Here is a 57,671-nt window from a genome sequence, read left to right on the forward strand (position 1 = left end):
TGTTCGGCGTGTTTATCCGCGCACTCAAGGGCAAGCCGAATACGTAAATCTCCTCCACTCAAAAGATATTGTTTTTTGTACAGGCTCTGCCGGAAGCGGTAAAACATTTCTTGCTGTTGCAGAGGCTCTTCGTCTGATTTTGACACATAAAAAAAATAAATTGATAATCACGCGCCCTGTTGTTGAAGCAGGCGAGAACCTTGGCTTTTTGCCTGGCGACCTCAATGATAAAATAGATCCATACTTGCGCCCGCTACGAGATGCGATGGAGACAATCCTTCCTGCCGAATCTGTCAAAAGACTTTTTGAAGCAAGCGTCATTGAAGTTGCCCCTCTTGCTTATATGCGCGGTCGCACTTTGAACAACGCCGTCATAATTCTTGACGAAGCGCAGAACGCGACAAACGAACAGATGAAGATGTTTTTGACGCGAATGGGCGAAAATTCAAAAGTATTTGTAACAGGAGATCCTTCGCAGATAGATTTGCCGAAGAGGTTTTTGTCAGGGTTGATGCACTCAATTGAGATTTTATGTAACATAGAAGATATTGGATTTATGGAGCTTACGGCAGAAGATGTTGTAAGAAATCAACTTGTAAAAAAAATTGTAAAGGCGTACGAACATGAAAGACAATAATTTTTTTGCACTCTACCTGGAAAAAGTTGCAAAGTATATCAAAAAAAATTATCCTTTTTTGATTTTATTTTTTGCGGGGCTTCTCTTGATATCTGCATTAAATTTTATGAAGATAAGCACTGCCCAGACAATCGCTAATTTTCAGTTGAGCGACTTTGAAATTGGACAAGTTTCCGACAGGACAATAATTGCTGACCGTTCTCTTTCACCTGATGCATCTGACCCTGTTGCTGTAATAAAAGGTGAAAAGATAATAAAAAAAGGCTTTCCTATCACAGAAGAAGGTTTTGCAAAATTAAAAAAACTGGCAACATCTCCCGTTTACATAGACTATCGGGCATTCGCGAACAGCGAGCTGTTTGTAGTTTTGCTTTCGATTATGTGGTATTTGATGTTTGCACTTATAAGTTTCGGTAAAAAGATTCAGTTTAAAGAACCGCTTCTTCAAGTAATCTTCTTTTTGATTGTTTATTTTGTCGCTGCTTTTGGCGGAAAATTTATTTCATTTTCAAATCCGTATTCTGTCTGCATCATAATTCCTTCTGCTTTGTGCATAATGATTGTCACAATCTTGTATGGAAACCTTTCTGCCGTCCTTCTTTCTATCATTATGTCATTTGGCGTTTTAGGTGCAGCAGGCTGGCAGATTCCAACATGTCTTTTTACGCTTGCGTCATCGTTGAGCGCAACTGCAATCGTGCAAAAAATCGATCGCCGACTCGACCTTGCGTTTGCAGGAATTATGATTGCAGTGATAAATATAGTTTTTGTTATTTTGTTTTTCATCATCTTTAATGAAACTTTTACAGATTTACCAATGCTTTTGCTCGGCATTTTCTTAAACGGATTTTTATCGGGCATTTTGACTCTAGGATTTTTAACTCCGCTTGAATCAATGCTGAACACTGCTTCTGTTTTTAGGCTCATGGATTTGAGCGACAATAATTCACCAATTTTCAAACAGATGCAGATTCAGGCAAATGGAACGTATAATCACTCGATGATGGTTTCACAACTCGCTGAAAGTGCATGCCGTGAAATCGGTGCAAATTCACTTCTTGCCAGAGTAGGAGGCTATTACCACGATATCGGCAAGATTGAACACAGCGAATATTTTGTAGAAAATCAGTTGAACAACATGGGCAACAAACACGATGAACTGAATCCGACTCTTTCTGCATCTGTTATCAAAAGCCATGTGAAAAAAGGTGTAGAAAAAGCATATCAGCTTCATCTTCCGCAGGCTGTCATAGATATCATCGCAGAGCATCACGGAAACAGCGTCATTTCGTATTTTTACAATGAAGCAAAGGAAAAAGATCCTTCTCTTCAGCCTGAAGATTTTCAGTATCCGGGAATTCCGCCTAAAACAAAAGAATCTGCAGTTGTCATGCTCGCCGACACTGTTGAAGCCGCGTGCCACACGCTTGAAAATCCGACTTCATCTCGATTGGACAAATTCATCTCTATGCTTATAAATCAAAAAGTTGAACACGGGCAGCTTGATAATTGTGATTTGACTTTCAGCGATATCTCAAAGATAAAAGAGGCGTTTGTCACTTTGTTGACAGGGTACTATCACAATAGAATTAAGTATCAGAATCAGCAGGATCCGGGCAACGAAAAAAATGAAAATTCAGAAAAACATGACGCCATAAGCGCTGCAACTCCATCTCCTTCATCAGAAAAAGCAACTAAGGGAAAGAAAAATGAGTAACCGTGTATATATCTCACTTCAAGAAGATTTTGAAGAGCCTGCATGGTATGGTAATGTCGAACCTTTTGTAAGAAAAGTTTTGGAAGAACTCAATTTTGACGGTGAAGAGATTTCAATTCTGTTTTGCAACGACAAGTATATGAAAGATTTGAACAGAAACTATCGCGGAATTGACAGCGCAACAGATGTTCTTTCTTTTGAAAATGATGAAGAATACGAAGATGACGAGGGCAGATGGAAATGTGCAGGTGATATCGTCATTAGTCTTGACACTTTACCTGTAAATGCCGAATATTTTAAAGAAAATACAGACAGCGAGTTGAAAAGGCTGATAGTGCACGGAATTCTTCACCTAAACGGAATGGATCATGGAGATGAGCACATTGAAGATGGAGTTGCCCCTGTCTGCGAAATGCTTGTATTGCAAGAAAATTTATTGAAAACATTTAAGGAAGAGACAATTATAAAATGATTTTTTTTAAGCACAAAAAAAAGAACAATTTTGAAGAGCTTGACAGCATACAACAGGAAATCCTCAATGAAGAAAAACAGGATATGATTCAGGGCGTTGAAGACCTTTCTAAGACTTCTGTAAAAGAAGTTATGATTCCTAGAATCGATGTCGACTTTATTTCATCTGATACACCAAGAGATGAACTTTTTCAAAAGATTGTCACGAGCGGTCACTCGCGGTTTCCGCTTTATACAGATTCAATAGACAACGTAATCGGCGTTCTCTATGTAAAAGATATAATCAAATGCATCGCTGAAAATCAAGAGATTGACCTTAAGAAAATTGCACGCAAGGCGTATTTTGTCCCGGAGAGCAAACGAATCGACTCTTTGCTGCGCGAATTTAAAAGGCACCATCTCCATATTGCAATCGCAATCGATGAGTACGGCGGAGTTTCCGGCATTGCGACGATGGAAGATATCATCGAAGAGATTGTCGGCGATATTCAGGATGAATTTGATAAAGAACAGGAAGATATACTTACAGTTGGCAATAATGTCTGGCTGTGCGATGCACGTATTGATCTTGACGATTTGAATGAAGCGATTGAAGCGCAATTTCCTAACGAGGATTTTGACAGCCTCGGTGGATTTGTATTCGACTTGTTCGGTAAAGTGCCTGTAAAATACGAAAAAGTTTCATGGAATGATTACGATTTTATTATTCAAGATATGGAAGGTCACAGGATAAACATCGTGAAAGTTATAAAAAATGTCGACGGTGGAAAAGACGATGAAAAGAAGGATTAAAAAACTTGAAAAATCTGTTCTGATAGTTGCATTTTTATGTGCTGCCTCATCATTTTACGTGTTTGCTGCAGATGAAAATAATGTTTTAAAAATATACAATCAGGGCGTAGAGCTTCAAAATGAAGAAAATTGGTACGGCTCAGCTCAATATTATCTTGAAGTTGTAAACATCAATCCGGCTTTCAGCGATGCGTGGTTTCGTCTTGCAGAATGTTCATACAGGCTTGGAGAATACAATCTGGCGCTTGATTATCTTAAAAACGCCGAAAAATACGAAAAAAATAATTCAAATGTTCAAAACCTAAAAGGAATGATACTGCTTGCTCTTGGAAAAACAGAAGAAGCGAAGACAATTTTCAACGGGATATTAAAAAGGTTTCCTAACGATATCGATTCACACTTCGGACTTGCTGAAATTGAATTGTATGACGGTAAATTTTCAGGAGCAGAGCATCAATATTCCGAAGCGTTGAAAAGGCAAAATACAAACAGAAGAGCACTTCTTGCGCTTGCAGTTTTATGTGCGGAAACTAACCGGTTTACGCAGTCAGAAATGTATATAAAGCAAGCGATGCAGTATTATTCCGGTGAGCATGAAGTTCATTACCTTGCAGCTATAATCCGCATGATGCAAGGCGATTACAAAAATGCAGAAAAACACGCTCGCATCGCTGTTGAAATAAAAGGTAGCTATGAAAAAGCATACAGGCTTCTTGCAAATATAATGTATATGCAAAACCGCTACGTAGAAGTTGTAGATCTTTGCGATTATCTGATTGCGACAAATCGTAAAAATTCTGACGCATGGTATCTAAAAGGAATTGCGGAAAATAAACTTGGAAAAACTAGTGATGCAATAAAAACTTGGTCAACAGGTCTTGAAATAAATCCGAATGATGAAATAATGAGGATGCTTCTTGAACTCACTGTAAAAGACAACCTAGAGCTCGACGATTCACGGCGCGCAGAGTGGGCAAAATATCATATAAACAATGCGGTACAGTACGAAAGCCGTTACGATAAAGCCGGAAGCACTTATGAATATCAGCGTGCACTTATGCTGAATCCGACAGATTCAACAGCGCGACTCGCTTACGCAAATGTGCTTGAGCTGAACGGCATGCACGAGTTTTACCTTGCGCAGCTCAAATTCATAAAAGATACATCGGATTCAAAACTTCCGCGCTCTTTGGAAGATACGATCGAAGCATACAATTCTCTTTTGACAAATACGCTTGCAAAAAAATGGAATATAGATACGTTTTATCTCGACAAAATCAGATGGAACATCGCAGTTTTTTACGAAGAAAATCACTCTACATTTAATCATGCAGATTCAGACAGAATTACGGCGCTCGCATGCGGTGATATTTTTTCAGGAATCGCTATCACTTCTGTAAAAACTCAGGTGACTCCTGTCAACAATTATGCAGAAGCTTTTAAAAATGCTCGGCAGAACAACTTTGATTATTTTATTTTGGTTTCTCTCGACGAAAGCGACGATGAACTCACTCTTTCGGCAGATATGTATTCAGCAAAAACGGGGACTAAAACTTTCAGCAAAAAATATTATGCGACAGGCAACAACAGATTTTCGACAGTTTTAAGAAGGTTTAGAAGCTCTGTTTTGGATAAGCTCACTGTACGCGGAAAAATCCTTAAACGGAATGGGAAAGTTGCTGTAATAGACCTTGGTCGTTCAGAAAATATCGTAAAAGATGCAGAGTTTAAAATCATAAAAAAAGGCGGACTGAAAATATCAGATTCAGGTTCAGGACTTTTTTATAAAGACAGCGATGTAGTAGGAACGCTTTCTGTCACACAGGCAGGTGAAGAAATTTCAGAGGCAAACATAACTAGTCACGGATTTTACGACAAGATAAACGAAGAAGATGAAGTTGTCCTTGTAAAAATGCCTGAAAATAAAAGTGGAGCAGAAGACGGAATCGATACTGTTCCTAACGCCGCTGAAAACGGAAATCAAGTTGTAAACAACGAAGTAAAAGATTTTGATGGGAAAGCTTTAGTCAACGAGATCAAGCATGTAGTCGAAAAGCCTGCAATTGTAGAATTGCTCCGTTCAATTTACTAAAGGTTCGTTTAATTTGCTTTGTTAAAAAAAACAAAAACTAAATCCTAATCACGCTAAATTCTGTCAAGAGATGAGTCGAGCCATTCTTTTACAAGATTTGGAAAAACTTGCTCAACTTTTACAAAAGTCCGAACTGCCTGTTCATAATTTCCTAAAAGATAATATGATTCTCCGAGATAAAAAATTGCCCTGTTTCGTGTGCTTTCCGATATATTTGTGCCGATTAGTTTGTCGAGTTGCTTTATCGCTTCGCTGTATTTTTTTTGCACAAAATAATTCTTTAATATTTCAAATAAAAGATAATCATCGCCGGCGTCAGGGGAAACTAAATCTTCTTCAAAAAGATACATCTGCAAGAGCATGCCCTTTTTTGATTTTGGTTTTGTAAGCATTTCGGCAGAAGAGACAGCTCTTTGAGAAATAGAGCTTTCGTCATCGTCAAAACTTTCGGAATCGATAGACAGATATGGAAGAGGCATTTTTCTCATTGTGCCTTCAGGGTAATAAGTGTCGTATTCTTTTTTTTCCGGTTCTTTTGGGCTTTCAGGAGTGATGTGAACACCGTTTGCTGTCGAGTTGAAAGAAATCAAAATGACATCGTACGGCTTATCTGTGTATGAAATAATCGCATAGTAATAATCGCGAAAATCAGACACAGTATCTGTATAATTTGTTTTATCAGGTGTGAGTTTTGCGATCAATTCGGAAGTAGCAATCTGGGAATACGAAGAAATCTGTTTTGTATTTCTGTACAGTCTTAATTCCGTAATTTTTGTATCAGGATTTATAGGATTTGTCCACGTGATAAATATTTTTGTGCTTGTTCCCGTTTGCGTTTTGATATCTCGGACAACAGGTTTTTCCGCAAATACTGTCAACGTACAAAAAAACAAAAGGAATAAACTGACTGCTTTCTTCATATTGTTATAATATAGGTAGAATTGTATAAAATCAAGTTTTCTGGTATTTTATAAACATGTTAGAAGAAATAAAAATACCTATTGAACAATTGAAAGAAGAAATCGCAAACGTTTGGGGGCGTCTTTGACTCCGATGCAATAGATAAGGCGATTGCAGAAAAACAAAAATTGACGGAAGCACCGGGTTTCTGGGACGACCACGAAGCTGCCGAAAAGGTGATGTCACAGATCAGAAAGCTGAAAAACAGAATCGAGCCTTGGCGCAACATCATGGCGGAGATGGACGATTTGGAAGCGATGTATGAACTTGCAGAGGAATCGGGAGAACAGTCTGATGAAGATGAAGTTCGCTCAATGTATGATTCAGCAAAAGCCGAATTTGAAGAATTGAATATTTTAAATCTTCTCAGCGGTGAAGTTGACCAAAACGATGCATTTTTGACAATTCATGCAGGTGCCGGCGGTACGGAAGCTTGTGACTGGGCTTTTATGCTGAGCCGAATGTATCTTCGTTGGGCTGAACGTCACGGCTATAAAACAGAAGTTGTCGATGAACTTGAAGCAGAAGGTGGGCTAAAATCTATAACAGTTCAGATTTCCGGTGACTACGTCTACGGTTATCTAAAAGGTGAAGGCGGCATCCATCGGCTTGTACGAATCTCTCCGTTTGACGCAAATGCACGCCGCCATACATCGTTTGCGTCCGTATATGTATATCCCGTTCTCGACGATTCTATTGAAGTAGATATTCGTCCTGAAGATTTGAGAGTCGATACTTACCGTGCGGGAGGAAAAGGTGGACAGCATGTAAATAAAACAGATTCTGCCGTGCGTTTTACACATATTCCTACTGGAATCGTCGTTGCATGCCAGACAGAGCGAAGTCAGATTTTCAACCGCCAAGTTTGTATGAGCATGTTGAAGGCTCGTCTGTACGAATACTACCGCGAACAAAAAGAAAAGGAAAACGCTAAGTTTTTGGCTGAAAAAAAAGATATTTCATTTGGAAGCCAGATTCGCTCTTATGTATTTTGTCCGTATACGATGGTAAAAGATCATCGCACAAAATACAGTGTCGGCAATATTCAAAGCGTGATGGATGGAGAGCTCGACGACTTTATGAACGCTTATCTAGTCGCAAAGTGGAAAGGTCTTCCAATGGACAACAAAGAAGATGATGACGACGAATAAGCTGGCCTTAAAAAAAATTGTTGTCATTTTTATCATCTCTTTTACATTTTGCAGTAGTTTTTTCTGTCAGGATTTGAAATGGGTGATTGCGGCAAAAGCGTTTGATTTTTCGCGTGGGCAAAAACAGAGCCATGTGAACGATGCTCTTGCGGCGTCTTTGCCGTCCGATATTCTTGAACATTTGCGAAAGGAACTTTACCGCAATGTAATGCCTGATGAGAAACTTGAACGAAAACGTGCGGAACTTAGAAAAGAGCGTCAGTCTCTGAGTCTTCAAATTTCAAGCGAATATAAAAAACGAGATTCGCTTGTCTTACAAAATTATTCTGAGTATGAATTAAAGTTAAAAATCAAAGAACAAGAAAAAAAAATAAACGAGATAAAAGAAAAATTTAATGCAAATCTTGAAAAATTGAAACAAGAAGAAGAAAAATCAAAAAGAGATATGCTGTTGATTGAAAGCGGCAAATATAATTCTGAAAAAAATAAACAAAAAAACGGGATAGAGCAATTTTCCGCACTTATAAAAAATATTTTTGTTAAAAATGAAAGCTTGATAACAGCAGAGGAGATTAAATATTATCGTGACGATGTGCAAAGCCTTTTTTCACCTTCTGAAAAGCTCAGAGATTCTGACTATTTAAGTTTTCAATATGAAAAAGAGGTCACAGCAGCCGGAATAAATCTACTCATCGCGGGCACTATCACCGAATATGGAGATTATATTTCAGTGACAGCCGATCTTTATCTTTATCCCGGTGCAAAAAAAATCGGAAGTGCTACAGAGGTCGGCTCAATCCAAGATTCAGATTTTATAACATCGAGCATTGCGCGCCGGATTGTTCCTGTTTTGACTAACTCTATGCCTGTAGAAGTTGAATTTAACATTCAGCCTGAAAGAAAAAACACAAAGTTGTACATCGACGACGTTTTGCAGAATTTTGAAACAAACAAGTTTGTGATTGATTCAGGATTTCACAATATTCAGTTTCAAGCTGACGGTTATAAAACAGCAGGCACAAACTATTATTTTGATGGCAACAAAAAATATCGAGTGGAAGTCAAAATGATCGTGCTAGAAGAAGGATTTATTCAGATTGGACTCAAAAACTCAATCGTCGGAAATATCTATCTGAACGGTATTGAGGCTGACAAAATCGATGAAAAAAAATCGCAGATAAAGATAAACGGAAATGAAATTCTTGGAGAATTTATCTCAGAAGATGGGTTCACAGATTTCTTTTATATTCCAAAGAAACTTTATTTTGACAAAAGTTATGTTACAATTAAACCGAAGCCGAAAGACAGAACAAAATATATCGACACAAGGCGAAGGTGGATGTACGGAGCTTACAGCCTTTTTATTGTTTCCCTGATTCCGATGTTTTATTCTTACGGAAATTATCAAAATTATCTTGCAAAGTACAATGCAAAAAGAGCGAATAATGAACATCTTTCAAAACAAGAATATGAAGAAGCACTCAAATGGCAGTCAGCGGCAAACGTCACAGGATTGATTTCTATCGGCTGCGGAGTGTTGTGGGGAATTGAATTAGTAAGATATTTTATAGCCGTCGATTCAATTCTCCCTCAAGAGGCAAAGCAAGGTGATTTGCTTCAATATGAATTTTATGATCAGGCGCTTAAAAGTGAAAATAGCGACGGTAACGGCGACGGTGAAGTCGGCGAAAAAAAATAGTAAAAAATATAATGAAGATATACCGAAAAAGGTGGCAAAATAGATGAAAAAATCGTTTGGAGAAAGATTGAAATCGCTTTTTTCAAAAAGCAGTAATTTGGATGATGACTTTTACGACAATCTCATAGATATTCTCGTTGAAGGCGATATCGGTGCAAAGACAGCTTATCTAATTGTTGAAGAACTTGAAAAAATCTGTTCAAAAGAAAAAATCAAAGAAGAAAATCAGATTGTTTCAAAGTTGAAAGAATTGCTTTTAAGAGATGTAAAATCTATTGAAATTAAACCTGAGTCCGAAAAACAAAATGTCTGGATGGTTCTTGGAGTAAACGGAGTTGGAAAAACGACAACTGTTGCGAAACTTGCAAAATATTTTGTTTCCGGAGGGTTGAACAATGTAATCCTTGCAAGTGCTGATACTTTTCGTGCTGCTGCAATCGAACAGCTTTCTATGCACGGTGAAAAAATCGGTGTGCGCGTTGTGAGCCATCAGCACGGTTCAGACCCATCAGCTGTCGTTTACGATGCCGCAGATGCCTTAAAATCAAAAGGACCCGGTCTTGTGATTGCAGATACTGCCGGTCGCCTTCACAATAAAGAAAATCTTGTGCGGGAACTTCAGAAAATAGATAAAACATGCCGTTCAAAAGCTGACGAAGGATGCTATAAAAAAATAATTGTCATAGATTCGACAACAGGTCAAAATGCGTTGCGGCAAGCGGAAGTTTTTAATGAAGCTGTAGGCGTTGATGCGATAATTATGACAAAATACGATTCAACCGCAAAAGGCGGCGTTGCTGTTACTATAGGTCGTGAACTCGGACTTCCGGTAGCTTTTATTTGCACCGGAGAACATTATGAAGATATCGAAACTTTCGATGCAGAAAAATATATAGACGAATTTCTGGGATTGTAAAATATCTTAGATAAAAAAAAGCGATGCAGGCTGGTTTTTAAATTGAAAAAAAATGTCTTCTTTAAAAATATTTTTCTCAATGTGATTTTGTTCGTGGCAGCCGCATCGTGTTCAACTTTTGCAATCTCATCGTGTTCAGCGAAAAAAAAAATGAAAGACAAGATTCAGGCTGAGAAAAAACTTGAAAAAAATTATGATGAAGATTTTATTTTTAATCTGACATGCTGCGCTGTAAACGGATCTCATGCTGCTTCAGAAAAAGAAGGTTCTCAAAGCGACACATACTACATCCCTGAAAAATTAAAGATCTTGTTGAAGCGGAATTATTTTGAAAATGCCAACATCTTTATAAATGCAGAAAGGTTCAATAAAGAATATGTTGGACTTATTGAATCATCAGGATTTTATGACGGTGCAGATGACAATGCCGACTGGGTAGATTCACTTTTAGTCGGTGTTGAAGAGGAGCTGATTGCAGAGCACATTGTCCAGATGGAAGAAGAGCTTTCAAGTGAAAATGCAATTTTGGAGCATAACGAAGATAAAGTCAAAGAGATAAAAGGCAAATCGGACGATTTAAACTTTATAGAATTTAAAAACGAAATTTTTGAACCGATAAAAACTGAAAGCGGCTATCAGATAATCGCTTCTACAAGTTCTCTCGTCGCTCGAAAGTTTTACGACAGCGCATTTAAACTGACAAAAAAAGAGACGTGGGACATCAAGTCGTTTGTAGATGCAAAGCTTTTGGAAACTGAATACTTCAAGTACGACGACAATCAAAAACTTTTTGAAAAAAATGTTGAAAGTGAAAATAAATATAAATCTATAAAATACAATTTAGATGGAAAAGTTATCGACTCCGCAGAATACGATATTTTTGAAGAAAAAAAATATTTAGCTGCAAAAAAAAATTACGAGTATGATGATAAGAGCAGGGTTATTTCTGAGGAAAATATAATCTATAAATATGACGAAAAATACTCAATGCTGAAATACGAATTCAACAAAAAATATACTTTTTCATACAACAAGGGAGATATCCCGCCTGATTTTGAATATTTTGAAAACGGCGTTCTCAAGATGAAAAATAAATATTCACTTCAAAAAGGAAATTATACAAGCCTGACATTCTTTGAAAATTTTTCTGTTAAAGTCTATTATGAAAACGAAATCAGAGTGAAAGAAGTTTATTTTAAAAATGGAGAGATAGTTCGGGTAAAAAATTATGGCAACAAAAAATTTGATTGACAGCATAAGATGGATTTCTTTTGTCTCAAAACGATTTGCCCGCGTTGACCGCAAAGGGCGTTCGGCAGTGACATCATTTCTTGCAACTCTTGGAATCTGTTTTGGAGTGATGACTTTGATCGTCGTTATGAGTGTGATGAACGGATTCCAGATGAGTTTTATAGATTCAATACTTGAAGTCTCTTCTTATCACATCAGAGTTGCAGATTTACCTGAAGCCGAGTCTTCTAAATTGTATGAAGAATGCGGCAATGATAAGAAAATCCGCTCCGTTACATCATTTAAAGAAGCTCAAGCTCTGATGACAGGAGAAAAAGGCGGAGCAAACTCCGTAGTGATACGTGCCGTCGACGATTCTTCTTACGATGAAGATTTAGGCTTTAGAAAAGAAGTCCGCATGTTGAGCGGAAGCTTTAATTTTGACACAGAGAATTCGATTATTCTTGGAAGTACACTCGCAAATAACCTCGGCGTTAAACGCGGTGACAAAGTCAACCTTCTTGTTATGAGCGGCGGCAGCGATGTCGATTTATTTTCGGAAGACAGGCAGTTTACAGTTGTTGGTGTCTTCTCGTGCGGATATTCGGAAATCAACAGTTCTTATGCATTTGTCAGCATAGAAAGCGCTGAAAAGTATTTTGGAGAATCTTCAAAATATATCTACGGAATAAAAATAAAAAATTTCAACGATGACATGCATATAATAGCAAAATTAAAGACTATTTTTCCCGACGCTGCTATTCAATCGTGGAGAGCATACAACCGCACTTTTTTTGGCGCGCTCCGCATAGAAAAAAATATCTTGCTTTTGCTTGTCGCTCTTATTTTTGTCGTAGTTGCAATAAACATCTACAATGGAATGCGCCGTCTCGTGTTTGAAAGGCGCAGCGAGACAGTTATATTGTCTGCACTCGGAGCTTTTGACTCTGAAGTAAAAGCAGTCTTTGTGATGCGTGGATTTTTTATGGGAAGTTTTGGAGCTTTTTTTGGGGTTGTCCTCGGACTATTGATAAGTTACAACACAGATGTCGTTTTCCTTGCCGCAGCGAAAATCCTTTATCTTTTCCAGTATATTGGAACGATGCTGACAAATTCAGAAAATCTGCAATTTTTGCAGGAGAATTCTTCATACAGTGTATATGCGGCAATCCCTGCAAGAGTTTTTCCTCTGGAAGTTGTAGAGATTGCATTTTTCGGAATGTTCTCTCCGATATTCGCATCGTTTGCCGCTTCTAAAAATGTATTAAAATCGACAGTTTCGGAGGTTCTTCATTATGAATAATCAAGAAGTTTTACAGCCAAATTCAATTGTCTCTATCGTCTCTATAAAAAATCTCGAAAAAAAATATGTCACAGACAGCGAAGAACTCACTGTTTTGCACGACTTGAACCTTGAGGTGGAAAAAGGCTCTAAAGTTGTGATTGTAGGAGAGAGCGGTTGCGGTAAAAGCACATTGCTGAATATAATAGGCGGAATTGATAAATTGACAGGTGGAACTGTCGTCGCAACATCTGAAAATAAACAGCGTTGGGAAGTCAGCCTGCTTTCTGAAAAAGAGCTTTCTCAATACCGTTCAAAATTTACAGGATTTATCTTCCAATTTCATCATCTTCTTAAAGATTTTACAGCGCTCGAAAATGTATATATGCCAGCCCTTATCGCAGGCGTTTCAAAAAAAAGTGCGATTGAAAGTGCAGAACAGCTTTTGTCAGATGTCGGAGTTTTTGAGCGACGAAATCACCTTCCTTCACAGATGTCGGGAGGAGAGAGACAACGTGTTGCTGCTGCTCGGGCGCTCATAAACAATCCCGAACTTATTCTTGCAGATGAACCTACTGGAAACCTTGACCCTGCAAATGCTGAAAAAATAGGCGACCTTCTTTTTTCAGTGGTTGAAAAATATCGCAAAACTTTGATTCTCGTAACCCATGATTTAAACCTCGCTGCAAAAGGCGAAAAACAATACAGAATTGTAGATGGAAGATTGCAATGACAATAAAATCCTCTCTGATGTTTGCTAAAAGCTTAATATTCCCAAAAACAGAAAAAAAATCATCGGCAAGGCGCGGTCTCTTCGGTGCAACGCTCTGCATAGGGCTCAGCATTGTACCACTCATCTGCGTTGTCTCAATCACAAACGGAATGATAGATGGAATGACAGAAAGGATAATAGGGCTGTCTAGCGGGCACGTTCAGTCTTATATTTCAAATCGCTATGCAGGGGTGATTTCTGCTGCGAGTTTTGTTGAAACTTCAAAAGAGCTGTTAAAAATAGACGGCGTAAAAGTTGTTTTTCCCGAAGTCGATATCTCAGCAATCGCTACCGGGAAAAAATCTAGAATCGGAGTTCAGATTCGCGGCGTGCAGAGCGATATCTTTACTGGCAATAAATCTTTTGCAAAACTGTTCGAAGTTTGCGAAGGCACTCTCGAAGATTTTCGTGCAAATGAAAAATATGCGGTCATAGGCAAGAAGATGGCTGCTGACTTAGCTCTCAATTCAGGAGATAGTTTTCGGATAATCACAACACGAATTGTAAATGGAAAACTCGTCCCAAAACTCACCTCGTTAAAGATAGCCGCAGTCGTTTCATCAGGGTACCAGGAATTAGACCAATTTTGGGTTTTTGTCCCGCTGGAAACTGTATACAAAAATCTTTCACTTGAAAGCGCTTCCTACAACGTCATGATTCAATCAGATGATGCTTTTTCCCCTGATTTAGTGAGGCTCCAAAGAGATATAAAAAAATATTACGGAAAATATGCAAACGTCTACCGCTGGGATCAGATTCATTCATCGGAATTTGAAAATTTTTCTTCAACAAGAGTGATGCTCGTATTTGTCATGATGATGATTGTGCTTGTCGCAAGCGTCAACATATCATCTGCAATCGTAATGCTCGTGATGGAACGGCGAAAAGAAATCGCGATTTTAAAGAGCATCGGCGGAACTCCGAGGGGAATCACTTTTTCATTTTTATTGACAGGAACAGCGTGCGGCGCCGGCGGATTATTTTTTGGCGTGCCTGTCGGAATTTTGTTGACATTATTCTCAAATCAACTTGTAAAACTGCTCGAAAATATTATAAACTTTGTCACGAAAATAGCAAACGGATCTCATATCACTCTGATGGATCCCGCTTATTATCTGTCTGAAATTCCGGTTGAAATATCGGCATCGCAGATTCTCTTGATTGTGGTTGCAGTTCTCCTGCTTTCTATCATTGTTTCTTTTATACCGGCAAAAAATGCAGGAAAAGAAAAGCCGCTGGAGCTTTTGAGGAACGTTTAATGAAGTGTTGTCGTGGTTGTTGTTCAACGTATGAAGATATCAGAAAATCTCAAAATATAGGTTGTGCGGAATGTTATTACACATTTGCCGAAGAATTTCGCGAGTCGTTAAAAAAATACGGAGTCACAGAGCGGTACAAAGGTTCTTTGCCGAAGCGTCTCAAAGGGTATAATTCAACTCTTGTAGACAAAATGACACTTCAGATTAAACTTGAAGAAGCTTTACAAGCCGAAGAGTATGAAAAAGCGGCATTGTACAGAGATTATCTTAAGGTGTTGAATGATGGAAAATGAAATGTCATGGTTTGCGGAGAGCGGCCCTGATGATGATATCGTGATTTCGACACGTGCGAGAATTATAAGAAATCTTGCCGATTTTCCGTTCCCTTCAAAAATGTCAGATGATGACAGAGAACGTGTCCAAATATTAGTAAAAGACGCATTTCAAAAAGATGAAAAGTGGTATTTTTCGCCTTTTGAACAGTTTTCAGAGCAAGGGAAAGAAATCCTTTGCGATAAAAATATATTACGGAAAAAAGATTGTTCAGCAGTCATTGTAGATTATTCTGATGAAAGCACTTGTGCACTTGTAAACGAAACAGACCATATCAAAATTTCCTCATTTACGACGGGTCTTGATTGCGAAAAAGTTATGAAAAAAGTTTACAAAGTAGATGAATCTTTGCAGGACAAACTTCAGTTTGCCGCAAACATAGATTTTGGATATCTGACTTCTCATATTAAAGATTGCGGCTCCGGATTAAAATTTTCAATAAGAGTTTTCATTCCTTCAATAGTTCTGGCAGGCAAAATCGATACTATAATTTCTTTTGTGCAGTCAAACTCTTTGTCGATAATCCCGGTTTTTAAAGCAGGAGATATCGCGAATTTTTCAAACTGCATTTTCGATATCTGTACATTTAGTTCTGCGCAGGGGAACGAATTTGACCAAATGGCAAACATCCAGGCTGCCGGTGAATTAATTTTAAAAACAGAACGCAAGATTAGGCTGCAATTTGCCGATAATAATCAGACGATAGCCTTGAATTTTTTTAAGCAGAGTTATGCAAAAGCTGTGTATTCATTGCTCCTTTCTTATGAGGAAGCAGTCGATATAATTTCGGCAGTAAAATGGGGTCTTCAACTGAACATCATAAAAGGTATTTCAGAGAAAGAGTTAAATGCGCTTTATTTTAGAACTAAAAACGGTCATTTAAGATATCTCTGTGATAATTTTTCGTTTTCTTTTGAAGATGACGTCAAACAAAGCATAGATTTGCAGATAAAAAGATTGAGGACAATCATAATTCAACAAGCTTTCGAGGGAATTGTTAATGAAAAATCTGACTCCTAGAGCGAAAAGAGTTCTTTTTATCCTTGCACAAGATGAAGCAAGAAAAATCGGAAGCACACAGCTTTTACCGGAACACGTTCTTCTAGCAATTTTAAAATCAAAAGAAGGTGTCGCATGTGCCGCAATAGAAAGGCTTGGACTTAGTCTTGAAAAACTCCAAAAATCGCATGAAGATTTTTTTAAAGATGAAATCGCTTCCCCAAATTTAGACAATATTCCAAAAAGCAGGCGATATCAGTTTATGCTCGACATTGCCGATATCGAATCTGCTTCTCTTCACAACAATTACATCGGGACAGAGCATCTTATGCTCGCTTGCGTCCGTGATGAAAGCAGTGTCGCCGCAAAATTTTTTGCTGAGGCAGATTTCAACATCGTCGATATCAGATTTACAGTTATGGGAATCCAAAATGAAAATGTTTCGTCGATTAAGCAAAAAAACACCGAAGATATAATAAATTCTGTTTTTAAAAGCATATTGAACGATGATGCCGGCGGCGGGCTTTTTGGCGTATTCGATGAACAGAAAGCTTCAAAAAAAGAACAGCAAAAAGATAAATCTAACAATTCTCAAAAAAATAAGTCATTTTTAGATGAATACAGCCGTGACCTTACTCGAATGGCTTTTGAAAATAAATCAGATCCTGTAGTTGGGCGCGACAAAGAGATTCGCCGTGTGATTCAAATTCTTTCACGCCGCACAAAAAACAATCCTGTTTTGACAGGTGAACCGGGCGTAGGAAAAACTGCAATAGTCGAAGGGCTTGCTCATCACATAGCTTTAGGTGAAGTTCCAGAAGGGCTTCTCAAAAAACGCATTTTGTCGCTAGACCTTGCAGCTATTGTCGCCGGTACAAAATATCGCGGTGAATTTGAAGAGCGAATGAAGAAAATGATGAAGGAAATTCAAGAAAGTAAAAATATCATACTTTTTATCGATGAACTTCACACAATAATCGGTGCCGGTGGCCCTGAAGGCACTATGGATGCCTCGAACATAATGAAGCCTGCGCTTTCGCGAGGAGAGGTTCAGATTATCGGGGCGACAACTACAAAAGAATATACAAAGCACATAGAAAAAGATCAGGCGCTTGAAAGGCGTTTTCAGGTTGTAAAGATAGAAGAACCTGATGATAAAGAGGCCGAAAAAATCCTTGAAGGTATAAAGGGGAAATACGAATTGTATCATAAAGTCGTTTATGAAGAAGGAGTTGTCTCTTCAATTGTAAAACTCAGCCGTCGCTATATTCCAGAAAAAGTTTTGCCTGATAAAGCTATAGATATTTTAGACGAGGCAGGAGCTGCAAAAAAAATACAAGAAGAAGTTAGTCCAACAGAACTAAAAGAGCTCGAAACAAACATCAACCAACTCATAGAAGAAAAAAAATCACTTGTTCAAAATCAGGATTATGAAAGCGCCGCACTTGTTCGCGACAAAGTGATTGACCTAAAGCGGAGATTGAACAAGTACAGCGACATGTGGAAAGAAAACGGGAATGCAAAGAAAAAAGTTGTCAGCGTATGCGATGTTGAACGCATAATCAGTGAGATGACAGGAATCCCTCTTGAACAGCTGACTTCTTCCGAATCCGAGAGAGTCATCCACATGGAAAACGAGCTTCACAACACGGTGATAGGTCAGGACAACGCTGTCAGCGTCATCTCGGGAGCAATCCGCCGCGCACGCGCAGGTATTTCGTCTCCAAAACATCCTGTAGGTTCGTTTATATTTTTAGGTCCTACCGGCGTCGGTAAAACTCAGCTTGCAAAGGCACTCGCAAAATATCTGTTCGGCAGCGAAGATTCTTTAATCAGAATAGATATGTCAGATTACATGGAAAAACACACAGCGAGCCGACTTGTCGGTGCCCCTCCAGGATACGTCGGCTATGAAGAAGGCGGCGTTCTCACAGAAAAAGTTCGCCGTTATCCATATTCTGTTGTTTTGCTTGATGAAATTGAAAAGGCACATTCTGATATTTTTAATTTGCTGTTGCAGCTTCTTGAAGAAGGTGAACTCAGCGACAACCTTGGGCACACCGTAAATTTCAGAAATACAGTAATAATTATGACGAGCAACGCCGGTGCACGTCAGATTACAAACGAAGGACGAGTCGGTTTTGGCATTGCTGATGGCGTTATTCCGTACGAAGATATAAAGGCGGGAGCGATGAGCGAGCTGAAAAAATTGTTGAACCCTGAACTTTTGAACAGAATCGATGATGTGATTGTGTTCGACGCTCTTTCAAAAAAAGAAGTCTCAAAGATTCTAGAAATTCAACTTGAAGAGCTTGGCGAAAGACTCAAAGAAAAAGGTCTTAAAATCAAAATAAAACAAAAGGCAAAAGAATATCTTGTTGAAAACGGTTATAATCCTGCAATGGGAGCTCGCCCGATGAAACGACTTTTGCGCAAAGAGATAGAAGACCCTCTCTCAATTGAGTTGCTTGCAAATACAGGTAAAGATTTTGATACAGTTTTGATTGAATACACAGGAGAACGCATAAAAGTCAGGCTTGAAAAAAACGAAGAAAAAGTAAAAGTTTCGCTTCATCAAAGTGTGTTACAAAAAAAATAACTAGAAATGTCAGGAGATATGATAAAAAGTGTCGTCTGAAATATCGCCGATACTTTTTATCTCGAGTTTGCCTGGATGTTTGCAGAAGACGTGTATATGTGTCGTTTCGATAAAAATCAAATGAATACGATACGCTTTATTTTGCAAACTCGACTATTGAACGTGTGCGCTCTTGCGCACGGCTAAAAACTTTTTCAGAAATTGCTATTTCCTGCAAAAGTTTTTATGGGAGATATGAAAATGAAAAAAATTGCGACTTTGTTAATTATGTCAATTTTTGTGTTGTCTGTTTTTGCACAGAAGTCGGAGAAAAACCAATCTGTTAGGGTTGGATTACTGAACGGTCCGAGTTGTATCCCCGTTGTCTTTATGATGAAAGATGATGGAAATTCTCGCGTATATCGGCAGTTTGCAGACCCAAAAGCGCTTCTTCCGAGAATTATAAAAAATGAAATTGATATCGGTTTTATGCCGGTGAATGTCGCAGTGAAAGTTTATAATTCATCGAATAAGTCAATAATGTGCGCCGCAATAACAGGAAACGGCAATATTTCTTTAATTACAAAAGATAAAGAGCTCACTCGTTTTTTTGATTTGAAAGGCAAAAAAGTTTATGTTGCAGGACAAGGGGCAACTCCTGAATACATGTTCCGTTATCTTCTCTCGCAAAATGGAGTTGAAGATTGTGAACTTGATTTTTCTATTCCTACGGCACAGTTGGCGGCGCATCTGATAAGCGGAAAAATTGAATATGCAGTTGTCCCAGAACCTTTTGCGACAATCGCAGAATTAAAATCTAAAGATATAAAAAAAGCACTGAACTTCCAAAGCGAATATCAGGCGTTTTCAAAAGATGGTAGAAATTATCCTCTTACTGTTATGGTAGTCAGAAGCGAGTTTGCAAAAGAAAATCCTGATTTATTAAATTCGTTTTTAAAAGACTACCAAGAATCTCTTTCCAAAACATTAAAAAATCCAAGAATGGCAGGAGAGCTCGTTGAAAAGTATCAGCTTGGATTGACTGCAGCAGTTGTCGCAAAATCAGTTTCCGTTTCCGAATATACTTACATCCCTGCAAACAATGCAAAAGATAAAATTGAAGAGCTTTTGAAAATCTTTGCCGCTTTCACACCGGATTCTACAGGCATAAATCTTCCTGAAGATGATTTTTATTATGAGGGAAAAAATAATTAAAAAATTCTCAAGATATCTAATTTCTCTTATCGTCATAATGATTATCTGGCAAATCGCATCAGGCGTTATTGGTGCGCCGCTTATTTTGCCGAATCCTGCTCGAGTTTTTAAAACCATTGTCGATTCTGTTTTCAAACTTGAGTTTTGGAAAAACTTCTGCTTTACATCTTTCAGAGTTGTTGTCTCGTTTTTTATCTGTATGATTGCAGGCTTTTTTCTTGGGTTTTTGTGTTCATCTTCAAAAGCCTTAAAAGATTTGTTTGAGCTTCCGATATCTGTCATACGTTCAACTCCTGTCGTCGCTTTTATCTTGATTGCATTTTTTTGGTTTCGTTCCGACACAGTCCCAATCTTTGTATCTGTTTTGATGACTCTTCCTGTTATGGTCAGCGCCGTTCAACAAGGATTTTCGCAAAATGAAAAAAATGAAAAGCTGATTTTCATGGCTAAGTCGTACAACTTGAGTTTTAGGCAGACTTTCAGATATATAAAACTTCCGTGTGCGATGCCGTTTATCGCAAGTGGAGCCGAGAGCACGTTCGGTTTGTGCTGGAAAGTTGTTGCGGCAGGAGAAGTTTTGTGTACTCCAAAATACGGTGCCGGTACAATGATGGCACACTCTCAGATTGTTCTTCAAACAGACGAAGTTATAGCAGTTACTATTGTGCTTGTTGCGGTGAGTTTTGTGATTCAGCAGATTTTTAAGGTTATAAATGAAAGGTGTTTTAGAAAATAATTCCATTGTTGAAAATAATTTTGACGGCATTGAAATCTCATCTCTCAGCGTTGAATTTGATGGACGCTCTCTATTTTCTGATTTTAATTTAAGAGTAAAAAAAGGGGAGTGTATCGGTCTTTTTGCACCGACTGGGAGAGGAAAAACGACTCTGCTCAATAAAATCTCAGAAAAATATGCCGGTGCGGGCTCAAAAATCTCTTACGCATTCCAAGACAACCGTTTGATTTTGGAATTATCTGCGTACCAAAATGTAAAAATTCCGCTCGAAAATATTTATACGGAAGATAAAGCAGAAAAAATCGCAAATTATTTTATAAATCAGTTAGATTTGCAATCTGTCTCAAATACTAAATGCAAAAAACTAAGCGGCGGAGAGAAGCAGCGTGTGAATCTTGCAAGAGCTTTTGCGTATGACGGAGATATTTTTTTGCTCGATGAACCATTTTCCGCACAAGATGAAAAACACAGAGAAACAATTTTCGGATTGATAAAAAATCTTATTCCGTCAGGCAAATCTGTCATCATTGTAAGCCACAATAAAAACGATTTGGATTTATTGTGCGAAAGAATCGTAAAATTGTGATATGGCTTTTCAGTTGCAAAATCTTATGCTATATGCTAGATTATTCCAAATAATTGATAACATTTAGTTAAAACCAGGGAAGGTTCTTTCGTGTTTTTGGGCTATTCCTTGTGCAAATATCAAAGGAGCTTATTATGGGAGCGCGCGGCGAACTTTTCACAACACAGGTTTATCTTGACAATCGTTCATATTTTTTCAATGTAAAAGAAAACAGAACAGGAGACGTATTCCTTCAGATTGTAGAAAGCAAAAATCGGGACGGAGTTGAAGCTGACCGCCATCAGATTGCAATTTTTGCCGATGATATGCAGCAGTTTTTGCAGGGGATGGAAAAATCTCTCGACTTTGTAGAAAAAGACCGAAAAGAACGCGCAAAAAACAGGCGTGAAAAACGTGAAGCTAAAGATGCAAAATACGGTGCCGGCAAAAAAATGTACCGTGTAAAATCTTCTAAAGGAGAAAAATCCGAAAAAATTGACGACGGAATTAAACGCACAGGAAAAGTGATTCACATCGTTTCTAAAAAAGAAATCAGCGAGTAACGGCCAAAAAATCAATATTTAAATGAAAGCCTTTGAATCGGTGATGGACCAATTTTTCTACAAGCGGCTTTGTGGTCGGAAGTAGGGTATCCTTTGTGTTTTGCGTAACCGTATTCAGGATATTTTTTATCCATCTCTAACATTATGCGGTCACGGCAGACTTTTGCGAGTATACTTGCAGCCATCACAGGCTGATATTTTCCATCGGCTTTCGGTTCACATCTGCAAATTATCGGTACATCAGGGCACTTTGTCCCATCTGTAATTCCGTTTAATTCCAATTCTTCGCAATCTATATTATTTTTTTTGCACCATTGCGGAAACTTTTCCATCATGTTTTCAAACGCAATCTTCATTGCGAGCATGCTTGCCTGCAAAATATTGATTCTGTCAATTGTTGCGTGGTCTACAAGCCCTATTCCCCAGCACGCTTTTTCTTTGATAATCATTTCTGCTGTTTCGCGCTTTTTTTCGGAAAGTTTTTTTGAATCATTTAATATTTCAATCGGAAAGTCTCCCGGTAAAATCACAGCTCCAGCAATCACAGGACCTGCCAAAGGCCCTCGGCCGGCTTCATCAAAACCTACTGTAATGATTTTAGAATCCTGATTGCTCATTGTCCTTTTCCGTAAGCTTTGTATTTTTGTTTTTGTAGACAGGCGTTATCATCGTCACAGAATCTTTTATGTTTGACTTATATTTATTTTGAACAAAAGATGCTTTTACATCGAACAATTCTGCAATTCGCCCTGATTTTCCAGAAACAGTAAAAGTGTTGCCCGTCGAAGCGACTGTGCCGCCATTTGCAGAAATCACTACATTTGTGCTTGCATTTGTACTCAAAGAACTGTTTTTTATGTTCAACCGTGATTTTACAGAAGATATAAACGATGCGTACGAAATTGCATTTGCGGAGCCGATAGTACCCGAGATGTTTATTATCGAGTTATATGAATCGATGATTGTGCCGTTTTTCGTAAAATTCGCACTGATGATGCAATCTTTTATTGTAAGTACCGAATTTTCAAGTTTTATAAGAGGTTTTTCATTTTTCATTTCAGCGCTTGATTTTTTTTGAATTTGACAGTTATTCAATTCCAGCGTCGCTGTGCTTACTTCAAGAGAGCCACCTTGCTCAAAAACAAACCTTGCATCACCATCGTTTATAATCTCAAAATTTGCTGAGACTTTATAATTTTTGTTTACATGCATGTTGCCTTTTGTGTGAAGTTTTACAACTCTTTTAGACGAGAGTGCATTTTCAAATTTTTCAAAAGAGTTAAAAGGACGTTCCAAAGTTCCGTCTCCATCATCGTCGGCTTTCTCATCAAAATAATAGTTTGACTGATCGATTATCACGCTGTATTCAACGACCTCGCTCTGATTTTTACCGTTTTTTGAATATGCAGCGAGCTTGTAATAGACAGGATTTATAGAATTCTGCTTCCAGTTGATTGAAAAAGAATCTTTTTTTGCTTTTTTGAATTCGCCGATTTCGATATTTTTCAACAACTGTGTTTGAGAATTGTAAGTGGTCGTTATGTCTTCAATTTTGTAAGGTTCGCTAAGTGCAATGTAAAGTTCATTTCCCTGTTCCGCTTTGACTTTGACTGTGACGTCGTCTCGTGAATAAAAACTGTCAGCATTCGATTTTATATCAGGCGTCGAAGGCGGTCGTTTGTTGATGTCGTATTGTACGAGATAATTTCCTTGATAAACTGAATCGGAAAATATTCCTATACTGAACTTGCCTGAAACTCTGTCACCGTAAAAAACATCGACTCCTGCTTCTGTAAAAAATTCCGTATATTCTTCTTTTTCTTGATTCAATATGCTCATCGCATAAGACGAATCGCCTGCAATTGTATAAATAACGCTGTCATCTTCGTGTTTTGTCTCAATGATTTCGGGCTTTGGTGGAAGTACAAAAAAATCTATCGGATTTGAAGCGTCGTAATCTATGCTTTGCCATGAAATCATGTGGCTGACTGTTCTGTCAATTTTTCTCGGTTCAGAAGGAAGCCCCCAATATTCCGAATCAATTTTGAAAATATAGCTGTTGTCGATAAAATCAATTGTTTCCCAATCTGTTATTTTGAAAGGAACATCGCGGTGGCTGAATATGCCTGCATTTTGTGGAAGTGTGCGGATTATAAACCTGTACTTTAAATTTTTCTCTTTATCAAAAATGGTGCACGGAATGTAGCGCGAGAGAATGCATGAAGAACTTAATGAAAGTGTTCTTCCTTTTATAAAAGAATCCGGCGGGAGCCCAAAACTGTAAAAAAGATTCTCGGGAATTTTGAGTTTTGCTCCGGCACTGTAATTTAATATTCCGCTATCATAAAAAGTTTTTACAAGGTCACTGTAATTTGTTTTAGAAGCATCATCTTCGTAAACTGAATATGTGACAGATGCTGTTTCTTTTGTTTTGTTTGAGCGGATATGAGTTACGTTTAACTTTACAACGCCGTTTACGTCGAGCATAACAGGACCATCATATGCAAATCCGAACGCCTCAGGGTCTGAACCGTCCACAGAATAAAAAAAATCACCGTCGCCTTTATTTTCAATCACCAACATCTGTTTATTTGCCCAGATGCCTTCAACAGGGCTGATCATTTCAATCTGTGCAAAAATTGAATTTGCCGAAAGAAAAAAAACGACTAATAATACAAAAAGTGATTTTTTATTCATACTGATTTCCGTTTGTTATGCTGTGACCTCTGAAAAATTACAATTCAAAGAACGGTCCTAAAACTACTTTTAATTCAGGATCGTGTGAATAATAATTTTTTTCCAATTCTTCTTTTGTCAGCCCTACAAGCTCGTGGCTCATATAGTGAATCCAGTTGTTTTGTTCCGGACTTTCAATTATGAGTTTTCGGCAGAAATAGTCAGGATGGATAGGAAGCTGCTCAGTTAAATATCTGTAATATTTATAATCGTGAACAACAACTTTGATGTCTTCTCGTGGCATGCCGCGTGTGTTCATAAGAGTTTCAACAAGGCAGTTGATTGTGCGTCCTGAGTCAAAAATGTCGTCAATCAACAAAACTTTGTCTCCCGGTCTAAGGTTTTCAGGAGGATATGTCCATCCGTCTATGTAAACTTTTGTGTGCTGTGCAACATCTGAATATGAACGGGCAACAACTCCCGCGTAAAGAACAGGATGAAAGTGTTCTTTTTTTGCAACAATTTTAAAGTATTCGCTGATTACATTTGCCATATACGCACCGCCGCGTAAAGAACAATATATTACATCCGGAATAAATCCATCTTTATATATTTTATGTGCAAGTTTTAATGCATTATTGCGCACTACGTCGTAGGGAAGAAATTCTTTGTTCATGTTTTACCTCAAATTAATGTGGTTTTTATTATACCTCAAAAAATGAGAAATTGTCACGTCATTGTGCTCAGCCGAAATGCTCAAGCAGACGAATTTTTATGCGCTATATTCTCATCTGTTAAACTGTTTTGTGACAGACAAAATTGCGTCATACAATTCGTCTATTGCCTGCGGAGTTGTGTGCTGCCCAAAACTGAAACGCACCGCTGTCTCACGAATTTCAGATGGGACATGCATTGCTTCTAGGACAGGTCTCGAGTTTTTTTTAGAAGAGCAGGCACTTCCTGTCGAAATGTAAAAACCGATTGCGTCAAGCGAACGAAGCATAACGTTGCCCGGAATATGTGCAAACGCTGCCTGAACTATAAACGGAGAAAATAAATCTTTTTTTTCAATGCGAGATGGCGGCACTATTGTGCATCCGGGGAGCTTTGAAAGTTGTTCAATAAATTCATCTGTTTTTGCTTTTTGTGCCGAATTGTCTTTGTTGAAATACCGCAAAAGACATTTTGAAAATGCAACAGCTCCGAGAACATTTTCAGTGCCGCTTCTGATACCTTTTTCTTGTCCGCCGCCGCGCAAAAAAGGTTCAATTGAGTCTTTCATATAGAGAATGCCTATTCCGCGAGGACCACAGATTTTGTGTGAACTAAGCGCTGCGCTGTCAATTCCTTTGTAATTTAAGTCTATGCTGATTTTTCCGACAGCTTGAACACAGTCAACGTGAAATTTCGGACGGCGTTTACCTTCGCATGCTTTAGTTATGGCATCTGCAATTTCATATATCGGCTGAATAGAACCTGTTTCATTGTTTACTGCCATGACAGCAACAATCATTGTGTCGTTTGTGAGAAGTGATGTAACTGCTTCGGGCTCAATAATTCCGTCAGTATTTGAAGGAATTTCAACGACATTCCAGCCGCAGTGTTTCATCGCCTCTGCTTGAGCTTTTACCGCCGGGTGTTCGATTGAACTTATTAAAACAGTGCCTTTTAGCGGTTTTGACATGACAGCGAGAAGTGGAATCTGGTTGCTTTCTGTTCCGCCCGAAGTAAAGTAGATTGTATCTGGTTTTACTCCGAGCGCTTTTGCTGCTGTCGAACGCGCTTCTTCTAGAATTGTTTTTGCTTTTTTCCCGACTGTATTTGAGCCTGAAGGATTTCCCCAGTTTTCGAGAGAGATTTTAACTGCTTCGTTTAATATGTCTTCATCGGCAGGGCTTGTTGCTGCCCAGTCAAAATAGTGCTTTTTATAATCCATGAATGTCTCTGTAACAGTAAAGTAAATCTATTTTAAAACAGAAAGAATATCTTGATCATCTGTCTCTTCAATCACAGTGTCACAAACTCCTTTTTGTATTATAAGTCTGACCTTGTTCGTGATGTTTTTCTTGTCGTTGTGCATGACGAAAATAAGGCGCTCTCCGGCTCTTTCTCCTATTACAATTTTTGGGATTGCGCCGGTTGCCCAGCCGTATTTTTTAAGGATTTCAAAAACTTCGTCGCGAAACGCCTCTGCACAGTAATTTTTTTTATATGCCAGTTCTACAGAGCGCCCGATTCCCCAAGCAACAGCGTAGCCGTGAGTTATGCTGCCAAGTCCTGCAACTGTTTCGAGCGCATGACCGAAAGTATGACCGAGGTTCAGTGTTGCACGAATTCCTTTTTCAGTAAAATCCTGCTCTACGATTTTACATTTTTCGGCGACGCATCTTTTTATCATAAACTCAAGAATATATTTGTCTCGCCTGTTGATTTTATCTGCATTGTCTTTAAATAAATTGTAAAGCTCTTTGTCAAAAAGGAGCGCTGTTTTAAATGCTTCTGCAAGCCCTGAGTTGTACTGGTTTTCAGGAAGATAATCGACAAATTCTGGGAAAATGAAAATTTTTGATGCAGGAAAAAACGTCCCGATTATGTTTTTGTAATTGTCAAAGTCGCAGCCGGTTTTACCGCCGATAGACGCATCTACCATCGCAAGCAGTGTCGTTGGAATAAGCTGAACAGATGCACCTCGTTTAAAAATTGATGCAGCAAATGATGTTATGTCGCATACAACACCACCACCGATTCCGACAAAAACATCATTGCGCGTGAAACCTGCGTTTACGGCAGCAGTCACAATTTTTAATACGCTTTCAATTGTCTTGTAATGCTCTCCTGATTCGAGAATTATAAGCCGGTCGTCACCATAAGCGCCGTCGTTGAATTTAGAAATAAAATTGCTCATGCAGTCGAGTTTTGAAACCGTAACATCTGTGACAAAAAATCTGCGCGGAGTGTTGCCGATGTAAGCTTTATCATCCGGCTTATCTGAATTGTTATCATGTTCAAAAATTGAATTTAAGTTTGGAACACCCGAAATAAATGAAATTTCTGATTTTTTTGTGCCCGGACTAATCGAAGGATAAGAAATAAACAACTTTTCTTCTGCCATAATGATGACATCTTAGTATTTTTTATCCATTTCGTTAAGTTGTTTTATATTTTTTTCGAGGCGAGAAATTTCGCGGTTTAACATTTTTTCGTAATCCAATTCACCTGTGACAATCCTTTCACGTTCGTCTTCCCAGTTTTGTTTATCCGTTATATATAAAAAATTAAAAGAGGAAGCATTAGCTTTTTCACACCAGACTTTTGCTTCTTTCCAATAATAAAGACCGGCTTTGTAATAAGTTAAAGCCGTTTCCATATTGCGAAGATATTCATCTTTCCAAGGAGCATCGTAAAAATAGATACATTTTTTATCGAACGTGCGGCCGGCTCTTAAATGCTGTTCAATCAACTTGAGATTTATGTGCATTTGAAAAAGATATCTGTATTTTTCCCATTCTTTTTCCGTCGTTATTTTGATATCGACAAACAGAGGATTGCAAAAATCGGCTTGAACTGCTTTTTCAAGCCAATAAATATTTTCTATACAGTCATCAGGATACTGTTGGTAATGAACGTGATAGAGTTTGTACCAGTCTTCTTTGTATTTGACCACGTAGGCGTAAACCGGAGACGAAACGGAGAAAACTATAAATGCGACGAAAAGTAATGAGATGATACGCTTTTTCACATTTTGATTATCGGAAATATTTTTTTATCGTATTAGAGATATTTTCAATGCTGTCAGTCGCATCTATACGCACAATTTTAATTCCTGTCTCCTGAGATTTTTTTTCATATTCTTTTATCACTATTTCGTATTGTGCCGCAATTTTTTTCTGTAGCTCGAGCTTTTCGTAAATCTCTTTTTTTTCATTTCGAGCATTTACCCTTGCAAGCGAAATTTCAGGGTCTATTTCAAAATAAAATAAAATTTCAGGAAGTGGGAAAGGAGAGTTTAAAAGACGCGGCAATTCTTCTCCGCAGGAGATAGACTGATATGCAAGGCTTGAAAAAAAATATCTGTCGCTTATGACGATTTTTCCAGAATCTATAAGCTCTTTTACTCCTCCTCTTCCAAATATGTGTTCACATCTATCCGCCGCAAAAAGGTATGCGCTTGTCTTTTCATCAACTTTAAAATCTCCCGAAAGCATTTGACGTAAAAACTTGCCAGTCGCACCTGCAGTCGGTTCCGAAGTAGCGACAAAATTAATAGGATCTATGGCTGTCAATTTCTTTATCTGGGTTGAAGTTCCAGCGCCGTCTATTCCTTCAAAGACAATAAAATTTTTAAGTATCATGGAGCTGATTATAAACTGTTAAACTAAAATGTACTATATGAGGCTTAATTTTTTTGATATAATATACAGACTAAAATGGGCTCTTTATACAAAAAAGGACATGTCCTAAGCTACATTGTAATTTTTCTTACGTTCGTTTCTCTGCTGATTTCGGTGCCGATAAAAAAAGCATTCGTTTCAGCTATCGATAAAAAAATCAACAAATTTAGAGAGTCATTTTATGAAAAAACCGGAATTCTTTTTTCTTACGAATCTGTTTCCCCATCAATTCTTTCAAACTTTTATATCAAAAAAATAAAGATAGTTGACAGTTCAAAAAGTGAATTACTTTCTGTAGACAAAACTCGTGTAAATTTCAAATTGTTCAAACTCATAAAAGGAGATTTTCAAGACGGGATTTCTAGTGTCGTCGTTGATGGTATAGATGCCGACTTAAGCAAAGTCATAAACTTTATTAAAAAAATTGAAAAAAACAGTTCATCAGGTTCTTTTGAAATGAAAAAAATCAGACAAAAAGTGCCGGAAAACATTAAACTCAAGAATATAAAACTTTCATATTCCGAACAGCTTTACGACTGTGTTCTATCTGTAAAAAATATATCTGTAAATAACAAAATTGCTTCTCGAATCACAAAAGTTGATGTTGAATCATCAGTGCAGCTCACCTTAAAAAATTATAAAAAAACAATTTTGGGAAAGCTCGATTTAAACGGAGATATAATGGAGGAGTTGGATAATTCTCAAGTCAATGTAAAACTCCGAAATTTTAGCGACGGCGAATATAAAATTCCAAAGCTCAATCTCCATGCGTCTTATTCCGACCGTTCAGTAGAGATACATTCAATTCAGGCTGTAAATCCTATTTCTGTAGGTATTTCGTATAATTTTGACACTACAGATGCAAATGTTCAGCTCAGGACTGAAAAGCTGAATCCGGTCTCTATGATTTCTGTCTTTTCAAAACAAAAAGAAATCGCAAAGTTCAAAGATGTCCGTCTAGATACGAACACGATTTTAACGAGTAACTTGACAGACAAGACTGTGAATTTTCGTTCTAATACAGGCATTTTTCTTCCTCCTGCTGTTTTTCCTGATGGAGCAAACGTTTCGTTCTCTGCTTATGGAGATGAAAAATCATTTGAACTCGAAAAACTTTCTGTGAAGGGCAAGCGGTGCAACGCTTCTGCAAAGCTTTCATTGATATATAAAGCTCTTCAGCTTTCTGGTTTGATTGAAATTTCTGATTTTGTCCTAGATAACGGAAAATCCATTTCTACAGAGATATATTTTGACCCTAAAGACTCCGGGTTTATAGCATTTTCGCCACAGCTTTTTATCGGTTCGAGAGCGCTTACTGCAATTCAATTGTCTGTAGTTCCGCAATCAGATTCGTACGATTTTGCCCTTGAAGCGTATGATTATTCAAAGTCAAAAGAGAGCGGCGGCTCTGAACCGGGAGTTGTGAAGATTGACGGCAGTTACTTGCTTAGCTCAAATTATTTTCAGACAAGCGCTTCTCTGAACAGTATTTATTTAGACAGCGTCGCAGACATCGCCGCACAGTTTTTTAATGAAAACTTGAGTTCGAAAATTGAAAGTTTCCGTTCAACGCTCTCTCCATATATGCTGTCAGGCGACATGTATCTCATGACAAATTTGAAGACGTATTCTTACAACGTCCCGTACGTGCTTCTCGCAAACACTCAAAAAGACAATCAAGTATTTATGTTTTCTATAAATGGAAGTGACCAGAGCGTTCAGCTAAATCAGCTTTCCGTAGTCTATGGGAAATACGCATTAAACGCATCTGCTTCCCTTGATTTTAATCCGGAAACTCATGACGCATTCTTTTTGGCAGATTTAAATGCAGGTTCAATTCCATATCATTTTTCAGGGACTTTTATGCCTGAAGTTGTCACGATAACAGGCGACTATGGCACAGATGTGGAAGTTCGTCTGGCACAAAAAAAAGATAAGGATGTGATAAACGGTCACGTCTCATTCGAAAATCTGCCTTTAAAAATCCTGGAAAATTCTTTGGTGCTTTCAACGCGCTCAAACTTCAGCTATGACAATGAAAACGGTCCTCAGATTCAGCTTCAGCAGTTTCAAGTTGAAGGGACTGGAAGCAATGTTTCTGTAAATCCTAAAGCAGTTTTGACCGGTAACATAACAAAGTACGGCGCTCAGTTAAATTCAATTTCGTATACTGATTTGTATTCCACACTCGAAGGCAATGCAGATTTTATAATCAATTTCAATCAGGATGTTTTTGATTCTGTCGGCGTTGTGCTAAAACTCAATAATCCAATAAAAGAAGAAAGCATAGCTGTTGACGGAAGTTTGTCTAATCCAGATGGGGTAGGCTTAAATGCCGAAACTCTGATGAAAAATATCTATATGAACTTTCAGGTTCTGTTGAAGAATTTCAGTTTGAACAGATTTGCAAATCAACAGAACGACAATAATTTGCTGACTGCCTCTTTGTATGCGTCGGGAACAGTTGAACATCCGTATGCTGCCCTCTCTGTCGATAACGCATCTGTGATCATCGCATCAGATAAATTGACAGGAAACGGAAATATTGTCCTTGAAGATCGAGATATTTCAATCGATGATGTTGATATTGATTTTGGCAACCTCAAGCTTGACAATATTAAAGCAAATTGTTCTATATCGGAAATGACGCTAGAGGCCTCTTGTGATGCAAGTTACAATGTCTATCAAGATAAGATAATTTCGGCTCCTGTAAAACTTTCAGCAAACAACGCTGTAAAATCTGAAGGGAAGCTTTTGCCTGATTCAATTTCTATAAATCTTTCGGCAAAAGAAGTCGGCGGAAACTTCATCCGTAAAAAATTCCCGATTTCCGTTTCGGCAATCTATAATGACAAGATATTCGACATCAATTCGTCGGAGAACATAGGGCTTTCGGGGCAGTATACGGCAGATGGTATTTTGCAATTAAACCTCGACAATCGCGATTTTATGACTGCAAAGCTTGACGGTTTTGTCACATCCGAGACATGCAATCTTGAACTCTACGATGTAAACTGCGATGTTCAAAAAGTATTTGCTTATACAGATTTTGCAAAATATTTTGAAATAGACAGAGGTATTCTTACAGGAAATATCGTCGTGACCGGCACAATCGATAACCCAGAATTAAATGGAGCTGCAAAGATTTCAAACCCGCTGTTGAGGCTTCCGATGTTTACAAAACAAAAACTAACAGCTAACGATATCTTTGCCACAATGGAAAATGGAGAACTTTCAATTCCAGATGCGACACTTTCAATAAAATCTAACCAGCGGCTTCACACCGATTGGACAATTGTGATGAATAAATGGTCGCTCGACCACATCGAAGGAAATATCAAAACTCCCGAAAAAGACAAATTTCCGATTTTCTATGACAATGACGGCTTGACTTTTGAAGGAGATGTCTCCGCAGATTTAAACATTTACTATGAAGACCCTGTTTTTAAAATTGCAGGTAGAGTTGTGGGCGAAGATGTTGAGCTTACAAAACAACTTATCAATTTCAACAATACACTTGCTTCCAGCTCAAAAACTGATGTGTCAGAATTGAATTACGAGAGTTCTTCCGCTCCTTCTGTTTTAATTTCATGCAATTTGCAAGTTTTTCTTGGAACTCATGCTTCTGTTCGTTTTGATCCGCTTTTACGCTGTGTCTTTGTGCCAAATACGCAGCTCAGGGTTGTCATAGATGAAGAAAATTCAACGTATGCGATCGATGGAGCTTTGAATCTAAAATCAGGTGATATTTCATATTTGAATAGAAGTTTCTACATAAAGTCAGGTGCAATCAAGTTCAACAAAGATGATGTTACAAATCCTCTTGTAACTCTAAATGCCGAAACTCGTGAGCGTGACGATAAGAGCCAGAACGTAAAAATTATCTTGAGCGTTGAAAATCAATATTTGCTTGACCTTAAGCCGTCTTTTTCATCTGAGCCACCAAAATCTGAGAGAGAAATTCAAAGCATGCTCGGTCAAATTGTGATCGCAGACTCAGCAAATGCGACAAATTTTCTTTTTGCTGCTTCCGATTATGCTATTCAATCTACAGTTATGCGTGAATTTGAAAACGGATTGCGAAACATGCTTAATTTTGATATATTCTCAATACGAACTAACATTCTTCAAAATACTTACAACATGAGTGTTTCCGGAAAATTTTCTGAAGATGACTTCAAAATAAGTAACTTTTTGGATAACACGACTGTTTATATGGGTAAATACCTGGGAAGTTCTTTGTATGTCGATGCGATGATCCATTTTTCATTCGAAGACAGCAACTTTTCTAAGATATTGTTCCAGCCTGAATTTGGTATGGAATTGGAGTCGCCTAATTTGTTTATGCCGAATGTCCGCGTAAATGTGGCTCCTGATTTGAATGCTTTGTTAAAAAATCAATTCGTTCCTTCCACGACAGTTTCTCTTTCATGGAAATACACTTATTGATAGGAGTTAAAAAAAATGCATCGAAGATTTTCTGTAATATTTGTCATTCTTGTTTCATTGTTTTCAGTCTCTGCCGAAGAAGACGTCTGGTATTGGAACAGACCGATATCAAAGATTGAATTCAACGGGCTTAAAAATGTAAAAAAATCAGACTTAACAGGTATAACAAGTTCTTTTATTGACGAACCTTTTACAGAAGATTTATATAACGACATCCTTGATAAGTTATATAGCCTTGACTATTTTGAAGATATAGTCCCTTATGCAAAGCACAACAATATCGCTAAAAACGATGTTCTCCTTGTTTTTGAAGTTACAGAGAGACCTGTGATAAAATCAATCGAATTCCGCGGAAACAAAAAAATCAGAAACGGAGAACTTAGAGAGCAGATTAAAGCTAAGACAAACGATATATTCATTGAATCTAAAATCCTTCTTGATGAACGCATAATCCGCAACTACTACCTTTCAAAAGGTTATACAAATTCTACAGTAAGTCACGAGGTTGAATCTAACGACGAAGGAATTACAGTGATTTTCAATATCAACGAAGGTAACAGCACTGTAATTAAAAGTATTGATTTTACAGGAAATTCGATTGTCTCTGCTAAAGCATTAAAAGGCAAACTTGAACTGAAAGAAATCGGATTGTTCCGCGATGGAGCATATCAGCCTTCAACTCTTGAAAAAGATAAATTGGTAATTCTCAATTATTATCGTGAACGCGGTTACGCAGATGCCGGCATCCTCGATGTAAAAATCGAATCTCAGGAAAATCCTGAAAAACAGAGAGATGAGCTTTCAATTACTTTTGTAATTCAAGAAGGCCCTCAATACAAGTATGCTGGGATAAAAATTACAGGAAATAAAGTTTTTACAGATGAAGAACTTCTCAATGGTCAGAAACTAAAAGAAGGCGCTATCTTTAATGAGACAAAGTTTCGTGAAGACATTTCTGCAATCACGAGTGTTTATTCTCAAAATGGTTATATGATGAATGAGTACAAGCCTGTCCCTGTAAAAGATACGGACCGTCATGAAATTTCTTATACGCTCTCAATAACGGAACGCTCTAGAAGCCATATTGAAAATATCATCATCAAAGACAACAACAAGACAAAAGAATACGTAATAAGGCGTGAAATTCCTATTACGCCGGGAGATGTTTTTTCTCAAAGCAAAATTATAAACGGACTTAGAAACTTGATGAACCTCCGTTATTTTTCAAATATAGTACCTGATGTTATTCAAGGTTCTGAAGAAAACCTTGTAAACCTTATATTTTCGGTAGAAGAACAGAACACAAACATGCTTGTATTCGGGTTTGCTTTTTCAGGAACTACCGACCCCGGCACAATTCCTATTTCACTTCAATTGAAATATGAAAACTCAAATCTTCTTGGAGAAGGAAGATCTTTTTCTGTATCTACAAATATTTCAAATACGACGCAGACTGCAGAGCTGAATTACGGACAAAACTGGATTGGCGATATGCCGATTGCATTAAGCTCTTCACTTTCTCTGTCGCATTCAACAACTACAGGGCTTACAAATTATTGGACTCCATCTTTGTCTCTAGTCCAAAATAAATACTATATGACTTACCAAAACTGGAATTTGCAGCTAGGCACTGGAGTTTCAAGGCGATGGACACCAGATTACGCAATTCTTACAGTTGCTTCAGGCATTTCAAACTCTTTGACAAACAACATCTATGATCAAGCGCTTAATGTCCCTGTCGATTCGGGTATTTCTATGTATGCTAACAGATGGGGAGTTTCAAACTCTATCTATGCAAGTTTTTCAGTTGATAACCGCGATTATAACTATTATCCATCTAGAGGATGGTTTGGAAGCGAACGTTTGACATGGTACGGGCTTCTTCCTGCCGTTGAAAAAGAATTCTTTCTTAAAAGCGACACAAAGCTTGAAGGCTATCTAACTCTTTTGAACATTCCGTTTACGGAAAAGTGGGGACTTAAACTCATACTTGCAGATATAGCCCAGTTTACAGGATTATTCCCCACAGCGTCAGGTATCAGCAGTTCGAATAAACTCTATGTAGACGGCATGTTCAACGGTCGCGGTTGGACAGACATCGCAAAATCTACAAGAGGGCAAGCTTTGCTTTCAAACAAACTTGAGCTTAGAATGCCTGTAGTTCCGGGAATCATCGGTGTTGACGGATTTTTTGATATGATTGCTGTAAAACCGACAGTTTCTGAAATGTCAAAACTCGGTCTCCCTGATTTTTACTTCAGTTTCGGACCTGGAATCAGATTCCTTTTGCCGCAGCTTCCGCTCAATCTTTTGTTTTCTTGGAAATTCAGATATGATAACGGTGCGTTTAAGTTTGAAGACGATCCGTTCCAGTTTGTGCTTTCTTTCAATATTGTAAATTATTAGTTTGTAAGAGGATTATATGAGAAAATTAAAATGTTTTATCTGTGTAATTTCATTTGTCTTTATCGCTATCCCTGCATTTTCTCAGCAGGTTACAAAATTCGGTGTAGTTGATACTGCAAAAGTTTACGAAACATATTTTAGAAAATCTACTCCTGTCAGAAATTATGAAAATAAAAAAGCTGAATTTCAGGCTGAAATCGATAAGCAGTACGAGCAGATTAAAAAGCTTGAACAAAAAAAAGTTGAGCAGGAAGGAAACGGAAACAGCGCAGCAGCATTGAAAACAGAAGCTGAAATTACAAAGAAAAAAGATTATCTAAAAGAATATACAAATGCTAAAAATGTTGAGCTTGAATCAATCCAAAAAACGTTGCAGAGTTCAGATGAATTTTACAAAAAATTATACAGCACGCTCGCTAAAATCGCTGAAAGCGGCAGTTACAGCATGATTTTGAGCCTCCAGGAATCAAATGCAATTCTGTGGTACAGTTCATCAGTAGACATCACAAATCAAGTTATAAATGAGCTGGGATTATAAGTTTTAGTCTATAAGTTTTGACGGCAGATATTTAATGGCAGACAACGAAAATTTAACCCCGATGATGATTCAATATCAAGGGATTAAAGAAAAATATAAAAATGATGTTGTATTCTTTAGGCTAGGCGATTTTTATGAAATGTTTAATCAAGATGCGGTAGAAGTATCGCGTCTTTTGAATTTAACATTGACACACAGAGCTTCACAACCTATGTGCGGAATTCCTTATCATGCGGCGAAGATCTACATAGCAAGGCTTTTGCGTTTTGGGAAAAAAATTGTAATATGCGAACAAGTCGGTGAAATTCCAAAAGCCGGGAAAGGGATTGCAGAGCGCAAAGTTGTAGAGATAATAACGCCGGGCACAGCTGTTGAATCTGAATACCTCGACGGTTACAAAGCAAATTATCTCGCTTCTTTGTCAATCACAAAAGGAAGAGCAGGGTTTGCTTATATCGATGTGACGACATCTTCTTTTAGTGCGACTTCGTGGTCGGCTGCAAAAATGACTGAAAATTTTGCAAAAGAGTTGAACAGAGCATCTCCTCGTGAACTTTTGCTTCCTATATCGTTAAAGACAAATAAAGATATCCGCACAGTTTTAGATTCTTACGGAAACATTTCAGTTTCGTATTATCCTGATTGGGATTTTTCGTCCGAGTTATCATTTAAAAAGCTTACAAATCAGTTTAAAACTGCAAATCTGAAGGCATTTTCGCTTGAAAAAGACAGCCCTGAAGTTGTGCCGGCAGGGTTTTTGCTCGACTATCTTGAAAAGACGACTAATTCAGATATTCCTCATGTCAGCTCTATTTCTGTTTACAGCGACAGTGATTTTTTGATGCTCGATGATTCATCACGGCGCAACCTCGAAATCACTGAAAATATGCGTGATGGCAGTTCTCAATTTTCGCTCCTCGAATGCGTAGACTTTACGAAGACTGCAATTGGCGGAAGACTTTTGCGAAATTGGCTTTTGTTTCCTCTTACAAATATCAAACAGATTGAACGTCGGCAGGAACGAATCACAAGTTTTTACAAAGACAGAAATCTCCTTGCAAAAGTAAAAAACGATTTAAGTTCAATTCTCGATGTTGAACGGCTTGCCGGCAGAATCGCTATGGATAAAGCACATGCAAAAGATTTACAAGCTCTTCGCACAAGCTTGGAATCGTGGTGCAAGATAAAAGGATATATTGAGGCTTTCGATTTTTCTTTTATATCATCGGAAAACTCTGAAAAAATATGTTGTTTGATTTCAAATTCAATTCTTGACGAACCTGCGACTTCTTTGACTGAAGGCGGAATTATAAAAAAAGGCTGGTCTAAAGAATTAGATCACTGGCGTTCAATTCATGACAATTTTAATCAAGTTCTTTCAGAATATGAAGCAGAAGAAAAACAAAAAACAGGAATTTCTAACCTGCGCATAAAATATACAAACGCTTTCGGATATTTTATTGAGATAAGCAAAGGAAAGCTTTCTTACGTTCCGCCTCATTTTATCATGAGACGTGCGCTTGTAAACTGCGACAGATATACTACGGAAAAGCTTCAGCAGCTGGAAATGGATTTGAATGAATCTTCTACAAAGGTTTTGGAGCTTGAACGCGATTTATTTATAGAGGTAAGAAGCTCTCTCCATCAATATATTCCGTATCTTTTACAGATTGCAGAGGAAATAGCTGATACTGATGTTTCAGCCTCTTTTGCTCATGCTGCAATCGAGCACAACTGGGTATGCCCCGACATCGACGATTCTTGTATTTTTGAGATAACTGATGGGCGACATCCTGTCGTAGAAAATCATATCCCAACTGGAGAATTTGTTCCAAACAATTCATTTTTGTCTGCCGGCAGCGACGATATTCCATCTTTTGCTCTTATCACAGGCCCCAACATGGCTGGAAAAAGTACATATTTACGTCAAAATGCTCTGATATCACTTCTTGCGCAAACCGGCTCTTATGTTCCGGCGAGCAAAGCAAAAATCGGTATCGTCGATAAGATATTTTGTCGAGTTGGAGCTTCCGATAACCTTGCAAAAGGCGAATCAACTTTTTTAGTTGAGATGACGGAGACTGCTAACATTTTGCATGCTGCGACAGAGCGTTCTCTTGTAATCATGGATGAAGTCGGCAGGGGAACTTCTACAGAGGATGGGCTTGCAATTGCCCGCGCTGTTTCTGAATATCTTGTAGATATAATCAAATGCAGAACTTTTTTTGCGACTCACTATCATGAACTCTCTAGGATGGAAAACCCCCATCTTGTGATGCTATGCATGGATGTTCGCGAAGATAACGGTTCCGTTGTTTTCCTACGTAAAGTGAAAGAAGGAGTCACTGCAAATTCGTATGGAATTCATGTAGCGCGCCTTGCAGGAATTCCTCAAAACGTTATTGACCGTGCAAAAGTTATACTAGCGCGTATTCAGTCGCTTGCCCAAGATAATCCTATTCTCATGGAAGATATTCCGCTTTCTGAACAAAACAATACTTTAAAAAATAATGATGAAAACAATTACAAAACACCAGGTCTTTTCAGCGATGAAGAGATAATAATCTCCGAGATTCTTTCACTCGATGTTGACAATGTGACACCATTAAATGCACTTCAGATAATCTCAAGATGGCAAAAGACACTTAACAATCAATAAATATTCTTTTCACAAAAGACTTATTTCATAAAAAAATAAAATAATTTTTAATTCAACTTCATAAAATCGAATATCGGTGACCATTATATATGTGTGAAACATTTACTTTTTGAGTGCAAACAATTTTGTGTTCAGGCGGTTAGGTTGTTCTTTTCGTTTATCAGTGGCGGAAAAGAATGTGTTGTTTGTGGGAAAAAATCTTTTAGAACGTTGCTTTTGTGTCAGGAATGCGCTAAACGTTATTTTTCTGTTAACGATGTGTTTGAATTTGAACGATGTGCTGTCTGCGGCAGGGAATTGATTTCGACAAAAGGTACTTGCATGAACTGCCGTGATGAGCCTGTTCTGAAGCATGCGGACAAAGTCGTACCTCTTTTTTCTTATAGGTTGTGGAATAAAGAATTATTGTATAGATGGAAGTTAAATGGTGAGAGATGTATGTCTTCATTTTTTGCACGACTTGTAAGCGATGTTTTGAAGGTTATGGAAATTGACTCAGTTGTTCCGGTTCCGCCGCGTAAAGGTAAAATAAAAAAAAATGGCTGGGATCAGGTTGATGACTTGTGTGAATTTTTGAGATTGCGGTATGGCTTTAATGTTTATGAACTTTTGGAACGCAATTCTGTCGTGCAACAAAAACAATTGAATAGAGTTGAACGGCTGGAAACGATCAAAAGTGCATATTCATTAAAGCCTTTTTTTGGAAAAGTACCGGAAAAGGTATGCCTTATAGACGATGTTTGTACGACAGGCTCTACAATCGAGTGTTGTGCTGCAATCTTAAAATCAGCAGGAGTTAGAATAGTCAACGTCGTCACTCTTTTCGTTGTGGACTGAATCAGCTGTTGAAAAAACTATCTGAAACCAAAAGGAGGCAATAAAAATACAATTAACTTTGGATTGCAAAACACTTAAAATCAGAGTATTATAATGAAATAGTAATTTCTAATTTTAGGCGGTATTATTTTATGGGAGTAAAAATATCAAATGATTCTCAGTTTCAATTGGTAACATTCCATCTTGGAGAAGAATTATACGGTGTAAACATCATGGATGTAAAAGAAATCGTTCGACTTCAAAATGTACGTGTCATTCCAAATGCGCCATATTATGTAGAGGGAATCATCAATCTTCGAGGGGAGATTATCCCGATTATTGATTTACATAAACGTTTTAAAATTCAAACTTATGAAAAACCTGAAGATATCGAGATGGAAGGCGGTTTTATAATCCTGAATATTGACGGTGGAAAAATCGGCATTATCATAGATAAAGTTGAACGTGTTGTTTCTGTCAAAATGGAAGATATCAAAGAACCGCCTCAGATGCTCAGCGGTATCGGGACAGAATACATTGAAGGTGTTATCCGTGAAGAAGTTGGTTATTTAATCATGCTAAATACTCGTAAATTGTTCAATGCTAAAGAATTGCAGAAGATTATCGAAAAACAGTAATAAATGATACAGACATACAGTACAACTATTCGTAGAAAAGAGATGGATGCCGTGCTGACTTGCATGGTTGATGAAAAAATCGGGCCGGGTGAGCTCAATGCCAGACTAATCCAGACGATTAAAGAATTTATAAAGATCGATGGGGCTGTCGCTTTAAGAAGCCCGGCAATTGCTCTAAAATACGCACTCGTTTCTCTTGACCTAGAACCGGCATCAAAAATTATGATTTCAGCCCTTGCGCCTGCGTGGCAGTATCAGACTGTCGTTTCACTCGGCTATCAACCGCTTGTCCTCGATGTTGAAGAAGCTTCCGGGCTTGTCAACGCTAAAATTGTTGAAGAAGGAATAAAAGACGGCGGAAAACTTCTTATACTTTATGAAGGAGAAGGAATCGTTCCTGATATGGACTCTATCTTTGCTCTTGGAGTTCCGATTATTGAGGATATCTCTCAGAGTGCAGGTTCATATTATTCAAGTAAAACTGACGAAAATCATGATTCCGCGGAGTTTGATGTAAATAAAAAAGCTTGCGGAACGTTCGGCGTTTACACAATTCTTGGAATGGAAGAGAGGGATGTCATAACAGCCGGCGGTGGAGCCGTCTTAATGGCAGCGGGACGACGCGAATGGATTGTCCTAAAAAAATGGGTTGATCAAGCTCCTTTGACAGACCTTCTGCCTGATATAAACTGCGCTCTCGCATGGGTTCAGGTAAAAGAGTTTTCACGCAATGAAAAAACTCGCAAAGAAATATATTCTATGTTCTTTCAGGCATGTATGATTGGACACCATAAAACTTACGCAAGGGAGATGGAAGACGGTTCTACAATGTGCAGTTTCCCATTGATTCTTTCGAGTTCTTTCAAAGATGTCAAACAATATGCGGCAAAAAAAGATGTCGAAATTCAACTTGCATACGAAAACTCGGTGATAGCTTTAAGAGAGGAATTGTCTGAAAAATGCATTCATGCAAAATCGTTGTACCTTCGCTGTGTTCATATTCCGCTTTATCCTCGTCTTATGCATTCTGAAATTGCAAAGATTGTAAAAGTTTTGAATTCGCTGCCATAGCAAAAGGATAGAATGAAAAAAGCGCTGATCATTATAAACATTAGTAAAGATACATCTATGAGTCTTGCAAAACAGATAGGTGATTTTCTTAAAGCAAAAAAAATACACTTCGATTTTCTCAGTTTTGATGGGTTTAGTGATAATCCGAAATTCTCCTGCTATGATTTTGTCATCACGCTTGGCGGGGACGGAACAGTTTTGTTTGCCGCACGAAATTCTGTAGAAGCCGATATTCCTGTTTTTCCTGTAAATCTCGGCGAGTTTGGGTTTATCGCATCTATTCAGCCGGAAGAATGGAAAACAGAACTTGAAAACTATTTGGACGGGCGATGCGAAATTGAAGAACGCCTGATGATAAAAGTTTGCGTTCAACGAGACGGAAAGACAGTCTATTCTTCGTTCGGACTGAACGATGTCGTGATTTCAGCAAAAGGTGCTGCGACGACAGTTTCTCTCGCTGTAAAATACAACAACAATCCTTTGTGCAGATTGAAAGCCGACGGTGCTATTGTCTCAACTCCGACTGGTTCTACCGCTTATTCGGCATCTGCAGGCGGCCCTATCGTCGGTCCCAATATCGACGTTCTTGTTTTGACTCCGCTCAATGCGTTTTCACTTTCAAGCCGCCCTATCATTTTAAATCCTGACGGAAAACTCGATATATCAGTTGAGAAGTGCCGCACAAAAGAGCTTATCGTAACAATAGACGGACAGGAACCTTTTTTGATGCAGTTAGGCGACACAGTTTCTGTCTCAAAGTACGAAAAAAGCATAAAGCTTATTTCCTGCACGACTGAAAAGTTTTACAATGCGCTTAGGTCAAAATTGAATTGGTCGGGGGTGCCTCATGCTTGAAGATTTAACGATAAAAGATTTTGCGCTCATAGAATCTGACCATCTTGAATTTGAAAATGGGTTTACAGTCCTTTCCGGCGAAACAGGAGCGGGAAAATCGATTTTGATAGGCGCACTCTCTTTTTTGCTCGGCGGTAAAGCTGATGTCAGTCAGATCCGTGCAACGAGGAATGAAGCTAGTGTAAGCGGAACTTTTGTGATTTCCAATGAAAAAATACGCAACTCTATTGGTGAAGATGATGAGCCTATAAATGCATCTGAGTGGCTGGCGATGCACGGAATTGAAAAGGAAAATGACAGGGTTTTGCTTCGTCGTTTTATCCGTGATACAGGAAAATCAGGTGCGTGGATAAATGACACTCCCGTCACGCGTGCAGAACTCGCACAATTTTCTTCATTTCTTGTAGATATACATGGACAGCATGAACATCAGTCTCTGATGAAAATTTCAGAACATCGAAAATTTCTTGATGCCAACGCAGGAATCACAACTGAAGTAGAAGAGTTTACAAAAAAATATGCAGAACTCGTGCAGCTTCGCAAAGAACTTGATTTATATAATTCTTCTGACAGTGAACGTTTGCGAAAGCTTGATATGATGAACTTTGCAGTTAAAGAAATTTCGGAAGCAAAACTAAAAAAAGACGAAGATGTTGAACTTGAGGCAGAGCAGAGCAGGCTTATGTCTTTCGAAAAAATCTTTTCTGATGTAGATTCAATCGACAATGCTATGAGCAACTCTGAAAGTTCGATTATATCTGTTCTAAAGCAGATTCGCAGAGACGCTTCTAATGCCGCCGAACTCGATAAAGCCCTTGAGCCGCTGAATTCCAGACTCGAATCGGCATTTTACGAACTTTCTGATATCGCCGACGAATTTTCATCATACAAAAATAAACTTGTCTACGACCCTTCCAGGCTTCAAACTGTGGAAGACAGGCTCTCTTTGATTTACAATCTCAAAAAAAAATATGCGTCATCTGTCAACGCCTCTCTCGGCGAAGTTTTTTCGTACTTTGAACAGGCACAAAAATTTATCGAAAGCAATGCGGACGGTAATAATAAAAAAGAAAAACTTGCAGAATTGATAAAAATTCTTGAAAAAGAAGTCCTTTTGCGTGCGGAAGATTTGTCTAAAAAGCGGATTTTATCTGCGAAAAAACTTGATGTTGCAGTAGATTCAATTCTCGCAAATCTTGGGATGCTTGGAACAAAGTTTACAGTCAGCATTAAGCAAAAAGAAGGGAACGATACTGTTCAGCGCTGTGGACCGTACGGAAAAGATGATATCGAGTTTTTAATCAGTGCAAATCCCGGAAATCCTCCGATGCCGCTTGCAAAAATTGCCTCCGGTGGTGAACTTTCGCGGGTTATGCTTGCGCTTAAAACTATTTTTGCAAAAGCTGACACTGTTGAAACTCTTGTGTTTGATGAAATTGACACCGGTATTGGTGGAGAAGTCGCTGTTGCAGTCGGGGCACATATAAAGAATTTATCAAAAAATCGTCAAATTTTTTGTATTACACATCTTGCAAGCATCGCTGTTTATGCCGATAATCAGATTAAGATAGAGAAAAGCGTTTCAGGAGAGCTTACTTCATCTAATGTTTATTTTGTAAAAGGCAACGACAGAGTTAAAGAAATTGCACGAATGCTTTCCGGCGATGCTGATACTGCTCAATCTATGGAACATGCAAAATCTCTACTTGAAAAATACAGCGGAGGTATCTGATGGCTAAAATTTCTGAAGAAACGAGGCTTCATTTTAGCGAAGCAATTCAGCCTTACAAGGCAAAGATTACAGCACTTCTCGGAAAAGAAAAAACTATGCTAAATGGTATGCATGCCGGTGATATCGATTTTGAAAATAAAAAAATCATCTTGTGCGAAGATATGATTTATATAGCTTCACTCTATATCGCTCAAAACAGTCTTTCACTGAAATTGATGGAAGTAAAGAACAACGATGCCTTAAACGATGCCCGAAAGATTCTCTACAAGGCAATCATCTACCTTGAAGAAGTTGTCACCGATGGAATTGATGTCCCTTACTCTGAGCTTTCTGACAAGCTGGAAAAGATTAGCAGCGTTTCAATTGCCAACCGCTATATGATAATCCGAAAACTTGGGCTTGCAATCACTATTTTGAAAGATGCTTTCGGTGATAACAGTAAATGGAAATGGTCGTTTGTCGAACTTGAAGGCCGTTTTTCAACAATTGCAAAAAATCTGATAGACATGAGAAGTTCCGTAAAAGATTATTTTGACCCTCATTCAGAAGATTATGAAACTACAGTACTTTATATCAGGCTGATTACAAAGCTTCTGACAAATTCTGCAACTGCATATCGCGATAAATATGAACTTTCTACCCGCCGAATTGATGATATGCGAAATGCCATAAAGTATCTTTTAGCTTTGAGAAAATTGAACGTTGCAATCGGAAACTCTGAACAGGCTGAAGAAATCAAGAAAAAAGCGATCGTATGGAAAGATAAGATGGATTCTGACCATAAATCAGGTTTGAGTAACTAAATCATTTTGGATTTAAAAAAATGGAAAAAGCTCTCGCTTTAAAAATATTTGAAAGTTTTTCAATTCAACGCTGGAACGACCTTGTCCGTCCGTTTGACCTAGTTGAGACAGACAAAGCTGCTGAAAAAATGATTTTGGCGTATATAATTGGAAAATATGCAGAGAACAGCGGAAAAAAAATCGACTGGATATGGATGATGTACGCTTCTTTGTTTGATCTATTCCGTAAAATTTCTTTGTGCGATATAAAAGCTCCTGTTCAGCAACTTCTCAAAAAGGAATTCAAAGAAGAATACACAAGGCTCAATGAATGGGTTTTAAAAGGCTATAATCCGATTATAAAAGATGAAGAATTGTTTTCGCAGTTTACTATTTACACAGGGATGAAAGCCGGCTCGATTCCGTATCCTGAAGAATTGAGAGATACAATCCGCATCTATCATGCGGCACATAAGTACTCTACAATGCGCGAACTTGAAATGCTTGCTGTTGTAAATGAGAAGGAGCGCCTTTTAAATATCAGAATAGAACTCGAAACTGAAATACAGCCTTATCTCGACCTCGAAGGCCTTCAAAAACTTATAACCCATCAAAAAATTTATGATTTTCTTTTAAAAATTGAACAACTCCGTTTTCAAACTAGATGGAATCAGACTCCACGCGTCCCAGCAACTTCAGTTTTGGGACATTGTTTTTACGTCGCGATAATGACGATGCTGATGGCTCGTGAATCGAATCCGAATATGTGCCGTCAGAGAATGATAAACAATTATTTTAGTGCACTTTTTCACGATCTGCCTGAATCTGTAACGCGAGATATAATTTCGCCTGTCAAACAGGCAACTGACGATCTCCCTGGCATCGTAAAAAAAATTGAAGACGAGATTGTAAACAAAGAACTTGTGCCTTTGATGGAACCTTTCTTTGTTGAAGAAGTTTTATATTACACAAACGATGAATTTGCAGATAGAATCATCGATAAAAATGGCAATGTAAAACTCGTTTCGTGGGAAGAGCTGAATACAAAATATAATTCAGATGAATATCAGCCTGTAGACGGGCGGCTTGTTCGCATCTGTGACCATTTTTCAGCGCTCATGGAAGCAGACACTTCTATAAAACATGGAATTACCTCGACTCATCTTACGACAGGGCGAGATGGAATCTTAAAGCATTATAAAACCGGAGAAATAGTCAGCGGCATAAATGTCAGTGAATTTTTCCATAAAGTAATTAATTAACAACGACAAGTTTTTTGCCGATAATAAATATATGAAAACTTCAAACTTTAAACGGATTTGCTCAATATCAATTTTTTCATTTTTTACTTTATTTGCATTTGCAGAAATTACATATAAAGTTGGAAAAGGAGATACACTTTATTCTATCAGCCGAAAGTATCAGATTACAGTTGCGGAACTCAGGGCTGCTAACAACCTTTCAGAAAGCGATATCCTTAAGGCAGGACAAAAGCTGATAATCCCGGACGCAGATATTGGAAACGCTGTGGCGCTTTCTTCTTCAACGAAAAATGATTCAAGCAACGCAACAGCAGAGGTAAAGACACAGTCGTACATCGTAAAGAAAGGCGATACACTTTACAGAATCGCTAAAGATAACAACCTTACAGTTGCAAAACTTCTTGCGATAAACAACTTAGACAACAATGAAGTTATAAAAGTGGGGCAAAAATTAAAAGTTCCACAAAAAAATCAATCGGGAAGCGTTGGTGACAATCCTTCAGCATCAAAAAAATCCGGAGAAACTGTGATTAAAATTGCGGAAAATGCTCCTGATACGAGGACTTACGGCTCAACTTTAAGTGCAGATTCTTCAACAAAGTGGCCTGTCTCTTCTCCAAAAATAACACAGATTAAAGGGAAAATTTCAGGAGTTTCTCTTTCGGCTGGGGCAGATGAAAAAGTAACTTGTATTCATGAAGGAACTGTGATGTATGTTGGAACATACAGAGGGTTCGGGCAGGTTGTTTTTGTTCAATCTAAAACAGGCTTGATTTACGCATACACAGGGCTAGGTTCTGTAAAAGTCCGCAAAGGCGAATACACTGTTTCAGGTTCGGAACTCGGAACAGCAGGCATCGATTCTATTAGCGGCAATTCTCAGATTCAGTTTATGGTTTTTCAAAATGGTCAGCCTATAGACCCTGGAAAGGCACCGCGTAATTAAGACAGAATTCAAATAATTTTTTGCAAGTGTTTGCATCATCTTGGGCTCTGTGTGAAGAGCCTTTATCTATTTTTAGATAATCTGCAAGATAATCGAGTTTGTGGCTTTGAAGCGCCGGAAATTTCTGGCGTGATAATTGAAGCGTATCTATAAATCTGTTTTTTGATAAAGGTAGATTGCAGCGTCCACACTCAGAGTTTAAAAAGTTTAAATCAAATTGGGCGTTGTGTGCGATTATCACAGAATCGCTTAAAAAATCGATAAAATCAGGTAGATGGCATGATATGCGGTCTTCTACATCTACCATTGCCTGCGTTATGTGCGTCAGCTGTGTTATAAAAGGCGGAATTTGCTGTTCCGGATAAAACAATCTGTTCCAAGTTTGAATAATTCCGTCCTTGTTGAACTTGACGGCACCGATTTCGATTATTCTGCATGAGGAAGGAGTGATTCCTGTTGTTTCAGTGTCGAATGCAGTGAAAGATACGCCGTCTTCGTAAAGACGGCGTATTCGTTTCATGTCCGTAATCTTTTTATTTTGATGCTGCATCTATAAATTTTTTAATATCAGCTGCGATTCCGTCACAAAGTTTTGCAGCTTTTGCCTTAGCGTCTGCAAACCATTTGTCCGAACCGTCTCCGGCAGGAACCATGGAGTTGATGTAGAACTTAATCTTCGGCTCTGTTCCTGATGGACGCGCACTTACGATTGTACCGCTTTCCAGGTAGAACTGTAGCACGTTTGATTTTGGAAGTTCAGGGTCGTTCATTACATCGCGAACTTTGAGAACTTTTTCACCGCCGAGAACTTTTGGCGGATCTTTTCGCAATGAAGCCATCATTCCATTCATCGTCTCAACGCCTTGCATTCCGGGGAAGTATTGTGAAATTGAGCGGTCTTCAAAGTAACCGAATTCTTTGTACATTTCATCGAGGTGCTCGAGAAGGCTCTTACCTTGCGAACGCCAGTAAAGAATCATCTCCGCACACATTGCGGCTGCCGAAACTCCATCTTTATCCATAACTTCTTTTTCAATCTTGTAACCGTAGCTTTCTTCAAAACCGAACACGTAGTTGTGTGAATTTTTCTTTTCAAAGTCGTCTTCAATCGCTGCAATCCATTTAAATCCGGTAAGACATTCCATCATTTTTACACCGTATTTTTTGCAGATGTAGTCACCAAACGGAGATGTTACGATAGAGCGGATACATGCGGGATTTTGAGGCATTTTGTTTAATTCTTTTCGAGAGAGGAATACATACTCCATCAGCAAGGCACCCATTTGATTTCCTGAAAGCAAAATCCAGTTCCCGTCTTTGTCAGGGAAAGCAGTTCCGAAGCGGTCAGCATCAGGGTCTGTAGCCATTAAGCCGTCAGCCTTTTCTTTTTTTGCCAGTTCAACAGCGAGTTTAAGCGCTGGTTTTTCTTCAGGATTCGGTTTTTCTACAGTAGGGAAGTTTCCATCAGGTTCAAACTGCTCTTTTACGTTTATGATATTTAAGCCGAGGTCACCTAAAACTTTGTTTACGTGCATTCCTCCTGTTCCGTGAAGCGGTGTGTAAACTATGCGGACGTCTTTTGCTTTTTCTTTTATTAAATCAGGACGGAAAAGCTGCGATTTACACATATCCCAGAATTTTGTATCAATCTCTTTGTCTATTAAAACGAGTTTTCCTGTCGAAATCGCTTCAACGCGAGTCATCGTTTTTACTTCTGTGACTTTGTTTACTTCTTCGATAATTCCAATATCATGCGGCTCTATAACCTGAGCTCCGTTGTCCCAATATGCCTTGTAACCGTTATAAATCCTCGGGTTGTGCGACGCTGTGACTACGACTCCTGTCTGTGCTTTTAGCTGTTTAATTGCAAATGAGAGTTCCGGTGTAGGGCGGAGTCCTGAAAAAAGATACGCTTTGATACCGTTTGCAGCAAAAATCAACGCTGTGGCTTCGGCAAATACATCTGAATTCAATCGGCTGTCATATGCGACAACGGCGCTCAAAGTTCCATTTTTAGCTTTGTCAGGGAATGTTTTGATAACGTAATTTGCCAATCCCTGTGTAGCGAGATTTATTTCAAGAGTGTTCATACGGTTTGTGCCGCCACCCATAATCCCTCTCAGTCCGCCCGTCCCGAATTCAAGTGTCCGATAGAAACGGTCTTCTAGTTCCTTATAATCTTCTTTTGCGATGAGTTCTTCAACTTCTTTGCTGAACCTTTCGTCTTTTTCTGCGGCAATGTATTCTTTTGCCCTCTTTAAGATTTCATTTTTATCCATACTTGTATTCTCCTTATATCAGGCCTTATCTGCTTTGCCTAACATTTTAGTTTCCCAATTTAATAAATCTTTTTCCATTTCCGGTCTGTTGCCGCAAACATCGCACATGATTCTAAAAACAGGTTCGGTGCCGCTTCCTCTCATCCAGATAAATGCAGTTGGCTTTTCGTTTTTGTCTTTAAATAAAATTTTAAGACCGCCTTTGCCTGAAAGCGAAAAGTCTTTTACGTTGTGCGTTTCTTTTGTTCCGTTTGTGATGACAGCTTCCCAGCTGCATATACCGTATTTCTTTTTTAATTCGGAAGATTTTGCTTTATATTCTTTTTCAAAAACGTTTTGAAAGCTCTTTTTAAGTTCCGCATGATCTGTGTTCTTTACATGAAGAAGTGCACGAGGTTCTGAAACTCCTGTCGTCGTGTATTTCGGCAGTGACTCTAAGACGTCTGTCAGCGTGAAGTTCGGATTATATTTGATTCCTGTTTTTTTGCACCACATTTCAAACAGTCCGTTTTCCCTCATTATCAAGAGTTTTAATATTGCAAAAACAGTGTTCAATGGGTCTCTGACTGATGATGGATAAGTTATCGTTCCGCCGTTTGAACCTTCTCCCAAGATTCGAATCGTATAACCTTCCGAACGTTTTTCGCGGGCAAGATTTACTACATTTGCTTCACCGACTTCTGCACGGAAAACTTTTGCACCGAGTTTTTCTGCAATTTCCTCGATTCTCATCGAAGTCGGGCAGTTCACCGCAACTGCTGGTTTAAAACCGTCTTCTGTGCCGTGCTGCCAGATTGAATATGTGAGTTCCGCAAGAACCGAAAGGCTGAAAACTTCCTGCGCTTTTAGAATCACAGCTTTTTTGTTCTTTTCGTCCCAAAAGACGATATTTCCGCGGTCTCCGTCGCAGTCAGGCATGTAGCCAAGCACAACTTCTTTGTGTCCATCAGAATGAAGTCTTTCCATCTCTTTCGCGAGTTCTACAAGGTTTTCCGCTTCAGGGATAATCTCGTGCACGATCTGCGCATCGTTCATAGAATAAAAGTTTATTCTGTGTTCCCTAAAATATTCGCGGTCAATGCTGCGTGAACGTGAACTTCCATTAAAATCTGCGACAACGCCGATTGGGTTTTCAGCAGTCAGCGTGTTAAACATTCCAAAAAAATCATCTTGGTATTCTTTGTTGTCAGTTCCTGTTATTGTTTCATTTATAAAGTTTTTGTAAGCATAAAGTGAATTGTGTTTTGAACTTTCAGAAACATCGTAAACTTTTTTGAGCTCAGATGCATAGCATGAATAAGCGACTTTCACAGCCTCTTCAACAGCTTTGTCATCGCTGAGGCGTGAAATAAAATCTTTTACAAGTTTTGCATTTTCGCTTCCGCACAAAACTCCGCCATCGTTTGTCCCGAATTTTATTCCATTATGCCCGATAGGGTTATGGCTTGCCGAAACGTAAATAAAACCGTCCAGTTTTTTTGCATAAGCCATGATTTCCGGTGCAGCAGTGACTGCTGAATATTGAATGATTGCGCCTTTTTTTACAAGAGCGTGAATCATCGCGTCTGCAATTGCAGGACCGGTAGGACGTGAGTCGATTCCAAGTGCAATTACAGGAGCTTCCTGGCCGCTGACTTCTTTTATATAATCAAAAAAAACGTTTGCAGCGATAACAGAAATCGCTTTATTTTCTTCACTTATCTGTGGATTTTTGTCCTGTTCATTCCCAGAGACTGCAAATATTTTTCGCCAGCCTGAGGCGGAAAGAATCATGTTATGTTCCAAAATTTACAAAACCTCCCAATGAATGTAAAAAATATATGAATATTTTAACATAAATCAGCATATTACTCAAAAAAAATATAATTTATTTTATTATTATATTGTAATTTAGCTGTTGTACATTTCCAAAAAAGTCTGTTATAGAAAGACCAAGATTTACACGTCCCGGCGTAAACATCGCTTCTCCGAGCAGTTGAAGTTGCCCATCAGGAAACACATCAGCACTTGTATATTTTTTCTTTCCGTTTACGCACAGCTTGTTGTCTCTTTGCGTGATAGTATCGTAAGAAATCTGATCTACAAGTACGCCGTTTATTGAAACAGCTGTCTTATACGGAACTGCAATTTCATTTCTTTTAAAATAGACTCTATACAAACCGGACTTATATGTTTTGTAAATATTTGCGTCGTAAATATCTTTGTCTTTACTTTCAATCATTATACCTGCAAATCTTAGAGGTAATTCGGATTCTGTACGCGGCATCAGAATCTTCGGATTGATAGCCGATTTATTATTTGTGTCGATGATTTGAAATTCTAAGTTTCCTTTTTCAACTTGATATCCTGAAATGCCGACTTGCCCGATTATTTCTCCAGCATCTACAGTTTTACTATTTCTATAGTTGAGAGTTAAAGTCTCCTGGTCGATATTCCCATAGACAGAAAGCATGTTGTCTTCGTGTGAAATAATTACAGCCGTTCCCAAAGTTGATGGGAAAAAGTCCATCTCATCTTTGTCTTCTGTGAGAATGGCGAGAATAAATCCTTTTTCGGCAGCTTTTATCTCTGTTGGCTCTGTAAAAATCAACGAAGTGCTCAATATGCTGTCTCTGTTTTGTCCAAAATATGATTTAAATGAATTTGCTGTGATTTCACTTTGCGGCCAGTCAAAAGAATAAACTGATTGTGCAAATAAAAAAAGCAGCGCTGTAAATACAAAATTTTTCAGATTTTTCATTTTAATTTTCTCCATGACTACTTTTTTTTATATTATTCTTTTGAAACTTTTATGCGAGAAATTGAATTGTCTCTTCCGACGTAAAGATTGTTGTCGTATGTATTGATAAATGCAGATTCTGCTGTAAAAGAAAACGAACCCTCAAGAGTATTTGTAGAGTCGACCAGAGAAACTGTGTATTTTTTCTTTTCTTTACTCAAAAGAAAAATCATATCGTCAGTCTCTTTTACCGAAATGATTTTATCTTTTATGCCTATAAATTTTGATTTTTTATCTTCAATATCATAGATGTCGAGCCCTTGCGGAAAGTTGTATAAAATGCGCCTAGAGTCTTTGCAAAATCTCACAATAGTCCTGTACGGCAAATCGTTTTCAAAAAATTTATGATATATTATTTTCTGTTGATTTCCTTCGCGGCGTGAAAGAACAAAACGCTGCTTTTTGTGACCGGAAATCGATGCGACGTATTTTCCATCAGGTGAAATATCGAGACCGAGAATTACAGGATAGTCGCTTCCTCCCGGAGCAAAGTTTACTTCTGTCTGACCGTCTGCGTTGTTTAGCACTTTTATTGTGCCGTCGGCAAAGCCTGCTGCTGTATGATTATCGTTTGCAGCAAAAGCCGTGATTGGAATAGTCCCTTCATACGTCCACTGAATATCGCCTGTCTGTGTACATTTTGAAAAACTGCATCCGCCGGGGAGAAACACATATATAATCTGCTCTGCAAAATATGGAAACCCTTCTGCTTTAATATACCCGGCAATCTCGCCGTTGTTGTTAAAAAATTCAGTGTTTTTGGCCCCTGAATTGTATATTGCAAAATAGTAATCGGAGATATCTGCTTTTGCCGGAAATGATTTTAGCAATGTTATTTCTCCATCTTCTGAGAAGTAACCGACTGACTGCCCGAGATGAAATGCAAGCTTTTTTTTGTCTTTTTCAACTGTCTGTGTGATTGGAGCCGAAATATTTATTTTCCAGATTGGAGTAAATTGAAATTCTTCTGTGAGAGGTTTTGCTGCTAAAGCAATGTAGACGATTGTTATAAGCACAGCGAAAAGTAAAAAGAATGGAATGCCTTTTTTGTTTTTCATATCGTTTAATATATATTAAAAATATGTAAAATTCAATTCAAGAAGAAATCGCTGTGTGCCGCATAAATATAATAATATGTTGAATCTTGACAAAATACCGTAAAGTATGCAAAATATTCTAAGAATTTCAAGCTGATAACAGTGATTATCAAGTGTTTAGAGAGGTAAAAAGATGGAAGATAATATCCTTACCATAGAAGAAGTCGCAAAATATCTTCGTGTTTCTGACAGAACGGTATATGATTGGGCTCAAAAAGGTGAGATTCCGGCAGGCAAAATCGGAACTGTATGGCGTTTTAAAAAGTCGGAAATCGAAAACTGGGTAAATGTAAGGCTTTCATCGGATTCTGCAAAACAATCTGATATGCAGATTCAGGTAAGAAATATCCTCTCTCCAAACCGCGTTGTTTTTATCAATCAGTCATCAAAACACGATGCTCTCGTAGAGCTTGCCGATGTATTGGCGACAGCTCCTCAAATTAAAAACGCTCAAGAACTAACAGACGAAATCTTAAAGCGCGAAGAGCTTATGTCCACAGCAATCGGAAGAGGAATTGCAATCCCACACGTAAGGCTCTCTTCTGTCACCGATCTTGTGATGGCTGTTGGGGTTTGTAAGAAGCCCATATCGGACTTTGCAGCAATCGATGACCAGCCTGTAAGTCTTCTGTTCATGATAGCAGCTGCATATAATCAGCATTCATATTATTTAAAGACGATTTCACATTTCAGTTCAAAACTTAAGCAAAACGATTTTCGTGACTCTCTGAACAATGCAGGTACTGAGAAAGATATCTTTGATTTACTTTTGCGCGCTTAGTCAGAAAAAGCTACGGGAATCCATTTAGTTCTGTCGGCGTGATTTTTGGCAATCATTCCCCAAGTGACTTTTGCCGTAGTTTCTCCAAACAAATATTTTGTTCCGTCTTCGGTAATGTAACTTTGTCCAGGTGCGTTTATTTTTGCTGCCGGCATTGCGTGAGAATATTCAGGTGAAAATAAAAACAGAGTTTCAACTCCAATTGAATTGAGAAGAGAGCATACGAGCATGCTTCGGCTGTCACAATCGTTGCCGGTTCCTGTCAGTACAGCCGGAAGACTTGTGAAGTCAGATTCTCTTTTCGATTCCGCCCGCCTGTATTCAAAATTCTGTACCCAAGACAAAAGCATTTGCGCGTATTCAATGTCTGGATTTGAATGATTTTTGTTTTTGCATTCTTTGTAAAGTGTATTGTAGATATCTTTATTTACGTTTTGAAGCCTGCCATAATTGTCGCGGTAAATCGTTTTGTAGTAGCGAATCCAAGCATCTTTGATAAGTTTGTGATTTGCATAAAATGTTAAAACCGAATATTCAATGTCAATTACAAATTTAGAAGCCTCTTCATCTGATTCATTTATCGATGTTTTGATTTTTTTACCTCCTATGTTCAGCAAAATTTCTTTTTGAGAAAGATTAGGAAATGCATAAGAAACGATTATGCCGGGTGTGTTGTATTTTTTTTCATCGATGCAAAGAGAATTCAAAATTGACATCATAAAATGTTCACATGTTTTTCCTTTATCTGATGGAGAATAGCAAAGTAAGACTAGATAACTTCCTGCAATTTGTGTAGGGGCAGAAACACCCCAGCCGCTGTAAATTTTATCGAGGTTGACTGAAAAAGTTCCGATTGCACATTCAGTATCATTCCATAAAAAGTTGTCTATGTTATTTTGGGCTTTTAATTTTGAAAAGCTTTGTTCGAGCGCCATTTTAGAATCTTGATAAGAATTGTCAGTTGTAATTTTCATCACAAACGTGACAGGAATATCAGGGTGCTCAAAAAAATATGAAAGTCCATCATCAGTGTTGTCAGTTACGTTGAATCCTTCCGGAATGTCGAGTGAAAATTTAAAATCATTATCTACAATCTTTTCTGCAAATATAGATGCGAAACTCGAAAATAAGATGATTAAAAGTAATGTGATTTTTAATTTTGATATTCTTGTCATTTTTGAACACCTCTATTAATATAATCGGATGAATATGGTGCCAATTATATATGAGAATGATGAAATATACATTATAAATAAACAGTCCGGTCTTGCCGTACAGGGAGGAAGCGGAGTCTCTCATTCGCTAGACTCTGATTTTTCCATGCAGACCGGTCAAAAAGTTTTTCTTGTTCATAGGCTTGATAAAGACACATGCGGATTGATGATTGTAGCAAAAACTCCGAAAGCGGCATGTAAATGGACAAAACTGATAAGTTCAAAGCTGGCTCAAAAGGAATACATCGCTGTTTGCGCAGGCTCTCTTAAAAAGAAAAGTGGAGTCATCAAAGAAGATGTCGTTCAACACGGCGAAGCAAAATCCGCTATCACAAATTACAACGTAGAAAAGGAATGGGAAGTTTCATTTTCTTCTAAAAATGAGAACTCAAAAAACGAAAACGAAGAATATGATTTTGAACACATGCAGACAATAAAAATGTCTTTGGTCAAGCTTAAGCTTGAGACGGGACGCATGCATCAAATTCGCATCCATTTGGCAAAACAAGGCTGCCCTGTCGCAGGTGATGATCAACACGGTAATTTTAAAATAAACAAACTTCTCAAAAAACACTTTAAGATAAAGCATATGCTGCTTGCGTCTGTAAAACTTTCAGTTCCGTTTGAAGGAAAAGTGAACGTTTTTGAGATAGAATTGCCTGATGAGTTTAAGAAATTAGAAAATAGAGAACCTTATCTATGACAGTCTTTGCGCTATGACAGTCTTTTTGCGGCTTTATCTAAGCTTGTTTATAATGAATAGCGATACAGGTATCGGGCAGTAGTTATTTATTGCATATTATGATACAATGCCTATCATGAATAGAAAATTACATAACATTTTGGTGACAGGAGGAGCCGGATTTATCGGCTCTAATTTTATTCGTTATTTGTTTGGACTTTCTTCGGCAGAGAAAAATCTTTTTAACGATGCGGACTTTGGCGGAAAAGTTGTAAACGTAGATTGCTTGACTTATGCAGGAAACCTCGAAAGCCTTTCTGATGTTGATGCAAAATTTGGAAGCGGTGCTGAAAAAGTCAACAAGCGGTATTTTTTTGAAAAAGTTGATATATGTGACCGCAAAAATATTGAGCGGATTTTTAAGCAGTATGACATCGATACTGTAATTCACTTTGCTGCTGAAAGCCACGTTGACCGCTCTATCTTAGGTCCTGAAGCGTTTATGAAAACAAATGTTATGGGAACTTTTACGCTTCTTGATGTCGCACGCAATTACTGGAAAAAAGATGACGGCACAATCCGCGACGATGTTCTTTTTCATCATATTTCAACTGATGAAGTTTATGGTTCTCTTGGCGAGACAGGATATTTTAGAGAAGACACACCTTATGACCCGCGCAGTCCATATTCTTCTTCAAAGGCAAGCTCCGACCATATCGCAATGGCATATTTTCACACATACGGGCTACCTGTGACGTTGTCTAACTGTACAAACAACTACGGACCATACCAATTCCCCGAAAAACTCCTTCCGCTGATGATTTCAAATATCCGTGACGGAAAAAATCTCCCTGTTTACGGAAAAGGCGACAATATACGTGATTGGATTTATGTGGAAGACCACAACCGTGCAGTCTGGCTGATTGTGAAAAATGGCATAGCCGGCGAAAAATATAACATCGGCGGTGAAAACGAATGGCAAAATATAAAACTTTTGCATAAAGTGATAGAGCTGACAGCTGCACAAATAGGAAAGCCAGTTTCAGATGTAGAAAAGACAATCACTTACGTAAAAGACAGACCCGGCCACGATAAACGATATGCTATAGACTGTACAAAAATCAAGACAAAACTCGGCTGGGAAAGAAAGATGACTTTTGAAGAAGGGTTGAAGGAAACTGTAAAGTGGTATTTGAAAAACAGCGACTGGATAAATCACATTTTGTCAGGTGACTACAAAAACTGGATCAGCAAGAATTACACTGAATTTGGAAGGTAGCGTGTTCAAATTTGTAAATAAAACTCGACAGTAAGCGAAAAAAAGGGGCGAACGCAATGAAAGGAATTATTTTAGCCGGCGGAAGCGGAACTCGTTTGTATCCGATAACAAAAGCTGTATCAAAACAGATTTTACCGTTGTATGATAAACCTATGATTTATTATCCATTGTCTTGTCTCATGCTCGCAGAAATTCGTGAAGTCTTGATTATTTCAACTCCGCGCGATATCTCTTGCTTTAAGGAATTATTCGGAGACGGCTCTTGGTTTGGGATGAAATTTGAATACGCAATTCAGGACAAACCGCGCGGTCTTGCAGATGCATTCATAATCGGTAAAAAATTTATCGGAAACGACAGCGTTGCTCTTGTGC

Annotated in this window: 50 protein-coding genes (2 of these 50 only partly in view); 36 read left to right on the forward strand and 14 right to left on the reverse strand. The window is 38.2% G+C overall.

Annotation, left to right across the window (positions count from 1 at the left end; genetic code table 11):
* The 5 genes in view from H9I37_RS05215 to H9I37_RS05235 are tightly spaced (each overlapping or abutting the next) and all read left to right on the forward strand, a layout consistent with a single transcriptional unit that may run on beyond the window.
* Positions 1-637, forward strand: partial view of a PhoH family protein gene (locus H9I37_RS05215; RefSeq protein ID WP_187381404.1) — the 3' portion only. It extends 299 nt beyond the left edge of the window; 637 of the gene's 936 nt are visible here — the last part of the coding sequence; its start codon lies off the left edge, out of view; the stop codon is at positions 635-637.
* A complete protein-coding gene (locus tag H9I37_RS05220) occupies positions 624-2,354 on the forward strand; it encodes an HD family phosphohydrolase (protein ID WP_187381405.1) in 1,731 nt (576 codons plus the stop codon). Before H9I37_RS05215 ends, H9I37_RS05220 begins: the two co-directional genes overlap by 14 nt.
* Positions 2,347-2,826 (forward strand): rRNA maturation RNase YbeY, encoded by a 480-nt coding sequence (gene ybeY, locus H9I37_RS05225; protein ID WP_187381406.1) that lies wholly within the window; start codon positions 2,347-2,349, stop codon positions 2,824-2,826. The genes H9I37_RS05220 and ybeY overlap by 8 nt, the downstream gene beginning before the upstream one ends.
* On the forward strand, positions 2,823-3,617 hold the full coding sequence (locus H9I37_RS05230; protein WP_187381407.1) for a hemolysin family protein: 795 nt from the start codon (positions 2,823-2,825) through the stop codon (positions 3,615-3,617). The genes ybeY and H9I37_RS05230 overlap by 4 nt, the downstream gene beginning before the upstream one ends.
* The gene (locus H9I37_RS05235; RefSeq protein ID WP_187381408.1) at positions 3,601-5,709 is read left to right on the forward strand and encodes a tetratricopeptide repeat protein; all 2,109 of its coding nucleotides are present in this window, start codon (positions 3,601-3,603) and stop codon (positions 5,707-5,709) included. Before H9I37_RS05230 ends, H9I37_RS05235 begins: the two co-directional genes overlap by 17 nt.
* A 53-nt stretch (positions 5,710-5,762) precedes the next feature.
* Here the strand turns inward: H9I37_RS05235 and H9I37_RS11620 are convergent, their stop codons facing one another.
* Positions 5,763-5,954, reverse strand: coding sequence for a tetratricopeptide repeat protein (locus H9I37_RS11620; RefSeq protein WP_370586914.1), 192 nt, complete (start codon positions 5,952-5,954; stop codon positions 5,763-5,765).
* Between H9I37_RS11620 and H9I37_RS11625 the strand changes: the two genes are divergently transcribed.
* From H9I37_RS11625 to H9I37_RS05310, 15 genes are all read left to right on the forward strand, one after another.
* A complete protein-coding gene (locus H9I37_RS11625; RefSeq protein WP_370586915.1) occupies positions 5,873-6,097 on the forward strand; it encodes a transposase in 225 nt (74 codons plus the stop codon). The two genes, H9I37_RS11620 and H9I37_RS11625, sit on opposite strands and share 82 nt — an antisense overlap.
* A gap of 588 nt (positions 6,098-6,685) precedes the next feature.
* Positions 6,686-7,820 (forward strand): peptide chain release factor 2 gene (gene prfB, locus H9I37_RS05245; RefSeq protein ID WP_187381410.1). Its coding sequence is split into 2 segments (ribosomal slippage): positions 6,686-6,754 and positions 6,756-7,820, totalling 1,134 coding nucleotides; the frame shifts between segments, so codons are not numbered across the junction.
* Entirely contained in the window at positions 7,804-9,519 is a 1,716-nt protein-coding gene (locus H9I37_RS05250) for a coiled-coil domain-containing protein (RefSeq protein ID WP_187381411.1), read from the forward strand. Before prfB ends, H9I37_RS05250 begins: the two co-directional genes overlap by 17 nt.
* A 43-nt stretch (positions 9,520-9,562) precedes the next feature.
* Entirely contained in the window at positions 9,563-10,435 is an 873-nt protein-coding gene (gene ftsY, locus H9I37_RS05255) for a signal recognition particle-docking protein FtsY (protein WP_187381412.1), read from the forward strand.
* Between the two features lie 150 nt (positions 10,436-10,585).
* Positions 10,586-11,686, forward strand: a complete 1,101-nt coding sequence (locus H9I37_RS05260; protein ID WP_187381413.1) for a hypothetical protein — start codon at positions 10,586-10,588, stop codon at positions 11,684-11,686.
* Complete coding sequence (locus H9I37_RS05265; protein ID WP_187381414.1) at positions 11,664-12,968, forward strand: ABC transporter permease; 1,305 nt, start codon at positions 11,664-11,666, stop codon at positions 12,966-12,968. Before H9I37_RS05260 ends, H9I37_RS05265 begins: the two co-directional genes overlap by 23 nt.
* Positions 12,961-13,680: an ABC transporter ATP-binding protein gene (locus H9I37_RS05270; RefSeq protein ID WP_187381415.1), complete on the forward strand. Its 720-nt coding sequence runs from the start codon at positions 12,961-12,963 to the stop codon at positions 13,678-13,680. The genes H9I37_RS05265 and H9I37_RS05270 overlap by 8 nt, the downstream gene beginning before the upstream one ends.
* Positions 13,677-14,978, forward strand: a complete 1,302-nt coding sequence (locus H9I37_RS05275; protein ID WP_187381416.1) for an ABC transporter permease — start codon at positions 13,677-13,679, stop codon at positions 14,976-14,978. The genes H9I37_RS05270 and H9I37_RS05275 overlap by 4 nt, the downstream gene beginning before the upstream one ends.
* A complete protein-coding gene (locus H9I37_RS05280; RefSeq protein WP_187381417.1) occupies positions 14,978-15,271 on the forward strand; it encodes a UvrB/UvrC motif-containing protein in 294 nt (97 codons plus the stop codon). The genes H9I37_RS05275 and H9I37_RS05280 overlap by 1 nt, the downstream gene beginning before the upstream one ends.
* Positions 15,258-16,331 carry a hypothetical protein gene (locus H9I37_RS05285; RefSeq protein WP_222864180.1) on the forward strand — a complete coding sequence of 358 codons (1,074 nt, stop codon included), beginning with the start codon at positions 15,258-15,260 and terminating at the stop codon, positions 16,329-16,331. Before H9I37_RS05280 ends, H9I37_RS05285 begins: the two co-directional genes overlap by 14 nt.
* Entirely contained in the window at positions 16,312-18,909 is a 2,598-nt protein-coding gene (locus H9I37_RS05290; RefSeq protein ID WP_187381419.1) for an ATP-dependent Clp protease ATP-binding subunit, read from the forward strand. The genes H9I37_RS05285 and H9I37_RS05290 overlap by 20 nt, the downstream gene beginning before the upstream one ends.
* A 240-nt stretch (positions 18,910-19,149) precedes the next feature.
* Positions 19,150-20,103 (forward strand): ABC transporter substrate-binding protein, encoded by a 954-nt coding sequence (locus tag H9I37_RS05295; protein ID WP_187381420.1) that lies wholly within the window; start codon positions 19,150-19,152, stop codon positions 20,101-20,103.
* Positions 20,084-20,839, forward strand: coding sequence for an ABC transporter permease (locus tag H9I37_RS05300; RefSeq protein ID WP_187381421.1), 756 nt, complete (start codon positions 20,084-20,086; stop codon positions 20,837-20,839). Before H9I37_RS05295 ends, H9I37_RS05300 begins: the two co-directional genes overlap by 20 nt.
* Positions 20,817-21,425 (forward strand): ATP-binding cassette domain-containing protein, encoded by a 609-nt coding sequence (locus tag H9I37_RS05305; RefSeq protein ID WP_187381422.1) that lies wholly within the window; start codon positions 20,817-20,819, stop codon positions 21,423-21,425. The genes H9I37_RS05300 and H9I37_RS05305 overlap by 23 nt, the downstream gene beginning before the upstream one ends.
* A gap of 134 nt (positions 21,426-21,559) precedes the next feature.
* Positions 21,560-21,967, forward strand: a complete 408-nt coding sequence (locus H9I37_RS05310) for a DUF3276 family protein (RefSeq protein WP_187381423.1) — start codon at positions 21,560-21,562, stop codon at positions 21,965-21,967.
* Between the two features lie 11 nt (positions 21,968-21,978).
* On the opposite strand, the gene H9I37_RS05315 is transcribed toward H9I37_RS05310, so the two are convergent.
* The 7 genes from H9I37_RS05315 to tmk all read right to left on the reverse strand — a co-directional run bounded on the left by H9I37_RS05315 (position 21,979) and on the right by tmk (position 28,995).
* Positions 21,979-22,584, reverse strand: coding sequence for a ribonuclease HII (locus H9I37_RS05315; protein ID WP_187381424.1), 606 nt, complete (start codon positions 22,582-22,584; stop codon positions 21,979-21,981).
* A complete protein-coding gene (locus tag H9I37_RS05320; RefSeq protein ID WP_187381425.1) occupies positions 22,565-24,664 on the reverse strand; it encodes a hypothetical protein in 2,100 nt (699 codons plus the stop codon). The genes H9I37_RS05315 and H9I37_RS05320 overlap by 20 nt, the downstream gene beginning before the upstream one ends.
* 37 nt (positions 24,665-24,701) lie before the next feature.
* Positions 24,702-25,319, reverse strand: coding sequence for a phosphoribosyltransferase (locus H9I37_RS05325; protein WP_187381426.1), 618 nt, complete (start codon positions 25,317-25,319; stop codon positions 24,702-24,704).
* 111 nt (positions 25,320-25,430) lie between these two features.
* Positions 25,431-26,579: a cysteine desulfurase family protein gene (locus H9I37_RS05330; RefSeq protein WP_187381427.1), complete on the reverse strand. Its 1,149-nt coding sequence runs from the start codon at positions 26,577-26,579 to the stop codon at positions 25,431-25,433.
* 27 nt (positions 26,580-26,606) lie between these two features.
* Complete coding sequence (locus tag H9I37_RS05335; RefSeq protein WP_187381428.1) at positions 26,607-27,755, reverse strand: 3-dehydroquinate synthase; 1,149 nt, start codon at positions 27,753-27,755, stop codon at positions 26,607-26,609.
* Between the two features lie 12 nt (positions 27,756-27,767).
* Entirely contained in the window at positions 27,768-28,382 is a 615-nt protein-coding gene (locus tag H9I37_RS05340; RefSeq protein ID WP_370586895.1) for a hypothetical protein, read from the reverse strand.
* 7 nt (positions 28,383-28,389) lie between these two features.
* Positions 28,390-28,995, reverse strand: a complete 606-nt coding sequence (gene tmk, locus H9I37_RS05345) for a dTMP kinase (RefSeq protein ID WP_187381429.1) — start codon at positions 28,993-28,995, stop codon at positions 28,390-28,392.
* Positions 28,996-29,070: 75 nt separating this feature from the next.
* Between tmk and H9I37_RS05350 the strand changes: the two genes are divergently transcribed.
* The 12 genes from H9I37_RS05350 (at position 29,071) to H9I37_RS05405 (ending at position 47,188) form a co-directional block, all read left to right on the forward strand.
* The gene (locus H9I37_RS05350) at positions 29,071-33,483 is read left to right on the forward strand and encodes a translocation/assembly module TamB domain-containing protein (RefSeq protein WP_187381430.1); all 4,413 of its coding nucleotides are present in this window, start codon (positions 29,071-29,073) and stop codon (positions 33,481-33,483) included.
* Between the two features lie 15 nt (positions 33,484-33,498).
* Positions 33,499-35,889, forward strand: a complete 2,391-nt coding sequence (gene bamA / locus H9I37_RS05355; RefSeq protein WP_187381431.1) for an outer membrane protein assembly factor BamA — start codon at positions 33,499-33,501, stop codon at positions 35,887-35,889.
* Between the two features lie 16 nt (positions 35,890-35,905).
* On the forward strand, positions 35,906-36,427 hold the full coding sequence (locus H9I37_RS05360) for an OmpH/Skp family outer membrane protein (protein ID WP_187381432.1): 522 nt from the start codon (positions 35,906-35,908) through the stop codon (positions 36,425-36,427).
* 34 nt (positions 36,428-36,461) lie between these two features.
* The gene (gene mutS, locus H9I37_RS05365; protein WP_255422499.1) at positions 36,462-39,086 is read left to right on the forward strand and encodes a DNA mismatch repair protein MutS; all 2,625 of its coding nucleotides are present in this window, start codon (positions 36,462-36,464) and stop codon (positions 39,084-39,086) included.
* Between the two features lie 144 nt (positions 39,087-39,230).
* A complete protein-coding gene (locus tag H9I37_RS05370; RefSeq protein WP_222864181.1) occupies positions 39,231-39,923 on the forward strand; it encodes a ComF family protein in 693 nt (230 codons plus the stop codon).
* A 131-nt stretch (positions 39,924-40,054) separates the two neighbouring features.
* Positions 40,055-40,540 carry a chemotaxis protein CheW gene (locus H9I37_RS05375; RefSeq protein ID WP_187381434.1) on the forward strand — a complete coding sequence of 162 codons (486 nt, stop codon included), beginning with the start codon at positions 40,055-40,057 and terminating at the stop codon, positions 40,538-40,540.
* Positions 40,541-40,543: 3 nt separating this feature from the next.
* The gene (locus H9I37_RS05380; RefSeq protein WP_187381435.1) at positions 40,544-41,611 is read left to right on the forward strand and encodes a DegT/DnrJ/EryC1/StrS family aminotransferase; all 1,068 of its coding nucleotides are present in this window, start codon (positions 40,544-40,546) and stop codon (positions 41,609-41,611) included.
* A gap of 12 nt (positions 41,612-41,623) precedes the next feature.
* Entirely contained in the window at positions 41,624-42,466 is an 843-nt protein-coding gene (locus H9I37_RS05385; protein WP_187381436.1) for an NAD(+)/NADH kinase, read from the forward strand.
* Positions 42,459-44,198 carry a DNA repair protein RecN gene (recN, locus tag H9I37_RS05390; protein ID WP_187381437.1) on the forward strand — a complete coding sequence of 580 codons (1,740 nt, stop codon included), beginning with the start codon at positions 42,459-42,461 and terminating at the stop codon, positions 44,196-44,198. The genes H9I37_RS05385 and recN overlap by 8 nt, the downstream gene beginning before the upstream one ends.
* Entirely contained in the window at positions 44,198-45,001 is an 804-nt protein-coding gene (locus H9I37_RS05395) for a hypothetical protein (protein ID WP_187381438.1), read from the forward strand. The genes recN and H9I37_RS05395 overlap by 1 nt, the downstream gene beginning before the upstream one ends.
* Before the next feature lie 20 nt (positions 45,002-45,021).
* Entirely contained in the window at positions 45,022-46,242 is a 1,221-nt protein-coding gene (locus H9I37_RS05400) for an HD domain-containing protein (protein WP_187381439.1), read from the forward strand.
* A 31-nt stretch (positions 46,243-46,273) separates the two neighbouring features.
* Positions 46,274-47,188 carry a M23 family metallopeptidase gene (locus H9I37_RS05405; protein ID WP_187381440.1) on the forward strand — a complete coding sequence of 305 codons (915 nt, stop codon included), beginning with the start codon at positions 46,274-46,276 and terminating at the stop codon, positions 47,186-47,188.
* Here H9I37_RS05405 and H9I37_RS05410 read toward each other — a convergent pair.
* The 5 genes from H9I37_RS05410 to H9I37_RS05430 all read right to left on the reverse strand — a co-directional run bounded on the left by H9I37_RS05410 (position 47,157) and on the right by H9I37_RS05430 (position 53,304).
* A complete protein-coding gene (locus H9I37_RS05410) occupies positions 47,157-47,708 on the reverse strand; it encodes a 3'-5' exonuclease (RefSeq protein ID WP_255422500.1) in 552 nt (183 codons plus the stop codon). The genes H9I37_RS05405 and H9I37_RS05410 overlap by 32 nt on opposite strands.
* Before the next feature lie 13 nt (positions 47,709-47,721).
* On the reverse strand, positions 47,722-49,467 hold the full coding sequence (locus H9I37_RS05415) for a phospho-sugar mutase (protein WP_187381442.1): 1,746 nt from the start codon (positions 49,465-49,467) through the stop codon (positions 47,722-47,724).
* Between the two features lie 18 nt (positions 49,468-49,485).
* Positions 49,486-51,252: a phosphoglucomutase gene (locus H9I37_RS05420; protein ID WP_255422501.1), complete on the reverse strand. Its 1,767-nt coding sequence runs from the start codon at positions 51,250-51,252 to the stop codon at positions 49,486-49,488.
* 82 nt (positions 51,253-51,334) lie between these two features.
* Positions 51,335-52,207 carry a peptidoglycan DD-metalloendopeptidase family protein gene (locus tag H9I37_RS05425; protein ID WP_187381443.1) on the reverse strand — a complete coding sequence of 291 codons (873 nt, stop codon included), beginning with the start codon at positions 52,205-52,207 and terminating at the stop codon, positions 51,335-51,337.
* A 32-nt stretch (positions 52,208-52,239) separates the two neighbouring features.
* Positions 52,240-53,304 (reverse strand): WD40 repeat domain-containing protein, encoded by a 1,065-nt coding sequence (locus H9I37_RS05430; protein ID WP_187381444.1) that lies wholly within the window; start codon positions 53,302-53,304, stop codon positions 52,240-52,242.
* A 172-nt stretch (positions 53,305-53,476) separates the two neighbouring features.
* Here H9I37_RS05430 and H9I37_RS05435 point away from each other — a divergent pair, with 172 nt between their 5' ends.
* Positions 53,477-54,124, forward strand: coding sequence for a PTS sugar transporter subunit IIA (locus H9I37_RS05435; protein ID WP_187381445.1), 648 nt, complete (start codon positions 53,477-53,479; stop codon positions 54,122-54,124).
* On the opposite strand, the gene H9I37_RS05440 is transcribed toward H9I37_RS05435, so the two are convergent.
* A complete protein-coding gene (locus H9I37_RS05440; RefSeq protein ID WP_187381446.1) occupies positions 54,121-55,299 on the reverse strand; it encodes a hypothetical protein in 1,179 nt (392 codons plus the stop codon). The genes H9I37_RS05435 and H9I37_RS05440 overlap by 4 nt on opposite strands.
* Positions 55,300-55,333: 34 nt before the next feature.
* Here H9I37_RS05440 and H9I37_RS05445 point away from each other — a divergent pair, with 34 nt between their 5' ends.
* From H9I37_RS05445 to rfbA, 3 genes are all read left to right on the forward strand, one after another.
* A complete protein-coding gene (locus H9I37_RS05445; RefSeq protein WP_255422502.1) occupies positions 55,334-56,041 on the forward strand; it encodes an RluA family pseudouridine synthase in 708 nt (235 codons plus the stop codon).
* Between the two features lie 115 nt (positions 56,042-56,156).
* On the forward strand, positions 56,157-57,299 hold the full coding sequence (gene rfbB / locus H9I37_RS05450; RefSeq protein ID WP_187381448.1) for a dTDP-glucose 4,6-dehydratase: 1,143 nt from the start codon (positions 56,157-56,159) through the stop codon (positions 57,297-57,299).
* Between the two features lie 56 nt (positions 57,300-57,355).
* On the forward strand, positions 57,356-57,671 hold the 5' portion of the coding sequence (rfbA, locus tag H9I37_RS05455) for a glucose-1-phosphate thymidylyltransferase RfbA (protein WP_187381449.1). Its footprint extends 557 nt past the window's final position; 316 of the gene's 873 nt are visible here — the first part of the coding sequence; its start codon is at positions 57,356-57,358; the stop codon falls past the right edge of the window.

The sequence above is a fragment of the Treponema sp. Marseille-Q3903 genome (genome assembly GCF_014334335.1).
Taxonomy (GTDB): domain Bacteria; phylum Spirochaetota; class Spirochaetia; order Treponematales; family Treponemataceae; genus Treponema_D.

Bases quoted from the DNA above. Each gene is read 5' to 3' on its own strand.
- H9I37_RS05220 (WP_187381405.1), top strand. From the start codon at position 624: ATGAAAGACAATAATTTTTTTGCACTCTACCTGGAAAAAGTTGCAAAG.
- ybeY (WP_187381406.1), top strand. From the start codon at position 2,347: ATGAGTAACCGTGTATATATCTCACTTCAAGAAGATTTTGAAGAGCCT.
- H9I37_RS05230 (WP_187381407.1), top strand. From the start codon at position 2,823: ATGATTTTTTTTAAGCACAAAAAAAAGAACAATTTTGAAGAGCTTGAC.
- H9I37_RS05235 (WP_187381408.1), top strand. From the start codon at position 3,601: ATGAAAAGAAGGATTAAAAAACTTGAAAAATCTGTTCTGATAGTTGCA.
- H9I37_RS11625 (WP_370586915.1), top strand. From the start codon at position 5,873: ATGATTCTCCGAGATAAAAAATTGCCCTGTTTCGTGTGCTTTCCGATA.
- H9I37_RS05250 (WP_187381411.1), top strand. From the start codon at position 7,804: ATGATGACGACGAATAAGCTGGCCTTAAAAAAAATTGTTGTCATTTTT.
- ftsY (WP_187381412.1), top strand. From the start codon at position 9,563: ATGAAAAAATCGTTTGGAGAAAGATTGAAATCGCTTTTTTCAAAAAGC.
- H9I37_RS05260 (WP_187381413.1), top strand. From the start codon at position 10,586: ATGAAAGACAAGATTCAGGCTGAGAAAAAACTTGAAAAAAATTATGAT.
- H9I37_RS05265 (WP_187381414.1), top strand. From the start codon at position 11,664: ATGGCAACAAAAAATTTGATTGACAGCATAAGATGGATTTCTTTTGTC.
- H9I37_RS05270 (WP_187381415.1), top strand. From the start codon at position 12,961: ATGAATAATCAAGAAGTTTTACAGCCAAATTCAATTGTCTCTATCGTC.
- H9I37_RS05275 (WP_187381416.1), top strand. From the start codon at position 13,677: ATGACAATAAAATCCTCTCTGATGTTTGCTAAAAGCTTAATATTCCCA.
- H9I37_RS05280 (WP_187381417.1), top strand. From the start codon at position 14,978: ATGAAGTGTTGTCGTGGTTGTTGTTCAACGTATGAAGATATCAGAAAA.
- H9I37_RS05285 (WP_222864180.1), top strand. From the start codon at position 15,258: ATGATGGAAAATGAAATGTCATGGTTTGCGGAGAGCGGCCCTGATGAT.
- H9I37_RS05290 (WP_187381419.1), top strand. From the start codon at position 16,312: ATGAAAAATCTGACTCCTAGAGCGAAAAGAGTTCTTTTTATCCTTGCA.
- H9I37_RS05295 (WP_187381420.1), top strand. From the start codon at position 19,150: ATGAAAAAAATTGCGACTTTGTTAATTATGTCAATTTTTGTGTTGTCT.
- H9I37_RS05300 (WP_187381421.1), top strand. From the start codon at position 20,084: ATGAGGGAAAAAATAATTAAAAAATTCTCAAGATATCTAATTTCTCTT.
- H9I37_RS05305 (WP_187381422.1), top strand. From the start codon at position 20,817: ATGAAAGGTGTTTTAGAAAATAATTCCATTGTTGAAAATAATTTTGAC.
- H9I37_RS05310 (WP_187381423.1), top strand. From the start codon at position 21,560: ATGGGAGCGCGCGGCGAACTTTTCACAACACAGGTTTATCTTGACAAT.
- H9I37_RS05315 (WP_187381424.1), bottom strand. From the start codon at position 22,584: ATGAGCAATCAGGATTCTAAAATCATTACAGTAGGTTTTGATGAAGCC.
- H9I37_RS05320 (WP_187381425.1), bottom strand. From the start codon at position 24,664: ATGAATAAAAAATCACTTTTTGTATTATTAGTCGTTTTTTTTCTTTCG.
- H9I37_RS05325 (WP_187381426.1), bottom strand. From the start codon at position 25,319: ATGAACAAAGAATTTCTTCCCTACGACGTAGTGCGCAATAATGCATTA.
- H9I37_RS05330 (WP_187381427.1), bottom strand. From the start codon at position 26,579: ATGGATTATAAAAAGCACTATTTTGACTGGGCAGCAACAAGCCCTGCC.
- H9I37_RS05335 (WP_187381428.1), bottom strand. From the start codon at position 27,755: ATGGCAGAAGAAAAGTTGTTTATTTCTTATCCTTCGATTAGTCCGGGC.
- tmk (WP_187381429.1), bottom strand. From the start codon at position 28,995: ATGATACTTAAAAATTTTATTGTCTTTGAAGGAATAGACGGCGCTGGA.
- H9I37_RS05350 (WP_187381430.1), top strand. From the start codon at position 29,071: ATGGGCTCTTTATACAAAAAAGGACATGTCCTAAGCTACATTGTAATT.
- bamA (WP_187381431.1), top strand. From the start codon at position 33,499: ATGCATCGAAGATTTTCTGTAATATTTGTCATTCTTGTTTCATTGTTT.
- H9I37_RS05360 (WP_187381432.1), top strand. From the start codon at position 35,906: ATGAGAAAATTAAAATGTTTTATCTGTGTAATTTCATTTGTCTTTATC.
- mutS (WP_255422499.1), top strand. From the start codon at position 36,462: ATGGCAGACAACGAAAATTTAACCCCGATGATGATTCAATATCAAGGG.
- H9I37_RS05375 (WP_187381434.1), top strand. From the start codon at position 40,055: ATGGGAGTAAAAATATCAAATGATTCTCAGTTTCAATTGGTAACATTC.
- H9I37_RS05380 (WP_187381435.1), top strand. From the start codon at position 40,544: ATGATACAGACATACAGTACAACTATTCGTAGAAAAGAGATGGATGCC.
- H9I37_RS05385 (WP_187381436.1), top strand. From the start codon at position 41,624: ATGAAAAAAGCGCTGATCATTATAAACATTAGTAAAGATACATCTATG.
- recN (WP_187381437.1), top strand. From the start codon at position 42,459: ATGCTTGAAGATTTAACGATAAAAGATTTTGCGCTCATAGAATCTGAC.
- H9I37_RS05395 (WP_187381438.1), top strand. From the start codon at position 44,198: ATGGCTAAAATTTCTGAAGAAACGAGGCTTCATTTTAGCGAAGCAATT.
- H9I37_RS05400 (WP_187381439.1), top strand. From the start codon at position 45,022: ATGGAAAAAGCTCTCGCTTTAAAAATATTTGAAAGTTTTTCAATTCAA.
- H9I37_RS05405 (WP_187381440.1), top strand. From the start codon at position 46,274: ATGAAAACTTCAAACTTTAAACGGATTTGCTCAATATCAATTTTTTCA.
- H9I37_RS05410 (WP_255422500.1), bottom strand. From the start codon at position 47,708: ATGAAACGAATACGCCGTCTTTACGAAGACGGCGTATCTTTCACTGCA.
- H9I37_RS05415 (WP_187381442.1), bottom strand. From the start codon at position 49,467: ATGGATAAAAATGAAATCTTAAAGAGGGCAAAAGAATACATTGCCGCA.
- H9I37_RS05425 (WP_187381443.1), bottom strand. From the start codon at position 52,207: ATGAAAAATCTGAAAAATTTTGTATTTACAGCGCTGCTTTTTTTATTT.
- H9I37_RS05430 (WP_187381444.1), bottom strand. From the start codon at position 53,304: ATGAAAAACAAAAAAGGCATTCCATTCTTTTTACTTTTCGCTGTGCTT.
- H9I37_RS05435 (WP_187381445.1), top strand. From the start codon at position 53,477: ATGGAAGATAATATCCTTACCATAGAAGAAGTCGCAAAATATCTTCGT.
- H9I37_RS05440 (WP_187381446.1), bottom strand. From the start codon at position 55,299: ATGACAAGAATATCAAAATTAAAAATCACATTACTTTTAATCATCTTA.
- H9I37_RS05445 (WP_255422502.1), top strand. From the start codon at position 55,334: ATGGTGCCAATTATATATGAGAATGATGAAATATACATTATAAATAAA.
- rfbB (WP_187381448.1), top strand. From the start codon at position 56,157: ATGAATAGAAAATTACATAACATTTTGGTGACAGGAGGAGCCGGATTT.